General features: G+C 57.6%; 55 protein-coding genes (2 of these 55 running past the window's edge). 27 read left to right on the forward strand and 28 right to left on the reverse strand.

Going from position 1 to position 56,876, the window contains the following annotated elements:
- The 6 genes from AC2FIZ_RS14680 to AC2FIZ_RS14705 all read right to left on the reverse strand — a co-directional run.
- Nucleotides 1-386: the 5' portion of a VOC family protein gene (locus AC2FIZ_RS14680; RefSeq protein ID WP_142638563.1), read on the reverse strand. It extends 76 nt beyond the left edge of the window; only the first 386 of its 462 coding nucleotides appear in the window; it begins with the start codon at nt 384-386; its stop codon lies beyond the left edge, outside the window.
- Between the two features lie 9 nt (nt 387-395).
- Entirely contained in the window at nt 396-2,612 is a 2,217-nt protein-coding gene (locus AC2FIZ_RS14685; RefSeq protein WP_496791248.1) for a response regulator, read from the reverse strand.
- Nucleotides 2,613-2,925: 313 nt separating this feature from the next.
- Nucleotides 2,926-4,968: a hypothetical protein gene (locus AC2FIZ_RS14690; RefSeq protein ID WP_496791249.1), complete on the reverse strand. Its 2,043-nt coding sequence runs from the start codon at nt 4,966-4,968 to the stop codon at nt 2,926-2,928.
- Nucleotides 4,965-7,727, reverse strand: a complete 2,763-nt coding sequence (locus AC2FIZ_RS14695; RefSeq protein ID WP_496791250.1) for a DUF4159 domain-containing protein — start codon at nt 7,725-7,727, stop codon at nt 4,965-4,967. The genes AC2FIZ_RS14690 and AC2FIZ_RS14695 overlap by 4 nt, the downstream gene beginning before the upstream one ends.
- The gene (locus AC2FIZ_RS14700) at nt 7,724-8,599 is read right to left on the reverse strand and encodes a DUF58 domain-containing protein (protein WP_142638555.1); all 876 of its coding nucleotides are present in this window, start codon (nt 8,597-8,599) and stop codon (nt 7,724-7,726) included. The genes AC2FIZ_RS14695 and AC2FIZ_RS14700 overlap by 4 nt, the downstream gene beginning before the upstream one ends.
- The gene (locus AC2FIZ_RS14705) at nt 8,596-9,603 is read right to left on the reverse strand and encodes an AAA family ATPase (protein ID WP_142638553.1); all 1,008 of its coding nucleotides are present in this window, start codon (nt 9,601-9,603) and stop codon (nt 8,596-8,598) included. The genes AC2FIZ_RS14700 and AC2FIZ_RS14705 overlap by 4 nt, the downstream gene beginning before the upstream one ends.
- A 64-nt stretch (nt 9,604-9,667) precedes the next feature.
- Here AC2FIZ_RS14705 and AC2FIZ_RS14710 point away from each other — a divergent pair, with 64 nt between their 5' ends.
- Complete coding sequence (locus AC2FIZ_RS14710) at nt 9,668-10,243, forward strand: DUF1285 domain-containing protein (RefSeq protein WP_281995727.1); 576 nt, start codon at nt 9,668-9,670, stop codon at nt 10,241-10,243.
- Here the strand turns inward: AC2FIZ_RS14710 and AC2FIZ_RS14715 are convergent.
- Nucleotides 10,226-11,176, reverse strand: coding sequence for a DMT family transporter (locus AC2FIZ_RS14715; RefSeq protein WP_246097260.1), 951 nt, complete (start codon nt 11,174-11,176; stop codon nt 10,226-10,228). The genes AC2FIZ_RS14710 and AC2FIZ_RS14715 overlap by 18 nt on opposite strands.
- Nucleotides 11,177-11,348: 172 nt before the next feature.
- On the opposite strand from AC2FIZ_RS14715, the gene AC2FIZ_RS14720 reads away from it, so the two are divergent.
- Entirely contained in the window at nt 11,349-12,104 is a 756-nt protein-coding gene (locus AC2FIZ_RS14720; protein ID WP_496791252.1) for a hydroxypyruvate isomerase family protein, read from the forward strand.
- 71 nt (nt 12,105-12,175) lie between these two features.
- A complete protein-coding gene (locus AC2FIZ_RS14725; protein ID WP_142638700.1) occupies nt 12,176-12,406 on the forward strand; it encodes a DUF2798 domain-containing protein in 231 nt (76 codons plus the stop codon).
- 42 nt (nt 12,407-12,448) lie between these two features.
- On the opposite strand, the gene polA is transcribed toward AC2FIZ_RS14725, so the two are convergent.
- The 4 genes from polA to AC2FIZ_RS14745 form a co-directional block, all read right to left on the reverse strand.
- The gene (gene polA / locus AC2FIZ_RS14730; RefSeq protein ID WP_496791254.1) at nt 12,449-15,247 is read right to left on the reverse strand and encodes a DNA polymerase I; all 2,799 of its coding nucleotides are present in this window, start codon (nt 15,245-15,247) and stop codon (nt 12,449-12,451) included.
- 70 nt (nt 15,248-15,317) lie between these two features.
- Complete coding sequence (locus AC2FIZ_RS14735; RefSeq protein WP_281973333.1) at nt 15,318-15,785, reverse strand: hypothetical protein; 468 nt, start codon at nt 15,783-15,785, stop codon at nt 15,318-15,320.
- A gap of 64 nt (nt 15,786-15,849) precedes the next feature.
- Nucleotides 15,850-16,197 (reverse strand): DUF2459 domain-containing protein, encoded by a 348-nt coding sequence (locus tag AC2FIZ_RS14740; protein ID WP_282027668.1) that lies wholly within the window; start codon nt 16,195-16,197, stop codon nt 15,850-15,852.
- Nucleotides 16,198-16,377 carry a zinc-finger domain-containing protein gene (locus AC2FIZ_RS14745; RefSeq protein ID WP_282027669.1) on the reverse strand — a complete coding sequence of 60 codons (180 nt, stop codon included), beginning with the start codon at nt 16,375-16,377 and terminating at the stop codon, nt 16,198-16,200.
- An 87-nt stretch (nt 16,378-16,464) separates the two neighbouring features.
- Here AC2FIZ_RS14745 and AC2FIZ_RS14750 point away from each other — a divergent pair, with 87 nt between their 5' ends.
- Nucleotides 16,465-17,457, forward strand: coding sequence for an ABC transporter ATP-binding protein (locus tag AC2FIZ_RS14750; protein WP_281995753.1), 993 nt, complete (start codon nt 16,465-16,467; stop codon nt 17,455-17,457).
- On the opposite strand, the gene AC2FIZ_RS14755 is transcribed toward AC2FIZ_RS14750, so the two are convergent.
- The gene (locus AC2FIZ_RS14755) at nt 17,454-17,921 is read right to left on the reverse strand and encodes a DUF1203 domain-containing protein (protein ID WP_496791256.1); all 468 of its coding nucleotides are present in this window, start codon (nt 17,919-17,921) and stop codon (nt 17,454-17,456) included. The genes AC2FIZ_RS14750 and AC2FIZ_RS14755 overlap by 4 nt on opposite strands.
- Nucleotides 17,922-18,086: 165 nt before the next feature.
- On the opposite strand from AC2FIZ_RS14755, the gene AC2FIZ_RS14760 reads away from it, so the two are divergent.
- Both AC2FIZ_RS14760 and AC2FIZ_RS14765 read left to right on the forward strand, forming a co-directional pair.
- Nucleotides 18,087-18,518 carry a group III truncated hemoglobin gene (locus AC2FIZ_RS14760; RefSeq protein WP_496791257.1) on the forward strand — a complete coding sequence of 144 codons (432 nt, stop codon included), beginning with the start codon at nt 18,087-18,089 and terminating at the stop codon, nt 18,516-18,518.
- A gap of 112 nt (nt 18,519-18,630) precedes the next feature.
- Complete coding sequence (locus AC2FIZ_RS14765) at nt 18,631-19,569, forward strand: DMT family transporter (protein WP_496690284.1); 939 nt, start codon at nt 18,631-18,633, stop codon at nt 19,567-19,569.
- 53 nt (nt 19,570-19,622) lie between these two features.
- Here the strand turns inward: AC2FIZ_RS14765 and AC2FIZ_RS14770 are convergent, their stop codons facing one another.
- Entirely contained in the window at nt 19,623-20,735 is a 1,113-nt protein-coding gene (locus AC2FIZ_RS14770; protein WP_142638535.1) for an S-(hydroxymethyl)glutathione dehydrogenase/class III alcohol dehydrogenase, read from the reverse strand.
- Between the two features lie 130 nt (nt 20,736-20,865).
- Here AC2FIZ_RS14770 and AC2FIZ_RS14775 point away from each other — a divergent pair, with 130 nt between their 5' ends.
- Nucleotides 20,866-21,153 carry an I78 family peptidase inhibitor gene (locus AC2FIZ_RS14775; protein ID WP_496791258.1) on the forward strand — a complete coding sequence of 96 codons (288 nt, stop codon included), beginning with the start codon at nt 20,866-20,868 and terminating at the stop codon, nt 21,151-21,153.
- 34 nt (nt 21,154-21,187) lie between these two features.
- Here AC2FIZ_RS14775 and AC2FIZ_RS14780 read toward each other — a convergent pair whose 3' ends face one another.
- Complete coding sequence (locus tag AC2FIZ_RS14780) at nt 21,188-21,913, reverse strand: SDR family NAD(P)-dependent oxidoreductase (protein ID WP_142638532.1); 726 nt, start codon at nt 21,911-21,913, stop codon at nt 21,188-21,190.
- Between the two features lie 177 nt (nt 21,914-22,090).
- On the opposite strand from AC2FIZ_RS14780, the gene AC2FIZ_RS14785 reads away from it, so the two are divergent.
- From AC2FIZ_RS14785 to AC2FIZ_RS14805, 5 genes are read left to right on the forward strand one after another with little or no spacing between them, the layout of a single operon-like run.
- The gene (locus tag AC2FIZ_RS14785) at nt 22,091-23,425 is read left to right on the forward strand and encodes an NAD(P)/FAD-dependent oxidoreductase (protein WP_496690285.1); all 1,335 of its coding nucleotides are present in this window, start codon (nt 22,091-22,093) and stop codon (nt 23,423-23,425) included.
- A complete protein-coding gene (locus AC2FIZ_RS14790) occupies nt 23,376-23,921 on the forward strand; it encodes a hypothetical protein (protein ID WP_496690286.1) in 546 nt (181 codons plus the stop codon). The genes AC2FIZ_RS14785 and AC2FIZ_RS14790 overlap by 50 nt, the downstream gene beginning before the upstream one ends.
- Entirely contained in the window at nt 23,921-25,144 is a 1,224-nt protein-coding gene (locus AC2FIZ_RS14795; protein ID WP_496791260.1) for an MFS transporter, read from the forward strand. The genes AC2FIZ_RS14790 and AC2FIZ_RS14795 overlap by 1 nt, the downstream gene beginning before the upstream one ends.
- On the forward strand, nt 25,141-25,758 hold the full coding sequence (locus AC2FIZ_RS14800; protein ID WP_496791261.1) for a DUF3833 domain-containing protein: 618 nt from the start codon (nt 25,141-25,143) through the stop codon (nt 25,756-25,758). Before AC2FIZ_RS14795 ends, AC2FIZ_RS14800 begins: the two co-directional genes overlap by 4 nt.
- Nucleotides 25,755-26,297 carry a DUF3833 domain-containing protein gene (locus AC2FIZ_RS14805; protein WP_496791262.1) on the forward strand — a complete coding sequence of 181 codons (543 nt, stop codon included), beginning with the start codon at nt 25,755-25,757 and terminating at the stop codon, nt 26,295-26,297. The genes AC2FIZ_RS14800 and AC2FIZ_RS14805 overlap by 4 nt, the downstream gene beginning before the upstream one ends.
- Before the next feature lie 60 nt (nt 26,298-26,357).
- Here AC2FIZ_RS14805 and AC2FIZ_RS14810 read toward each other — a convergent pair whose 3' ends face one another.
- The 6 genes from AC2FIZ_RS14810 to AC2FIZ_RS14835 form a co-directional block, all read right to left on the reverse strand.
- The gene (locus AC2FIZ_RS14810; RefSeq protein ID WP_496678480.1) at nt 26,358-27,365 is read right to left on the reverse strand and encodes a porin; all 1,008 of its coding nucleotides are present in this window, start codon (nt 27,363-27,365) and stop codon (nt 26,358-26,360) included.
- A 442-nt stretch (nt 27,366-27,807) separates the two neighbouring features.
- A complete protein-coding gene (locus tag AC2FIZ_RS14815) occupies nt 27,808-28,941 on the reverse strand; it encodes an energy transducer TonB family protein (protein ID WP_281995740.1) in 1,134 nt (377 codons plus the stop codon).
- Nucleotides 28,938-29,315: an ExbD/TolR family protein gene (locus AC2FIZ_RS14820; RefSeq protein WP_271951792.1), complete on the reverse strand. Its 378-nt coding sequence runs from the start codon at nt 29,313-29,315 to the stop codon at nt 28,938-28,940. Before AC2FIZ_RS14820 ends, AC2FIZ_RS14815 begins: the two co-directional genes overlap by 4 nt.
- Before the next feature lie 4 nt (nt 29,316-29,319).
- Complete coding sequence (locus tag AC2FIZ_RS14825; protein WP_271951790.1) at nt 29,320-29,685, reverse strand: biopolymer transporter ExbD; 366 nt, start codon at nt 29,683-29,685, stop codon at nt 29,320-29,322.
- Nucleotides 29,678-30,343 carry a MotA/TolQ/ExbB proton channel family protein gene (locus tag AC2FIZ_RS14830; protein ID WP_271951788.1) on the reverse strand — a complete coding sequence of 222 codons (666 nt, stop codon included), beginning with the start codon at nt 30,341-30,343 and terminating at the stop codon, nt 29,678-29,680. Before AC2FIZ_RS14830 ends, AC2FIZ_RS14825 begins: the two co-directional genes overlap by 8 nt.
- The gene (locus AC2FIZ_RS14835) at nt 30,340-30,774 is read right to left on the reverse strand and encodes a hypothetical protein (protein WP_281973349.1); all 435 of its coding nucleotides are present in this window, start codon (nt 30,772-30,774) and stop codon (nt 30,340-30,342) included. Before AC2FIZ_RS14835 ends, AC2FIZ_RS14830 begins: the two co-directional genes overlap by 4 nt.
- A 448-nt stretch (nt 30,775-31,222) precedes the next feature.
- On the opposite strand from AC2FIZ_RS14835, the gene AC2FIZ_RS14840 reads away from it, so the two are divergent.
- The 6 genes from AC2FIZ_RS14840 to AC2FIZ_RS14865 all read left to right on the forward strand — a co-directional run bounded on the left by AC2FIZ_RS14840 (nt 31,223) and on the right by AC2FIZ_RS14865 (nt 39,914).
- Nucleotides 31,223-34,426, forward strand: coding sequence for an adenylate/guanylate cyclase domain-containing protein (locus AC2FIZ_RS14840; RefSeq protein ID WP_281995741.1), 3,204 nt, complete (start codon nt 31,223-31,225; stop codon nt 34,424-34,426).
- A gap of 53 nt (nt 34,427-34,479) precedes the next feature.
- Nucleotides 34,480-35,361 carry an encapsulin gene (locus AC2FIZ_RS14845; RefSeq protein ID WP_271951782.1) on the forward strand — a complete coding sequence of 294 codons (882 nt, stop codon included), beginning with the start codon at nt 34,480-34,482 and terminating at the stop codon, nt 35,359-35,361.
- 14 nt (nt 35,362-35,375) lie between these two features.
- Nucleotides 35,376-36,203, forward strand: a complete 828-nt coding sequence (locus tag AC2FIZ_RS14850) for a DUF3237 domain-containing protein (RefSeq protein WP_281995742.1) — start codon at nt 35,376-35,378, stop codon at nt 36,201-36,203.
- The gene (locus tag AC2FIZ_RS14855) at nt 36,196-38,244 is read left to right on the forward strand and encodes a hydroxysqualene dehydroxylase (protein WP_281995743.1); all 2,049 of its coding nucleotides are present in this window, start codon (nt 36,196-36,198) and stop codon (nt 38,242-38,244) included. Before AC2FIZ_RS14850 ends, AC2FIZ_RS14855 begins: the two co-directional genes overlap by 8 nt.
- Nucleotides 38,245-38,247: 3 nt before the next feature.
- Nucleotides 38,248-39,318, forward strand: coding sequence for a polyprenyl synthetase family protein (locus AC2FIZ_RS14860; RefSeq protein ID WP_281995744.1), 1,071 nt, complete (start codon nt 38,248-38,250; stop codon nt 39,316-39,318).
- 131 nt (nt 39,319-39,449) lie between these two features.
- Nucleotides 39,450-39,914 (forward strand): hypothetical protein, encoded by a 465-nt coding sequence (locus AC2FIZ_RS14865; protein ID WP_282022068.1) that lies wholly within the window; start codon nt 39,450-39,452, stop codon nt 39,912-39,914.
- A gap of 510 nt (nt 39,915-40,424) precedes the next feature.
- On the opposite strand, the gene AC2FIZ_RS14870 is transcribed toward AC2FIZ_RS14865, so the two are convergent.
- The gene (locus AC2FIZ_RS14870) at nt 40,425-41,321 is read right to left on the reverse strand and encodes an alpha/beta fold hydrolase (RefSeq protein ID WP_281995745.1); all 897 of its coding nucleotides are present in this window, start codon (nt 41,319-41,321) and stop codon (nt 40,425-40,427) included.
- Between the two features lie 26 nt (nt 41,322-41,347).
- Entirely contained in the window at nt 41,348-42,595 is a 1,248-nt protein-coding gene (locus AC2FIZ_RS14875; RefSeq protein WP_281995746.1) for an MFS transporter, read from the reverse strand.
- 70 nt (nt 42,596-42,665) lie between these two features.
- On the opposite strand from AC2FIZ_RS14875, the gene AC2FIZ_RS14880 reads away from it, so the two are divergent.
- On the forward strand, nt 42,666-43,082 hold the full coding sequence (locus AC2FIZ_RS14880; RefSeq protein WP_496690293.1) for a helix-turn-helix domain-containing protein: 417 nt from the start codon (nt 42,666-42,668) through the stop codon (nt 43,080-43,082).
- Nucleotides 43,083-43,177: 95 nt separating this feature from the next.
- Here the strand turns inward: AC2FIZ_RS14880 and AC2FIZ_RS14885 are convergent, their stop codons facing one another.
- On the reverse strand, nt 43,178-44,200 hold the full coding sequence (locus tag AC2FIZ_RS14885) for an alpha/beta hydrolase family protein (protein ID WP_496690294.1): 1,023 nt from the start codon (nt 44,198-44,200) through the stop codon (nt 43,178-43,180).
- Between the two features lie 137 nt (nt 44,201-44,337).
- Here AC2FIZ_RS14885 and AC2FIZ_RS14890 point away from each other — a divergent pair, with 137 nt between their 5' ends.
- Together AC2FIZ_RS14890 and AC2FIZ_RS14895 are read left to right on the forward strand one after the other, a co-directional pair.
- On the forward strand, nt 44,338-45,360 hold the full coding sequence (locus AC2FIZ_RS14890; RefSeq protein WP_496791264.1) for a helix-turn-helix domain-containing protein: 1,023 nt from the start codon (nt 44,338-44,340) through the stop codon (nt 45,358-45,360).
- Nucleotides 45,361-45,597: 237 nt separating this feature from the next.
- Nucleotides 45,598-46,254: a helix-turn-helix domain-containing protein gene (locus AC2FIZ_RS14895; protein WP_185956716.1), complete on the forward strand. Its 657-nt coding sequence runs from the start codon at nt 45,598-45,600 to the stop codon at nt 46,252-46,254.
- Here the strand turns inward: AC2FIZ_RS14895 and AC2FIZ_RS14900 are convergent.
- From AC2FIZ_RS14900 to AC2FIZ_RS14920, 5 genes are read right to left on the reverse strand one after another with little or no spacing between them, the layout of a single operon-like run.
- Nucleotides 46,232-46,750 carry a GNAT family N-acetyltransferase gene (locus AC2FIZ_RS14900; protein WP_496791265.1) on the reverse strand — a complete coding sequence of 173 codons (519 nt, stop codon included), beginning with the start codon at nt 46,748-46,750 and terminating at the stop codon, nt 46,232-46,234. The two genes, AC2FIZ_RS14895 and AC2FIZ_RS14900, sit on opposite strands and share 23 nt — an antisense overlap.
- A gap of 7 nt (nt 46,751-46,757) precedes the next feature.
- Nucleotides 46,758-47,825, reverse strand: coding sequence for a heme-dependent oxidative N-demethylase family protein (locus AC2FIZ_RS14905; RefSeq protein ID WP_281973361.1), 1,068 nt, complete (start codon nt 47,823-47,825; stop codon nt 46,758-46,760).
- Between the two features lie 13 nt (nt 47,826-47,838).
- Nucleotides 47,839-48,801, reverse strand: coding sequence for a PDR/VanB family oxidoreductase (locus AC2FIZ_RS14910; RefSeq protein ID WP_281973362.1), 963 nt, complete (start codon nt 48,799-48,801; stop codon nt 47,839-47,841).
- Nucleotides 48,798-49,394 (reverse strand): dimethylamine monooxygenase subunit DmmA family protein, encoded by a 597-nt coding sequence (locus tag AC2FIZ_RS14915; RefSeq protein WP_142638486.1) that lies wholly within the window; start codon nt 49,392-49,394, stop codon nt 48,798-48,800. The genes AC2FIZ_RS14910 and AC2FIZ_RS14915 overlap by 4 nt, the downstream gene beginning before the upstream one ends.
- A gap of 54 nt (nt 49,395-49,448) precedes the next feature.
- Nucleotides 49,449-50,594, reverse strand: a complete 1,146-nt coding sequence (locus AC2FIZ_RS14920) for an aminomethyl transferase family protein (RefSeq protein WP_142638484.1) — start codon at nt 50,592-50,594, stop codon at nt 49,449-49,451.
- A 339-nt stretch (nt 50,595-50,933) separates the two neighbouring features.
- Here AC2FIZ_RS14920 and AC2FIZ_RS14925 point away from each other — a divergent pair, with 339 nt between their 5' ends.
- The 6 genes from AC2FIZ_RS14925 to glnT all read left to right on the forward strand — a co-directional run.
- On the forward strand, nt 50,934-52,307 hold the full coding sequence (locus AC2FIZ_RS14925) for an ammonium transporter (RefSeq protein ID WP_142638482.1): 1,374 nt from the start codon (nt 50,934-50,936) through the stop codon (nt 52,305-52,307).
- Between the two features lie 11 nt (nt 52,308-52,318).
- A complete protein-coding gene (locus AC2FIZ_RS14930) occupies nt 52,319-52,534 on the forward strand; it encodes a hypothetical protein (RefSeq protein WP_142638480.1) in 216 nt (71 codons plus the stop codon).
- 148 nt (nt 52,535-52,682) lie between these two features.
- Nucleotides 52,683-53,612, forward strand: coding sequence for a class II glutamine amidotransferase (locus AC2FIZ_RS14935; RefSeq protein ID WP_142638478.1), 930 nt, complete (start codon nt 52,683-52,685; stop codon nt 53,610-53,612).
- 1 nt (nt 53,613) lies between these two features.
- The gene (locus AC2FIZ_RS14940) at nt 53,614-54,297 is read left to right on the forward strand and encodes a GltB/FmdC/FwdC-like GXGXG domain-containing protein (protein WP_142638476.1); all 684 of its coding nucleotides are present in this window, start codon (nt 53,614-53,616) and stop codon (nt 54,295-54,297) included.
- 20 nt (nt 54,298-54,317) lie between these two features.
- Nucleotides 54,318-55,646, forward strand: coding sequence for an FMN-binding glutamate synthase family protein (locus AC2FIZ_RS14945; RefSeq protein ID WP_142638687.1), 1,329 nt, complete (start codon nt 54,318-54,320; stop codon nt 55,644-55,646).
- A gap of 80 nt (nt 55,647-55,726) precedes the next feature.
- Nucleotides 55,727-56,876: the 5' portion of a type III glutamate--ammonia ligase gene (gene glnT / locus AC2FIZ_RS14950; RefSeq protein WP_142638474.1), read on the forward strand. 179 nt of this gene lie beyond the right edge of the window; 1,150 of the gene's 1,329 nt are visible here — the first part of the coding sequence; its start codon is at nt 55,727-55,729; the stop codon falls past the right edge of the window.

The following is a 56,876-nucleotide window of genomic DNA, read 5'->3' on the forward strand; positions in this document are numbered from 1 at the left end:
CCGCGCCAACCAACCCATCCGAACTGCTCGACGCGATAGGGTTGGCCGATCTTGTCATACCAACTTATGACCGCCGCCTGCTCGTCGAAGGGCAGCGACAATGCGATATGATGCAGCGACGATCCCGCTCCTGTTACGGGACCTTCTGCACCGGCCCGATGTTGCCCCGGTCGTGGCGCGGTGCTGTGGTGAAACAGGGCCAGAACTTGCGTATGGCCGCCAAACCCCTCGGCTATCCGGAAGAAGGTTATAGCGCTGTCATGGTCACCGCTCAGACGCTGCAGGCCGACCACCTGTTCATAGAACTGCACCATAGCGGCCATATCTGCGCAGCGAATGGCAATCTCGCCCAGCGCGCGGGGGTGAAATCCACGGTCATCAGTCATGTCGGCAGCCTAGAACGCTCGGGTTTCGTCATCAAGAACCGGTTGCGTTCCGTCTGGCCGATGGTCAAGGATCATCTGGTGGATTTTCTGTTTTTGCAGCGGTTTGGTCAGGTAATAGTCCAATCCAGCCGATAAAATACCCTGATCATCTCCGCTCATTGCATGTGCGGTCAGGGCTACGATCGGGACGTGCTGATTGGTTTCAACCTCGCGGCGGCGGATTTCACCTGTGGCCTGTTTACCATCCATTCCGGGCATCGAGATATCCATGAATATCAAATCCGGGTCGAATTCCAGATGGGCGGCGACCGCCTCAAGCCCGTTGCCCGCAAAGCGAAGATCAATGTTCAGATCCTTGACCATTTTGCGCAGGATCAGCTGGTTGGTCTTGTTGTCCTCAGCAGCCAGAACCCGCATGAGCCTTTGATCCCCGGCAATCGGTCTGACCTGCGCAACCGTTGGGTTTTGCGTGTCGGAACCATTCGATATCGAATCCGCTGATCGTCCCAGAGCGGTCAGACGTGCATATAATTCTGAACGAGGGATCGGCTTTTGCAACACTCCGTCAATGAGCTGGCAGGCCGGATGAGCATGAATCACGCCGGGATTGGCCGACATGACCACGACAGAGGTATCCGTCCACCCCCGGCCCTTTATCGTGGCCGCCAAATCCAGCCCGTCCATGTCCGGCAGATCGTGATCGCACAGCACCAGATCTACGGTGTCATCAAGCGTAGCCAGCGCCTCGGTTCCGGTGGTACATTCGGTAACCTTGGCACCCAGACGACCAAGTTGCTTTGACAGGATCGCTCGATTGACAGCCAGATCTTCAACCACGACCACATGGCGCAGACATCCTTCCAGATTCGGGGGGGCGGGTTGCGGACCTTCGACCGTCGGCAGCGTTATCCGAAATCCAAAACAGGACCCCTGGCCCGGCTCGCTTTCGACCCAGATGGCACCGTCCATCAATTTGATCAGTCGTTTGGTGATGGCCAGGCCCAACCCGGTCCCTTCAAACTGTCGGTTTTGTTCATCCTCAACCTGATTGAACTCACCAAAGATATGCGCCGCTTTATCCTCGGCAACACCGATACCGGTATCTTCTATGGCAACATGAATATCACAGGCCTGGGCCTCCGCGCGGGGGACCCCCGTGACGCGGATCAAGACATGCCCTTCCGCGGTGAACTTGACAGCGTTGCCAACCAGATTGGTCAAGACCTGACGCACCCGGCCCGGATCGCCTACGAACAGGGTTGGCAAAAACAGGTCATAGTCGACTAAAAGGCTTAAACCCTTGTCACGAACACTGGGCTGCAGCAGCATCGCCACCTCAAGGATACAGCGTTCGAAATCGAACTGTTCGGGGTGCAAGACCAGCTTATCCGCCTCAATCTTCGAGTAATCCAGAACATCGTTGATGATCACCAGCAAGGCTTCACCGGAATTGCGGATCGTGTTGAGATAGAGCCGTTGTTCTTCATCCAGCGCGGTTTCGGTCATCAACTCGGTCATGCCAACAATACCGTTCATGGGCGTGCGGATTTCATGGCTCATATTGGCCAGGAATGCAGATTTCGCGCGGTTTGCAGCCTCGGCCCGTTCGCGCGCCGCGGTCAGTTCGGCCTGATGCCGGACCGAGGCGGTTATATCAAGCGCAAGGCTGACCACATCGCCACCGCCACCGCGTTGATCAATCAGCTTGATATAGAGCCCGTTCCACAGCTTGACGATTTCTGACGGCGGGTTGGACAACTTCCAACGGGCCAGCATCCTGGCGCGCCAATCATCCTGCGCCTCGTCCACGGTATCAATCAGACCCTCCTGCGTGAGGGTTTCCAGAATTCTGCCATAGCTGATGCCGGGCGCTACTTCATCCAGCCCCTCAAACAGGCTGAAATATGAGGCATTTGCCCCGATCAACCGGCTCTCTTCGTCGAAGAATGCAAACCCGTCTGGGAAGGTCTGGATCGAATGCCATAGCCGCCGTTCGGCCACTTCGATCTTGGCATTGGCCAATGTCAGGTCCGATTTAACTTTTTCATTTTCATCGCGCACCGTCTCAACCTCGGCCCGCGTTTCACCAATGCGTTTAGTCAGAGCCATCGCGTGCAGGCCCAATTTCCGGTTGGCCGCTGATAGCTCGGCCTGTTTCATCTCCAGCAGACGTTCAGCGGCAAGCCGTGCGCGTCTTTCCTGTGCCAGTTTGGTTGCAAGACTCATCAAAGGTGATCCCGGTACAATCTGCCCACAGCATCCCAACAGAGCGTGAAAAAGTGTTTAAGTCGTTGCCTGTTGCAACAGACCAATGGCAGGCTCAGAGGCCGCAAACGTCCAAAACTGCCTGCCTCGCCGGTACCTGCCTTTTCCTACTCAACGCAAAATCTGCGGTATCTGAATGCGCGAAAGGCGCTCAGATCAAAAAACTGTGTGGGATTACACGACAATCCTGACGCAGCAAAGCCGGTTCAAACGGTGCTTTACCATGACATGATGCTGGTGATTGGGGCCACAATCAGCGTTGTAGTCGAATGACCTAACGCCGACCTTCACGCAGCCAACCCGCCAGAAGGAACCCACCGGCCAGCAAAAGCACCAGCCAGGGCGGTAGAACACCAGCCTGTGTTACAGAGCTGGTCTGGTAGGCATCGCGCGGGGTCAGCCCGATCCAACCGCGCCCCGATGCTGGCCGCCCAGCGCGGACATTTCGGATCGAAGGCAAACCGTCCTCGACCCGGATCACACCGCCGCGCAATTCGGCCAGAACCGGCTCGAGGATCTGATCAGTAGCAATCGTGCGCTCAAATTCTTTGGGGGCCGCAGGGCCCAACCCGATCACCGCCGAATGTTCACCCTCTTGCAGCCGATAGAGGCCAATCTCGGGGCCGAAGATCTGAGCTTCGAACCGCCCCGGAGAAACTTCGTTCAGCGTCACCTCAAGTGTCTCGCCATTGGGCTGCGTGATGGTAACTGTTCCGACGTCATCCCCCAGGGTTTGACGGATGACGCGCATGATTTGACCATTTGCTTCGGCCCACAGAGCCTCTTCCTCAAGCTCGGGTTCTTTCATCATCCAATGTGCCAATCGCCGCAGCAGTTCAAGCTGCGGACCACCGCCGTCGAAGCCACGGCTCCAGAGCCAAGCGTGGTCAGAGGCGAGCATTGCCACGCGCCCCTCTCCGACCCGGTCCAGCACCAGCAGCGGCCGGTCATCGACGCCGGTCATCAGCGTTTCACCTGATCGGAACAGGACATCAACCTGGCGCAACCATGCACCCCAATGCTCGGAATCGCCCAGATCCGTGGTCACCGGGTGCCGGTGCCCCATATCTGTAACTGTGGGGACAAAGCGTTCTTCGATGACCCGCGCGGTGGGTTGGGCCGGAAGAATCGGCGCCAGCGGCGAGCGGAAGATACTGTCGGCACTGGCAAAATCTGGGCCAGCCGCAATCAGAACCGCGCCGCCATCATTGATGTAATTGGTGACATTCTCCAGATAGACCGCAGGCAGAATACCGCGCCGCTTATAGCGATCAAAGATGATCAGATCGAAATCGTTGATCTTTTCCAGAAACAGTTCTCGAGTCGGAAAAGCGATCAAAGACAACTCGTCCACAGGCACACCATCCTGCTTTTCAGGCGGTCGCAGGATCGTGAAATGCACCAGATCAACCGAGCTGTCGGATTTCAGAAGGTTCCGCCAGGTCCGTCCACCTGGATGCGGTTCACCCGAAACCAACAGCACCCGCAGACGGTCGCGCACACCGTTCATCTGAATCAGAGCGGTGTTGTTGCGATCGGTCAACTCTCCTTCGACGCCGGGTACGGTAAACTGGATGACATTCCGCCCGCCATGGGACAGCTTGACCGGTAGCTCGACATCGACACCGATTGGAATGGTGAAATGCTCTGGCGCATTGCCATCAACCGAAATTTCCAAAGGCGCATTCGCAGCCGCAACAGGAACTGCGCCGCTATCCTCAACCCGCAACGTCAGCGTGACCGGCTCTCCGATAATGGCAAAAGCCGGTGCATTGCGGACGATCAGACGGCGGTCCCAGTCGCTGGCCCGCCCAGTCTGCAACAGGTGCATCGGTGCAGGCAGGTCAGGGGCCTGATCAACGTCATGCACGATCCCATCCGAAACCACGAGGATCCCCGCAATGCGCGCACGGGGTTCCTCGGCCAGGACTTTGTTCAGCGCAGCCATGACCTGTGTGCCCTCATCCCCATCGCTGTCACCCACCCGGATCCGGCGCAGCTCGGTATTGTCGCGCGCGTCAATCTCGGCCGCCAGTTCGGCAGCGGCCTGTGCGGTCTGTTCCGCGCGATTGGACAGGGTCTGGCTGGCGCTTTCATCCTCGATCATCACCACGATGTCGGTCAGCGGAGTGCGATCTTCGATCTGATAGACAGGCCCCGCCATGGCCGCGATCACGACCAGGGCGGCCAACCCGCGCAAGGCCCAGCCAGACAGGCCCCGCCACAGAGCTAGAACAACGCCTGATATGGCAATCGCGGCAACGACCATCAGAACGGGCCACGGAATCAGAGGGTCAAAGATAACGGTTCCGGTCATTGTCCCAACCTGTCCAGCAGCGCAGGCACATGGACCTGATCCGATTTGTAATTCCCGGTCAGCACATGCATCACCAGATTGACGCCAAACCGATTGGCCAATTCCCGCTGCCGCTCACCGGCATATCCGCGCCCGACCGGCAACAGGGCTTGCCCGTTTCGGTCGACGGCCCAGGCTCCGGCCCAGTCATTCCCGCCGATCACTACCGGGGTCACATTGTCGTTTAGGTTGCGGAACGGCATGCCGTCGATTTGTTCCGCATCCGGCGGGGCGGCTTCGACCCAAATCTCGGTACCGGCATATCGGCCCGGGAAATCCTGCAGCAAATAGAAGGCCCGCGTCAGAACATGGTCATCCGGAACAGGCTCTAACGAAGGGATATTCAGCGGGGCGGCCAGTTGTTGCAGCTTGCGGCCATTGGGGCTGGCTGCACCGAAACGCGCCACATCCGCGTCGCGCGTGTCGAACAGGATCATGCCGCCCGAGCGGAGATAGGCATTCAGCTTGGCATAGGCTTCGTCCGAGGGTTGCGGCTGTTCCGGCGTGATCGGCCAGTACAGCAGCGGGAAAAACGCCAGCTCGTCCCGTTCCAGATCAACGCCGATGGGCTCTGCCGGCTCGACCGAAGTGCGGAAGAACAAAGTTTGCGCCAAGCCACGCATCCCGGCGCCCGCGATATCGTCAACCTGCGCGTTTCCGGTCATGACATGAGCCAGTACCAGCTCTTGCGTTGCCATCAGGGCAAAATCGGTTTCCTCGGGCGTCTGAGCCTGAAGGTCAGGTGCAATCAGCAACGCACCCAGCGCCATCGCCGCGGCCCGGGCCAGCCCAAGTCGCCCCGACAACAGAAGTGACGCAATGACGTCCACCGTCAGCAAGATCAGCGCGAGGCTAAGCAAAATTCCCCCGACCGGCGTTTCGGCGCTGATTTCCTGCCCTTTGATGGGCACATCGGATGGCCAGACAGCGGGCATCAGAACCGAGTCCGCGTCCAGCACATTCAGCGCCAGTTTTTGCTTGCCGCTTTCATACAGGCCCGGCTGCAGGTCCGGCCCGATTGCGCCGGCGGCAAGATCAACCCCAACGACGCCTGCCAGATTATCTGCATCCGACAAGCCTCCAAATCCGTCCATGACCTGCAGCGGTTCCCAGGTCGTGCCCTGCAACTGCGACTCCTCTCGGGATTTCGCAGCCGAGGCGACGGCCAGCCGATCCAGCATCTCGACAAACAGGCCCGAGAGGGGAAGGCTCGACCATTCGGCATCAGCGGTGACATGGAACAGCACCACCTGCCCCAACGCCAACGCCTTGCGCGTGACCAGAGGTGTGCCATCCGAGAGCGATGCAATCACCCGATCGGCCAAATTAGGGTCTGGTTGCGCCATGACCTGCGTGGTCACCGAAACATCCGGTGGCACGCGCAGCCCGTAGAAGGGTGAGGTTTCGGGGAACGGGGCCAGACCTTTGGCCTCACCCCAACTCATCGCGCCGCCGACCGAACGGCCACCGCTGCGCAGGCGCACCGGCAGCAAGGTATCCTCGACATCCCGCCCCAGATCGCTGGCGGCCATGCGCGGCCCGGCAAAGCGCAACAGCAGCCCACCCTGTTCGACCCATTCGGTCACCGCCAGTTGTTCCGCTTCGGCCAATTTCGCCACATCCGCCAGAACAATCACATCCGGATTGGCGGGCAACACATCCATCAACCCGCCCTCGACAAAATCCGCGGTCGGGACCAAAACCTGTGTCAGATAATGCAGCGGCGACAACAGCTCTAACCCTTCACGGTTCAAACTGCCCGCAAGTAGGGCCACCTCACGCCTGCGCAGGCTGTCATCGGTCAGCGTTACGGCACCCGCCGACCGCTGGCCCTGAATCTCGAACCGGGTGATTCTGGCCCGTAGTTCCGAGGGCAGCGCCAGCTCCACCTGAGCAAGCGTTTCGCCTTCAGCAAAGACGATATTGGCGGATTGCAGAACCCGCATTGCGCCCGCCGGATCGCGCCCCTGTGCCAAAATGGTCAGGATGTTTTCCGGACCAGCAGTGGCGCGTTGGGCCGTCAGTTGAATGACACCATCCTGATAGGCGGCGGGCAGAATCGCATAAACAGGCGAGCCTGACTGGTACACGGTTACTTCCCCGCGCGATTGCAACGCAGCCAGAACCGTTTCCCGACCCGCAAATTCCAGACCGTCGCTGAACCAATATGTATCAAAACCACCATCAAGCTGATCCAGTATATCGAGCACCTGATCCATCTGCAGCTGAGTTGGTTGCCAGGGCATCGGAGTCACCCCCGGAAGCCGACCCCGCCACGCTTCGGCGGCCTGAAAGACTGGGGCTTCTGGCTCCGTCAAGTTGAGCAAGGCCACCGTGCGTCCGGCGCGTCCGGCCTCGGTCAGCTGCGTATCAAGCTGGTCCTGAAGCGATGGCCAGCCGCTTGCACCTGCCCAGCTGGCATCCAGCACCAACAACAGCGGCCCCGAACCCACCTGATCCCGCGAGGGATTCAAAACCGGCCCGGCCAGACCGATAATGATCGCCGCCGCCGCCAGCATTCGCAACAGCAGCAGCCACCATGGTGTCCGATCCGAAACACTCTCGTCGTCCTTCAGCCCCAGCAGCAGCGTTACGGCCGGAAACATTCGCCGGATCGGCGCAGGCGGCACAGCGCGCAGGACCAGCCACAGGATGGGCAGGGTCAACAATCCCAGCAACACCCAGGGCGCGGTAAAGCCTATCCCAGCCAAAACCGTCATACTCTGCCCCCGTCCAAAGCGCTATACAGCCATAACAGAGCCGCCTGTGCGCTGTCGCCAGTGTGGTGCAGCCCCAGTTGCCATCCCGTCACCCGACACAAGCGCATCAAGGTATCCTTTCGTTCGGCAAGGCGCGCAAGATACCGGTCACGAAGATCAGAAGCCTTTAGCGTTTCATGCCGGGCCGAGCCGCCCACGCTTTCGAAAATGGTGCGTCCACGATAGGGGAAATTCTCTTCACCGGGATCCAGCACCTGCAGGACCACCCCGCGCACGCCACGATCCGCAGCTTTGGACAGGGCCAGTTCAACCTCTTCCATCGGGCCAAGAAAATCGGAGATGAACACCGCCCGCGCATGGGGGATCATGGCGCGGTGTTCGGGTGGCGCATAGTCGGCTTGATCATCCTCGGACCAGGCCTGCGCAAGCCGGATGATCTGGGCATTGCCGCGCCGGGGCGGCAGAGTTGTGCCCGTCAGGCCCACACGCTCACCACCACGCGCCAGCAAGATCGAAGTTGCCAGGCCCAGCAACCGCGCCCGATCCGCCTTGGTGGGCAGCGAAGCGTCCGAGGCAAAGCGCATCGACGCGCCCTGATCCACCCACAGCATCACCGATTGGGCAATCTGCCACTCGCGTTCGCGCACAAATTGTTGATCGCCACGGGCCGAGCGGCGGTGGTCGATCATCCGGCGGCTGTCGCCAACCTGTGCCGGGCGGTATTGCCAGAAATCATCACCCATCCCGGATCGGCGACGCCCATGGTCACCCAGCAAGACGGTTCCGGCCAGATGTTCCGCCCGCGCCAACAGGGGCGGTAGCCGGGATGCCTCGGCCTCGGATCTTTCACGAAGAGTCAACCCGGCATTCACGCCGCAGCCTCGGTTCGGATCAGCCCAAGCGCGGTCGAGTCAATCAGATCAGCCAGGCTGTCACCGCGCGCCCGGGCCGCAAAGTTCAGCGCCATACGATGGCTGAGAACCGGGCGGGCCATCTCAAGAACATCCTCGGCATTGGGGGCCAGTCGCCCCTGTAACATGGCGTTGGCACGCACCGTCATCATCAACGCCTGCGCCGCGCGGGGGCCAGGGCCCCAGGCCACGGTTTCGGCCACACGATCGGACACGCCTGCCTCGCCGGGGCGGAACGCGCGGACCAGATCCAGTATCAATTCGACCACCGACTCGCCGACCGGCATCCGGCGCAACAAAAGCTGCGCCGCCAGCAATTCCTCTTTGGTGAAAATCTGATGAGCGTCGTCTTCTTCGACACCGGTCGTGGCCAGTAGGATATCCCGCTCGGTCTGACGATCCGGGTATTCGACGTCAATCTGCACCAAAAAGCGGTCCAACTGCGCCTCGGGCAGCGGATAGGTGCCTTCTTGTTCAATCGGGTTCTGCGTGGCCAGTACGTGAAACGGCTCATCCAGCGCACGATTCTCGCCCGCGACGGTGACGGTGCGTTCCTGCATCGCTTGCAGCAAGGCCGACTGTGTGCGCGGGCTGGCGCGGTTGATCTCATCCGCCATCAGCAATTCACAGAAGATTGGGCCGGGAATGAACCGGAAGTGGCGACTGCCATCCTCGGCCGTATCCAGAACCTCGGACCCCAGAATATCAGCTGGCATCAGATCCGGCGTGAACTGGATACGGTTGCCATGCAGGCCCATCACGGTCGACAAAGTCTCAACCAGCCGGGTCTTGCCCAGCCCTGGCAATCCGATCAGCAATGCGTGCCCGCCGCATAACAGCGCGGCCAGCGTCAGATCCACGACCCGCTCTTGCCCGATAAAGCGTCGGGTGATCGAGGCCTTGGCCTCTTGCAGTTTAGTTTCCAGCGCTTCGATCTCGGATACGAGGTCGGCAGGTTCGCTCATGACTTTCCCTTCCGTGGACGAGTATGGTTGAAGTGTATCGCGCGAAAAGGAAATGGCAAAAGTAATGAGCGGACAAATCCCTGTGACACCTTCTCCTGATGGCATTGCGGCATCAGTCAAAGCCGCGAAAACACGGGATTTACCCCCTGTTCACCTGTGGAATCCCCCGTTTTGTGGCGATCTGGACATCAGGATCGCAAAAGATGGTTCTTGGAGTTATTTAGGCTCGCCCATCAACAGGTTCGAGCTTGTGAAGCTTTTTTCCTCAATTCTTAAGAAAGAAGAGGGCAAATATTACCTGGTGACCCCGGTCGAAAAGGTGGGAATCACGGTTGAGGATGTCCCGTTCGTCGCTGTCGACTTTGATGCCACAGGCTCAGGCGCGGCGCAGATTTTGACTTTCAGCACCCATGTGGGTGACACGGCCAAGGCCGGACCGGATCACCCGATCCGTGTTGAGTTTGATCCGAAGACCCAGGAACCCTCGCCCTATATCCTGATCCGCGCAAATCTAGAGGCGCGCATTGACCGCAAAAGCTTTTACCGGCTGGTCGAGATCGGCACCGATCATGAAGACTGGTTCGGGGTATGGTCAGGCGGTCAGTTCTTTCCGCTGATCCGCTCAGCCGATCTGGGCTGAGCGCGGCCTGCGATCCTGCGCCAGAACAACGGCGACCGCCACGATGCCCGCGCCCAGCGCGCGGGTTGAATTCCATTCATCCCCCAGCACAATCATGATCAGCATCACGTAAAATGGCGCGATGTTCATATGGAATGAGGCCAGCGCCACGCCCAGCTTGCCAACCGAAGCAACGAACAGGATCTGGCTCAGCCCCAGCGAAATCAGCGCATAGATCCCCAGCATCCCGATCTGCTGTCCGTCAATGGCAACCTCGGGGATCACCTCCATGCCCAGCAGCCCAGCGGCAAAGCACAAGATCACGGCCATGGCAAAACCACCGATCAACGTGATCGTCGCGCGCCCGGTCTGGCTGAGTTCGGGAAAATCGCGCGCTGTGGTCATGCTGCCCCAACTGAAAAAGACGACCGACACGACCGCGCATAAGGCCCCAAGGCCCAGCTGCGCCGGGGCGACGGCGCTGGTGGCGATCAGCCCGCCGATAATTGAAACCAGAACGCCCAGGCCAAAATTCCAGCTCAGCCGACGTGTGCCCGCCTTAAGCTCCAGCAGGGTTGCGATTAGTGGCGCGCAAGAGGCGATGATGACGACGGTTACCGGATCGGTCAGCTTTTGCGCCAGGATCAGCAGGAACATCGGGCAGCCAAAGCCAAACGCTCCGACGATCATGGCCCATCCCCATCTGGCCCTTAGAATACGGCTGGGACCGTCCAGCATCAGCCAGATCGGCAGCAGCACCAGAACCGCCAGACCCAGACGTGCCGCAAGCAAGCCCACCGGCGACCAGCTTTGCAACAAGACCTCCGCCGCCGGAAAGCCTGCGGCCCATGCCAGCATCGAGGCAACCGCCAACCCGTTGCCAGACAACGCGGAGTTGCGGTCGGCAGACATAGAAATAGCGGTCCCGCGCACGGGGTCAGGGCTCAGTGCCATGGGTCATACCTCTGGTCAAAGCGACGCCAGAAATGATTCGCCGCATTGTCCCGAACGTCACTGAATTAAACCGGGTGATCTGGCCGATTTTCGACAATCTGTCGTTTTCAGTCCCTTTCGCTGAAATCACCCGACCGATATGGTCCGGCGAACAGACACGCAAAGGCCATCCATGCCCAAATTCGCTGCAAATATCTCATTGCTCTTTACCGAACTGCCCTATCTCGACAGGTTTCAAGCTGCCGCGCAGGCCGGGTTCAAGGCTGTTGAGGTTCTGTTTCCCTATGATCTGGCTACCAAGGAAACCCGCCGTGCTCTGCTGGCTAACGGGCTCGACCTGGTGCTGATCAACGCCCCACCGCCCAACTATACCGGTGGCACCCCCGGATATGCCGCCATTCCCGGCGGTGAGGCGCGGTTTCAGTCCGACATCCGCCGCGTCCTGCGCTATGCCGGGGTGTTACGGCCCGAGAAAATCCACATCATGTCGGGATATTCCACGGGCGCGGATGCGATGGATTGCTTTGTTCAAAACCTGCAATGGGCAGCAGACCACGCTCCCCAACAGCCGTTCACGATCGAACCGCTCAACCCGGTGTCACAGCCTGAATATTTCCTGAACTCTTACGATCTGGCCGCCGAGGTTTTGGATAGCGTGAACCGGCCCAATGTCGGCCTGCAATATGACAGCTTCCACGCCCAGATGATCCATGGCAACGGGCTGCAAGTCTGGAAGGATTACCAAGACCGCATCGTACACGCCCAGATCGGAGCGGCCCCGGATCGCGCAGAGCCCGGTCGAGGTGAGATGAATTTTGCCGAGTTGTTCCGAGCGATTGATGACAGCGGCTACACCGGCTGGGTCAGTGCCGAATATCAGCCCTCGATCCAACGTACCGCCGAGACGCTCGGCTGGATGCACCTTTGATTGTCCGCTCGCACTGGTATTACCCGGAAAAATGGCGCAGATCATTGCCACCTCACACCAAGGATGTCCGGATGATCCCTGCCCGCTATGCCCGCGCCCTGTTCAGCCTGATCATGTCAGGCATGATGTCCTGCATCGTCACCGGTATCGCCACGGCCAAGGCCGTCGGCTTCGGTCCCGCGACGCTGGGCGACTGGATGGGCTCATGGGTTTTCTCCTGGCCCATCGCGTTCACAGTTATCCTACTGCTGGGCCCCAGCGTGCAACGGATGGTCAACCGCATGGTCAGACCACAGGGCTGACCCGCCGCGAAGAGGGCCCGCAGGGCTTGATGAACGGCGGCGCTAGTGCGCCTCGGCCCAATTCGCGCCCTGTCCCGCATCAACGTTGAGTTTCACATCCAGTTTCACTGCTGGGTCCGAAGCCCCCTCCATCACGTCGCGCGCCGCGTCGATCAGCGGGTCAACGGCGTCCTCGGCCACTTCGAACAGCAATTCGTCATGCACTTGCAGCAACATTTTCGCCGGCAACCCATGGATCGCATCCGGCATCCGCACCATGGCGCGTCGGATCACGTCGGCCGCGGTGCCTTGAATCGGAGCGTTGATCGCTGCCCGACGCGAAAATCCCGCATGCGGCCCCTTGGCATTGATTTCGGGCGTATGGATTTTGCGCCCGAATAGGGTCTGCACATAGCCATTCTCTTTGGCAAAGGCGACGGTGTCGTCCATATAGGTCCGAATGCCGGGGAAGCGTTCGAAATAGCGGTCGATGAAGCCCTGCGCCTCGGCCCGTGGAATACGCAGGTTGCGCGCCAGACCAAAACCCGAGATGCCATAGATCACACCGAAGTTGATCGCCTTGGCCTGACGGCGAATATCCGGCGTCATCTCATCCAGCGGCACGTCGAACATTTCGGACGCAGTCATGGCGTGAATGTCCAGCCCATCGGTAAACGCCTGCTTCAAGGCCGGAATATCGGCAATATGCGCCAGAATGCGCAGCTCGATCTGGCTATAATCCAGGCTGACCAGCACATTTCCCGGCTCGGCAATGAACGCCTCGCGGATACGGCGGCCTTCTTCGGTGCGCACAGGGATGTTCTGCAGGTTCGGATCGGTCGAGGCCAAACGACCGGTGTTCGCCCCGGTGATCGAATAGGATGTATGTACCCGGCCCGTATCGGGGTTGATATGGGTCTGCAGCGCGTCCGTATAGGTCGATTTCAGTTTCGATAGCTGCCGCCAATCCAGCACCCGACGCGGCAATTCATGCTCGGTCGCCAGATCCTCAAGGATATCGGCCCCGGTTGAATATTTACCGGTCTTGCCCTTCTTGCCGCCTTCCAGACTCATCTTGTCGAACAGAATCTCGCCCAGCTGAGCGGGCGAGCCGACATTGAAGCTTTCACCAGCCAATTCGTGGATTTCAGCCTCTAACCCGGCCATTTTCTGGGCAAACGCGTTGGACATGCGGCTGAGGACATCGCGGTCAACCTTGATGCCATGCATCTCCATTTCGGCCAGAACCGGCACCAGAGGGCGCTCCAGCGTTTCATAGACGGTCGTTACCTGAACCTGATGCAGCTGAGGTTTGAACAGTCTCCACAGACGCAGCGTTATATCGGCGTCCTCGGCCGCATAGGCGGTCGCTTCATCAATCGGAACCTTGTCGAATGTGATCGCCGATTTGCCGGATCCCAACAGCGGTTTGATCGGAATCGGCGTGTGGTTCAGATAACGCTCGGACAGGGTGTCCATGCCATGCCCATGCTCGCCGCCATGCATCGCATAGGACATCAACATCGTGTCATCAATCGGCGCCACATCCACGCCATAGCGGGTAAAAATCTTGGCATCGTATTTCATGTTTTGCCCGATCTTGAGGATCGACGGGTCCTCTAACATCGGTTTTATCAGTGTTAGAGCCTGTTCAATCGGCATTTGCCCCTCGGCCAGAGCGTCCGAGCCGAACAGATCGTCGGTGGCGCTTTGACGATGGATCAATGGGATATAGCAGGCCTCGCCCGCCTCAATGCAGAGCGAAATGCCGACCAGATCTGCGATCATCTCGTTCAGCCCAGTGGTCTCGGTGTCCACTGCAACCCAGCCACGCTCATATGCCTGGTCTATCCATTTCTGCAAAGCCCCCGCGTCGCGGACGCATTCATACTTCGACGCGTCGAATGGAATGTCTTCAGCCTCGGCCACATCTGCAACGGGCGCAGGCGCGTCTGCAATCACCGGTGCCTCGGCCCCCAGCTTGTCCGCTATGCGCTTGGTGAGGGTGCGGAACTCCATCTCAGCAAGAAAGCTCAGCAGAGTGTCCGGTTCAGGGTCTTGCACCTCAAGATCGTCTAAGGTGAAATCCAGCGGCGTATTCTCATCCAACTGCACCAGTCTTTTCGACAGCTCAATCTGGGCGCGTTTGTCGATCAGGGTCTGGCGGCGTTTGGGTTGTTTGATCTCTTCGGCGCGGTCCAGCAGGGTTTCCAGATCCCCAAATTCATTGATCAAAAGCGCCGCCGTCTTGATCCCAATGCCCGGAGCCCCCGGCACATTGTCCACGCTGTCCCCGGCCAGCGCCTGCACGTCCACCACACGTTCCGGCCCGACGCCGAATTTCTCGAACACACCATCGCTGTCGATGCGTTTGTTCTTCATCGCATCCAGCATTTCGACCCCATCGCCGACCAGCTGCATCAGGTCCTTGTCGGAACTGACGATCGTGACGCGACCACCCGCCTCACGCGCCTGTATGGCAAGGGTGGCAATGATGTCGTCGGCCTCATAGCCCTCAAGCTCTTTGCAGGCGATATTGAAGGCGCGGGTCGCCTCGCGGGTCAGGGGCATCTGAGGGCGCAGATCCTCGGGCATGGCCTCGCGATTGGCCTTGTAAAGGTCATACATATCGTTGCGGAACGTATGAGAGCCCTTGTCGAAGATCACCGCCACATGGGTCGGCGCGTCTGGCCCGGTGTTTCCTTCGACATATTTCTGCAGCATGTTGCAAAAGCCCGACACGGCCCCAATCGGCAACCCATCCGACTTCCGCGTCAGCGGCGGCAGCGCGTGATAGGCCCTGAAGATAAAGGCCGATCCGTCAATAAGATGAAGGTGACACCCTTTTCCGAAATTGCTCATGCGCGCGCTCCCTGTCGGTCAGGGATGGTTCTGCCACAGGGGCGCACGGGTGACCAGTACAGAAGGTGAACTATCCGCCGAACAGGCCGCCAAATACATCCGAAAAGCTGTTGAGCAGCGCCATGATGACCAGCACACCGAGGAAAGCGAAAAACGCAAAAGCAAAGAACTGAAACAGGATTGCGCCGATGCCGATTGCGATACCCGCAATGGCCGGGCGCAGTTTTTCGTGGCGCAGAATGCCTATGGCCGACAGGATGACGGCCAATCCTCCCAAAAGGGCTACGCCGATCTGCAGAAAGTCGTCCAGATCACGGACCCGGGCCACCGGCTCGGGTTGGTCCAGCCCGGCGGCCGAGCGCAGGGTGGATTTTCCAAGCTCGGCTGCAAGCTCTCCCAAAGACACGCCAGTCGATTGTTGCGGTGCGAATGGCCCGGCCCAGAACAGGAACAGGGCGCCCAACAGGGCCATCGCGGAAACACTAAAACCAATCCATCCGAAGACCGGTTGGTTGGTATTTTGGATACTTGCGTCCATCAACACACTTCCTCCATTGAGCCGGCGCAAAGCTATCGTCAGAACACGACATTAGTTGGGCAAGTTAGACTTTGCCGGATTGGTTTATCAAGCGGGACAAAGTGATCGAGTAAGGCAATGGCACCCAAGTGCCGAAGTCTTCATTCGCAGCCCACAGCACCTCACCGGCCCAGACATTGCAGGTTCGCAGCGCGTTGAAACGCCCTCTGGCCTTAAAACTGATTTCGGTCGAAAAAACCCGGCACCCCGGAGGCCTGTAGATCGGCCCGCTGACCAGGGCGATTTCGATCGTATCATTGCCCTGCGCCCGATTTCCCGATCCGGTTAGAAGCATTCCGATAGCGGCGGCCAGAAAATAGCCAACAGCTCCAATGATCAGGCAGAGGCCAAACCTGCCCGCGGCTTTGCACATTCAGGCGCTGGCATGGTGCCCCTTCAAGACATACTTGCAGTCGCAATAGGGGCACTCGACCCAGCCGATGTCTTCGGGGATCTGCAACCAGACGCGTGGGTGGCCCAATGCACCTTCGCCGCCATCACAGGCGACACGAGAGGTTTCGACGATCTTGGTTTCCGGCGCTTCGATTGTCACGGCTGGCGATCCTTCACTGGTTGTCGGCCTCGCGGGCATGCATTAGGTGCGTTTATGAGCGATGAGCAAACCGGGGGCAAGAGCCACATGGACAATGCGGCAATCAGGATCGAAGGGCTGCGCAAGACCTATCGCGGCAGCAAGGGCCAGCCTGAAAAGCAGGCGCTGAGGGGCATCGACCTGACAATCCCGCGCGGTTCAGTCTTTGGATTGCTGGGGCCGAACGGGGCTGGGAAATCGACCCTGATCAACATTCTGGCCGGGTTGGTGGTGAAATCTGCAGGCCATGTGTCGATCTGGGGTCATGACCAAGACCGCAACCCGCGCCAATCTCGCGCTGCCATCGGCGTTATGCCGCAAGAGCTGAATCTGGACCCTTTCTTTACCCCGCGCGGTGCTTTGGAGGTTCAGGCTGGCCTATATGGTGTACCAAAGGCGCAGCGGCGCAGTGATGAAATCCTCGAACTGGTTGGCCTCAGCGACAAGGCCGAGGCCTATGCCCGCACCCTGTCCGGCGGTATGCGGCGCCGGTTGCTGTTGGCCAAGGCTTTGGTGCATAACCCCAAAGTGCTGGTTCTGGACGAACCCACGGCGGGCGTGGATATCGAGCTGCGCCAAATGCTCTGGGCCAACGTGCGCAAGCTGAACCAGCAGGGCATGACCATCATCCTGACGACGCATTACCTGGAAGAAGCACAGGAGATGTGCGACCAGATCGCCATCATCAACCATGGCGAAAAGATCGCACAGGACAGCACGGCAGACCTGCTGAGCCGCATGGATGGTCGGACGATGGTAATTATTCCGGATGGCCCCGTCACTGAACTGCCTGCGACCGAGGGAGTCGAGGCCACACTGCGCGACGATGGCAGCCTGGTGCTGCGCTATCGCAGTGCCCAGACCAGTGCCGAACAGGTTCTGGAATCCGTCAGGGCCGTGGGCATCCGTATCCGGGACGTTCGCACCGAAGAAGCGGATCTTGAGGATGTGTTCCTGGCCCTGACCTCGACCCGGGCGGGCGATGTCCCGGCAGCTGATCTTGATCAGCCGCGCCGGGGATTGCACCGGGTTAAGCTTTAGGCGCGGTCGATCCGCGCGTGATAGCAGTTATTCGACGCGGATCTGATGTGGATATAGGCGACATCCGCGCGGGCAAAGATACCCCGGGCAGCGTTTTGCAATTCCGCCTGCGGCGTAATGATCCCGGTGCCGTAAACAATCCTGTCGTCCGATCCGTACCCTTTAATCAGATAATTGGGTGAGGCGGTCAGCGCCTCGGGCAGGTTGGTGAGATCCTCATAGCGCTGACAATGCTCTACACAAAGGTAAATCGGCCCGGTTTCAGCAAAAGGTTGTGTCGCTGGAAAGGGCCGGTGGGCCAGCACCAGCATTTCCTTTCCCTTGGGAATATAGGTCAGGCAATGACGGCAGGGGTTTCCTTCCCCGTTCGATATCGCCCGTTCGGGCGGGTTGCCATAACCATCAGGCGCGCCTTGGCGATAGGCCTGAACCTGCGCGGTGGGGAGGGCAGATATTTTGTGCATGTTAGGTCTCCTTCTTTGTACAAAAGATGCCTGACCCGGCGAGGGGAACCGACCCGTTTCCTGCGCAAACGCTTCTTTGAGACAGCGCGACATATACGCGCCGTGGCTTGACAGCACGGGCTACAATCCGATCTGAACGGGGCGCAATTCAGTTTCGGAACGCCCATGTCCAAACCTACCCCTCCTACCCGCCCAGGAATTCCTCCGAGGTTTCCCGCCACCGCTGAACAGATCATGTCGCAGGTGAGCGCATTCTACGCCCGCGTCCGGCAGGACGAGGCACTGGCGCCGGTCTTTGCAAACCATGTCAGCGACTGGCCCCCGCATGAGAACAAGATCGCCGCGTTCTGGCGCAACGCCATTCTGTATGAGCGTTGTTATGACGGAAATCCGCAGCGTATTCACATCGAAAGGCCCGATATCAGGCCCGAATTGTTCGATCATTGGCTGGACCTGTTCGAGGAGGTGGCCCATAGCACCCTGCCTCCCGAGACCGCGCTGCCCTGGGTGGCGCTGGCCCGGCGCATCGGCGTAGGGATGAAAGTGGGTGTACAATCCGCGCGCCAGCCAAAGGACGCGCCACCGATCCTGCGATGATCTCAGATCATGGCCGGTAGTCATGTTAGCGGTAAAATAAGGGCTATCAGACTCTGAAAAATGGGTTTATGCAACGGATGAACCCACCATTCCGCTGCCCAAGGTCAGACCCATGAGCACTCAAAACACCACCCTCAGGGGCCTTGGCTATGCGTTTCTGGGATTTGCTGTCTTTGCCAGCCACGATGCGCTGATCAAGGTGCTGGGCGGAACCTATTCGGTGATGCAAATCATCTTTTTCGCCACGCTGTTTTCCTTTGTGCCGATGGCCGTGACAATCCTGACAGACCGCTCTACCGGCAACTTCCTTCCGCACCATCCCTGGCTGGTCCTGCTGCGGTCGGGGTTGATGGTCACAGGCATGTCCTGCGCATTTTATTCCTTTTCGGTCCTGCCTTTGGCCGAGGTATATTCACTCCTGTTCTCTTTCCCGCTGATCGTCACGGTCCTGTCGATCCCCATATTGGGCGAGGTGGTCCGCGCCCAGCGTTGGGCCGCGGTTGGCGTGGGCCTGATCGGCGTGTTGATCGTTCTGCGCCCGGGTACCACGGACATCACGCTAGGCCATCTGGCGGCGCTGACGGCCGCGTTCTGCAGCGCTTTCGCGTCGGTTCTGGTCCGTAAGATCGGCAATGAGGAACGCTCGGCCGTTCTGATCCTTTATCCGATGCTGCTGGCCATAGTGGTCATGAGCATCGCGCAACCGGCCGTTTATCAGCCTCCGTCCCTGTTGCATCTGGCCATGATGGCACTGGTCGGAGTGTTTTCTGTCATTGCCCAACACCTGATTATTCTGGCTTATCGTGCCGCGCCAGCGGGGGTCATCGCCCCCAGCCAATACAGCCAGATCATCTGGGCCACGATCTTTGGCATGGCGTTTTTCGGCGAAAAGCCAGACGGCTGGGTTGCCGTCGGCGCCAGCATCATCATCGCATCTGGTGTCTTCGTCGTCTGGCGCGAGAGCCGGTCGAACACCACCTCAGCCAACACCCCGGTTCTGCGGGTTCGCTCACCGCGTTCGGATACAGGGGCGACGCGACCAGGGGAATGACAAACGGCGCGCCAGGAGCGCGCCGTAACAACTTTTCCGTCTGGATTAGAGCCTTAGTAAACCACAACCGAGCGGATGCTTTCGCCCTTATGCATCAGGTCGAACCCATGGTTGATGTCGTCTAGGCCCATGGTGTGGGTGATCATCGGGTCGATCTCGATCTTACCTTCCATGTACCAGTCGACGATCTTGGGCACATCCGTGCGGCCACGGGCGCCGCCAAAGGCCGTACCGCGCCAGGAACGACCGGTGACCAGCTGGAACGGGCGGGTAGAGATCTCGGCCCCAGCAGGTGCCACGCCGATGATGATCGATTCACCCCAGCCCTTATGTGCAGATTCCAGCGCCGTGCGCATCACGCCGACATTGCCCGTTGCGTCAAAGGTGTAATCTGCGCCGCCCTTGGTCAGATTGACCAGATAAGGCACCAGATCGCCTTCGACCTCGGACGGGTTCACGAAATCGGTCATACCGAACCGGGTGGCCATTTCCACCTTGGAGGGGTTCAGGTCGACGCCGACGATCTGGTCGGCCCCTGCCAGTCGCAGGCCCTGGATCACGTTCAGGCCGATGCCACCCAGACCAAAGACAATGGCGCGGCTGCCGATCTCGACCTTGGCGGTGTTGATCACCGCGCCGATGCCGGTGGTCACGCCGCAACCGATATAGCAGATCTTGTCGAAAGGCGCGTCCGGGCGCACTTTGGCAAGCGCGATTTCCGGCAGGACCGTGTGGTTGGCAAAGGTCGAGCAGCCCATGTAATGCAGGATCGGATCACCATCCAGCGTCGAGAACCGCGAGGTGCCATCGGGCATCAACCCTTGGCCCTGCGTCGAACGGATCGCCTGACACAGGTTGGTTTTGGGATGCAGGCAGTATTCACATTCGCGACACTCGGGGGTGTAAAGCGGGATCACGTGATCGCCCGGCTTCAGGCTGGTCACGCCCGGGCCGACCTCGACCACCACACCTGCGCCTTCATGGCCCAGAATGGCGGGGAACAGGCCTTCGGGGTCTGCACCCGACAGGGTGAATTCGTCGGTGTGGCAAATGCCGGTCGCCTTGATCTCGACCAGAACCTCGCCCGCCTTGGGGCCTTCGAGGTTCACATCCATCACTTCCAAAGGTTTGCCGGCCTGAACGGCAACGGCGGCACGGGTGCGCATGATGTACTTCTCCCAGTCAAATTTGGCCTGACCCTGCGTTAAATGCAGGGTTTTTTCAACTGCGCTTTGATGGCAGCAATGCTAAATATTTGATATTACAGAAACGACATTGCCAGAAAGAGGAGCGCCAATGCGCCGTTTGACCCCTGTTTTGATTTTGCTGGTCGCATGTACGGAGTCGCCCGCTCCTGAGGACGCGCCACCGCCACTTGAACCCGCCCCGGTGGATTTGGCTTTTTGCAAAGGAGAGCCATTTGCCGATGCGATTGGCAAGCCTGTATCGACCATTCAGTCGCAATTACCCGAACGGTCGCGCGTTTTAAGCCCAGATGACATCGCCACACAGGATTATCGCATCGACCGGTTGAACGTCTTTGTAAACGGCTCGGGGATCATACAGAACCTGACCTGCGGTTAAGCCTAGCAGAAGCTCAAAACCCCAATGTTAGGGCCTATCTTCCGCGATATATCACCCAATCCGGCAAATAGCCCACAAGGCGGATCAGCCATGAAAACGGCGCTGGGAAGTCTGTGCGGAATCTGTGGCGGGACATTGCCCGAACCACATGCTGGGCCGCGCCCTGAGGCGTCATCAGCATCGGCATCCGGAAACTGTTCTTTTCGGTCAGGCGAGTCTTGATGAAGCCGGGATTTACGATCCGAACCGTGACGCCCGAACCCGCCAGATCATGCCGCATGGTTTCTGCCAGTGAAATCAAAGCCGCCTTGCTGGCACCATACCCGACTGCAGATGGCAGGCCATGATAGCCGGACAGCGACCCGATCAGCGTGATCTCCCCCTGCCCGGCCTTAACAAACCCAGGAAGTATTTCGCCCAGAACCCGCAAAGCGCCCTGAAAATTCACATCGGACATCCGAAGAGCGGCCTCGGTGTTCCACTCCGTGCTGCGCATCGGGTCATAAGCTCCGGCATTATAGATAAGGCCATCCACTTTTCCGGCAGCGGAAGCGGCACGTCGAACAGAGTCTAAATCAGCGACATCGCAACGAATGGCTTTTGAATTTGGCAGAATGCTGCAGATTTCATCCAGGCGTTTCGCGTTTCGCGCCGACAGGATCACCCGGGCGCCGCGATTGCTTAGAGCTTGCGCCAATGCACGACCCAGACCTTCGCTTGCGCCAACTATCCAATAAGTTTTCCCGTCAAAGCTGTTCATGCCGACCATTTCTGAATTGTGTTGTTTCAATACGGTTACACGGCCAGTTTGGATCACCTTCGGTTGCTCGCGGTGAGGCCGCTAAATTGCAGCCGCACCTGAAAACCCATGTCTTGAATGATCCAATCCTGCCCCTACTGCGTATTCAATATCAAAACGTCACGTAACGAGGCTATCATGTTCGACGAAACCCAAAGGGGCAGGAAAAAAATCGCCATTGTTGGCGCAGGCATTTCAGGCCTTTCAGCAGCTTATTATCTTTCCGAAAACAATGACGTGACACTCTTTGAGGCTGAACCCAGGCTTGGCGGGCATGCCCGCACGGTCATGGCGGGAAAAAATGGCGATCAGCCCGTCGATACCGGTTTTATCGTCTTCAACTATGCCACCTACCCTTACCTGACACGGTTGTTCGATACGCTGAACGTGCCTGTCGAAAAATCCGAGATGAGCTTTGGTGCGACCATCGACAACGGGCGCATCGAATACGGGCTGAACAACCTGCGCACTCTTACGGCGCAGAAACGCAACCTTGCGCGGCCGGCCTATTACAAGATGATCGCCGACATCCTGCGTTTTGGCAGAGAGGCCCCGGACGCAGCCAAGGACGATGACACAACGATCGGAGAGCTGGTTGATCAGCTGCGGTTGGGGCACTGGTTTCGGCACAATTACCTGATGCCCATGTGCGGGGCGATCTGGTCGACCCCGGTTGAATTTGTGGATCAATTCCCAGCGCGGTCGCTGGTGCAGTTCTTTCGCAATCACGCTCTGCTGGCCAATGGCCGCGCCAATCAGCACCAATGGTACACGGTCAAGGGCGGCAGCATTGAATATGTCCGCCGGATTGACGCCACCCTGCGTGCCCGCGGGGCCGAAATACGTCTGGCCAGCCCCGTTCAGAGGGTTCAGCGCAATGAGATAGGCGTGACCGTTCACAGCCAAGGCCAGTCGGATCAGTATGATGAGATCATTCTGGCCACCCACTCGGATCAATCCCTTGCCATTCTGGGCCAGGATGCCACCCCAGCCGAAGCAGCCGCGCTTGGCGCGATCCGGTATCAGCCCAACACGGCCATCCTGCATTGCGATCCGTCGCAGATGCCCAAACGCCGGGCCTGCTGGTCCAGCTGGACCTATCGCTCGCAGGCCGGGAATGTCGGGGTGACCTATTGGATGAACCGGCTGCAGAATATTCCCGACAGTGACCCGCTGTTTGTGACGCTGAACGCCTCATCCGAGATCGCCGCCGACAAGATCTATGATAAGGTCGAATTCGCCCATCCGGTTTTTGACAAGGCCGCACTTTGGGCACAGGGGCAAATCCGCGAGATGCAGGGACAGAACCGCACCTGGTTTGCGGGCGCCTATAACCGGCACGGGTTTCACGAAGACGGGATTGCCAGCGCCATGCATGTCGTCGAGCGGATCACTGGCGGCCCGCAAACCATCGGAGCAGACAATGGCACCCCCGAACAGATCGCGGCCATCCCTGTTGCGGCCGATCTTTGAGCTGTTGCGCCAGGCCATTCTGGCGCTGGCGATGGTGCTGCCCTGCGGTTTAGCGGCGTCACCTTTGGCTGAACGGTTGGGCGATCCGCAGGTTCTGGGCAGCTCTACGTTCCGGTTCCTGGGTTTGCCGGTTTACGATGCCAGGCTTTATACGCCCGGCGGCGCGCCGTTTAACTGGAATCAAGAGTTCGGACTGAAACTGACATACCGCAGATCCATCGCGCAGAAGGCTCTGATCAAGTCGACGCTTGACGAAATGGTGCGACAGGGCAACCCGCCTCCAACCGCCGATCAGTTGCAGGCCTGTTTTCAGGCCGTCAGCAAAGGCGACAGCTATTTGGCAATCTCGAAGGGGCCGGACAAGATCGGGTTCTGGCGCAATGGCAGCAGAACCTGCACCTTGTCGAGCCCGGGCATCACGCGCGCATTCATGTCGATCTTTCTTGGCAGCAACACCAGATCGGCCAACTTTACCCGGCAGTTGAAGGGTCAGTGATGCTGTATCCCCGGGTCAGTCTCTATGCGTTGATGCTCGCCGCTGCAGGCATCCCGCTTTACATTCACCTGCCGCGTTTTGCGGCGGTCAATCTGGGTATTGGCCTTGGGGTGATCGGCGCCGTCCTGTTGCTGATCCGTTTGGTTGACCTTGTGCAGGATCCCCTGATTGGCTGGGCGATTGACCGGTGGCCTGGTGGCCAGCTTTTGTTTGCTGCCCTCGCCGCACTTGGGCTGGCGGTTGGCTTCCCGCTGCTGTTCACTCTGTCTGAGGGCGCGTCCGTTGCCAGTTTGGTGGCCATCCTTATCCTGCTGTTTTCAGCCTACAGCCTGGGAACCATCCTGCTCTATGGCCGCAGCGCCACGTTGTCCAAAACGCCCACCCCGTCCGAGCTGATGACACTCGCCGCCTATCGCGAGGGCGGGCAGCTAACCGGCGTGATACTTGCCGCAAGTGCCCCCGCGCTGTTTGTCGCCTTTGGCGCGCAGGCGCAGGGCTATCCTGCGTTCGGGCTGTTTTTGGGCCTCATCGCCATTCTGACCTTTGTCCTGACGGCCCCGATCTGGCGACGCGCGCCGATAACCGGACAAGCCCTGACCTTTTCCGGGCTCGGCGATGCCGGTGCGCTGCGCCTGCTGGTTCTTGCGCTGATCAACAGCTTGCCGGTCGCCATCACCTCGACTCTGTTTCTGTTTTTTGTCGAAGACCGGCTGCAACTGCCAGGCATGGCAGGACCGCTGTTGATCTTGTTCTTCCTCAGCGCGGGGGCAAGCGTGCCCCTTTGGGCGCGGCTCAGCAATCGGATTGGCCCGAAACAGACCCTAATGATCGCCATGCCGCTGTCGATTGCGGCCTTTGTCAGCGCCGCGACGCTGTCAACCGGCAGCCTAGCCGGGTTCGCCCTGATCTGCATTGCATCGGGCGCCGCACTTGGGGCGGATATGGTGGTGCTGCCGGCCATGTTCTCGGTCGCTCTGACACGCGCAGGTCTGAACGCATCCGCCGCATTCGGCATCTGGTCCTTCGCGGGCAAGCTGGGGCTGGCCCTGGCGGCCTTCTTCACCCTGCCATTGCTGGAACGCAGCGGATTCACTCCGGGACAGGCAAATTCAGCCGAGGCGCTGCAAACGCTCAACCTCGCCTATGCCATTTTGCCCTGCATCCTGAAACTCGGCGCGTTTGGAATGGTCCTGACGCTGCCAACTGAGGTCTCAGCCAAATGAAACTACTTGCCATTGCCCTGCTCATCATCTTCGCCCTGTCCATCGCAAAAGGGCGCTATCTCAGCTTTCGGGCCCAATCGCCTGAGGATTACAGCGGCACCGGCCCCGCGTTTAAGATGACGGAAAACCTGAACGGGGAGATCCTGTCCGAAGGGCTGATCTATGGCCCCGACGGTAAGATGTCGAACAGCTTTGTCGCCCGTATGGTCGGGGAATGGGACGGCAACACAGGCACTCTGACCGAGAATTTCACCTATTCCAACGGCAAGAAGATGGCCCGCAAATGGTATCTGACTCTGGGCACAGGAAACACATTCATCGCGACAGCAGATGACATCGTGGGCGAAGGGCGCGGCACGGTCTCGGGCTCGACCGTAAAGCTGACCTACAAGATCATCCTGCCCGAGGACGCAGGGGGACACACGCTGGACGTAACCGACTGGATGTACCTGACGGAAAGTGGCGTGATCATGAACCGGTCCGAGATGCGAAAGTTCGGCATCAAAGTCGCCGAGCTGATAGCCACCATGCGCCCGGCGCCATCCACCAAATCGGCCTATCTGGACCGGGCGAATGGCCATGACACCGCCGCTGAAACACGGGTGCTGCAATGAAACCACGTCGTGTTTTCATCGCTGGCCTTGCTGTTCTGGGGCTGACCGTTCTGGCTGCCTGCTCCGCGAAACCCCGAACCCCCAAGACCTTTTTGTCCGATCGGCAGTTGAACCTGGAAGAGTTCTTTGAGGGTCAGACTGTGGCCTATGGTCAATTTCAGGATGTTCTGGGCAATGTGCCACGCCGGTTCACTGTTGATATCAATGGTACATGGGATGGCGAGACGCTGACCCTGATCGAGGATTTCGTCTATGACGACGGCGCAACCGAGCAGCGCGTCTGGACCCTGACCAAAACCGGCAAGGATAGCTGGACCGGCACAGCCCCCGGCGTGCTGGGCACCGCCAGCGGGATCGAGCGTGGCGATACGTTCAACTGGACCTACAAGATCGACCTGCCCGTCAAGGATGGGACCATGCGGGTCGATTTCGATGACTGGATGTGGATGCTGAGCGATGACCGGCTGCTGAACCGGGCCTATGTCTCGCGCTATGGCATCCGGCTGGGTGAGGCCATTTTGTTCTTTGAAAAGAAATAGTCAGACAGAAAAAGGGCGAACCCGAAGGCCCGCCCTTAGATCAATCTGGTTCAGATCAGCTTAGAAGTTGAACTGAGCACCAAAGTCGGCACGGATCTTGCCGTCGTCGTCGCCGTCTTTGATCTCGCCAACTGCACCACGCAGCGATACACCGCCGCCCAGGTCATAGATGGCGCCAACACCGATGTTGCGGGTGTCGTCGTCAGCCGAACCGTCACCGTAAACCAGCTGCAGCGTGGTTGCCGCACCCAGATCATAGGCGACCGAGAAACCATAAGCGGTGCCGTCTTCGGCGTCGTTGTTGACGTCATCGTCAGCCACGAACAGGGTGCCGTAGAAATCGCCCAGTTCTGCACCCAGGGTCAGAACAGTCAGGCTTTCCTTGTCAACGCCTGCACCTTCATCAGTTTCACCATATGCCAGCGAGGCGGTGAAGTTGTTGAAGGTATAAGATGCGCTTACGTCCCAGCGGTCACGGTCGTCAGTGATGCCTGCGCCCAGGAATTTCGTGTCCTGGTCATAGGATGCCGAGAATGCCAGATCGCCAACGGTGTAGCGGAAGAACACAGCATTCGCGCCCGTGCCGGTTGAGCTGTATTCCAGGAAGGAATAGTTCACGCCCGAATACTGACCCAGGAATTCTTCCAGGCCCGGCTCGGTACCGAAGTAGTCATCCAGGTTGTCGAACGAACCCGAAACGTTACCGGCGTCAACACGCAGGCCGCCATAGATAACCGAGAAACGGGCGCCATTCAGGCCAGCTTCGTTCTGCTCGCCGGTGCTTGAATCGTCATCCGCCTGCAGACGAACACGGCCCTGGAATTCAACGCCGCCATCTGTTTCGGCACTGGCGTCGATGTTCAGACGAAAACGCGACACCAAAATGGTATCGTCGGTCGAGGCGTTGTTTGAATTGACCGCACCAGACGCGGTCGTTGTGGTGGTGGTTGCTGAACGGTCTTCTTCATAGCCCAGACCAAAGCGGCCATAGCCGCTGAATTTGACTTCCGCGGCAGCAACACTGGCGGTTGCAATCAGCGCGGTCGATGCGATGAGTACGTTTTTCATGGTTAATCCATAAGTTTTGAGAGGAGTAGTGCCACCGAAGCGGCGGCTAAATTGGTCGAATAATTTCAGCATGGGCACAATAGCGAGACGGGATTTTCCACGCCCTCTGCCTGCGACGGTGTTGCCACTTTGCACCGGGCAAAAAGGCCGCAGGGCACAGATATTCAAGCTTTTCGAGCACTTTGTTCGCTCATTGGAAACGTTACAAAAATTTGAACGCAAAAAAGCCAGACCACCTCTTTAAACCGGGAATTATTGACAGGTCGCATGATTCAGGGATTCTCGGTCCCTACCCCTGTTGTGACTGCAGCCCAATTTCAGGTGAGTCGCAATCTGAGAGTCCGCGTTCCGGGTATTGCCTCGTCCAAAACCACGCCCATTCAGACGGCATAATGCCCAGCCGCGCCTCGGGTCGGATGCGATCCTGCTACGGCACCATATGCTAGTTGCTGCTATAGAAAAATGACAGGCTGCGGCTGACACCGCCAGGGGGCAACGGGAAAGGCGACGCCGCGCGAACCTGCGCCTTGGCAGCACGGTCGACTTCGGGGGATCCAGAGCTGTCGACCACATCGACAAAGGCCAAGGTTCCATCCGGGTTGATCTGAAAAAAGACCTGAGCGAAACCGCGCGCCGAAACATAGACCAAAGGCGCCCGGTTCAGATGCATGAGCACACGGCCAGCATAGTTGGTTTTGGTGGAATTGCCTGGCCCCCTTCCCCCTGAACCGGCACTGGTGTTGCCGCGTGTGAACGGGTCAATTCCCGCGCGTTTGTACTGCGACAGCGGGGATTCGACCTCTTTCTCAGGGAACCGCAGATCACTGAAATCGTTGGAGCCCGGCAAGACGCCCTGCGGTTTGGAACTAGGTCGTTGATCCGGTAGCTTCGGACGCACCGAAGAGGTTAGTGCCGTCGCTGTCTCTTCTTTCGCCTCAGGTTCGGGTTCGGGCTCGACAAGTGGGATGTCGACGTCGGGTATGTCAGCTATCAGCGGTATGTCGGGAACCGGCGATGGCTCGGGCGTGGGAACTTCGGCCGGGGCCGGGTCAACCGCTGCCTGTTCTTCGGCTTGCACCGGGCTGGCCTCGGGCACTCCTTCGGGTGTTTCGGCCTGCTCACTGGGTTCGGCCTGAGGCGTGGAATCTTCGTCCTGGCTGGCGGCTTCATTTGCGTCCGAAGGTGTCTCAGATGTGGTTTCCGACGGCTCAACCGTTTCCGTCACAACCGGGCGCACGATTTCGGACTTGCCCAGATCGGGTGAAGGGACCTGCTGAGGGTTATCAGAGGCGACCAATGCTTCGCTGACCGGCACTTCTTCGGGTTCGGGTGCCGGTTCGGGCTCCAGCGGCTCTTCCGGTTCCGGTTCGGATTCGGGGGCGGGCTCGGGCTCAACCGGGTCCGCAACGACATCGGCAATCTCTTCGAACTCATTGCCCAGCGCGATGGCATCGGCCGGGCCTGCGGGTTCTGCGGTTTCCGTCAGATGGGGCGCTGTCACGCTCAACCCGCCTAAGTGAATCAACAGCGACACCAGCACCGCAATAGTCGCAATGACAACCGAGCGTCTGATCATTCCAGCGCCTTTTCGGTCACGACAAAGACCGACGTCGCCCCCAACCGCCGCAGAGTCCCCGTCACCTCGATCAGCCGGTGGCCCGGTGCATCCCGGTCGGGCACGATCCGCACCGGCGCGGGGTCGCGGCCGGTCATATAGGCTTCGGGGGTCATCGGCTGGCCCCGAAAGCTGAGCAATCCGTTCTTGTGCAGAACCAACGCGTCGGGGGGCTCACTGCCCTCCAGTTCTGACGTATCAACAAGCTGCAGATCCGGATCCAGCGGCGGCGCTATCGTTCCGGTGATCAAAAAGAAGATCAGCATCAGAAACACGACATTGATCAAAGCAATGGTCGAATCGCGTTTGCGGCGGGGTCGAATATTGCGGATCATCGCCTCACTCCAGCACCAGAACGCTCAACCCGTCACGGCCACGCAACCGTACCAGCAGATTGACCAGCCTTTGCGAGGTTGTATCGGGGTCGAGGCTGACCAGGACCTGACCGGTGTTCACCTGTTCGACCACGTCGTCCAATGTGACCGGCACACCGTTCAGGATCAGGCGCTCTGATCCCAGCTGCAGAAACACCCGCTGACCCGTAACTTCGTCGGTCGAGGCGCCGCCGGTCGCACTGCTCAATTCGATCTCGGCATATTTCGAGAAGGTCGAAGTCAGCATGAAGAAAAGCAACAAAAGGAAAATGATGTCGATGAGCGGCGTCATCGACATTGGCCGTCGCACAAATGGTGCCCGATTACGCATGATCTGCTGTCGTTGGGACAGCGGCCATCTGGGCAGGGTCTGACGATCCCCGCCCCGGAACAAGAACGGTCCTCAAGGCCTTGTCGGCGAAAACCCGTTCGCGCGCAGTGCGACTTTCGAACCAGGACAGAACCATCGAGGTCGGCATCGCCACGGCCAGACCAACCGCTGTGGTGACCAGCGCTACCCAGATACCGCCCGCAAGCAGCGAGGGATCAACCGACGATCCGGCAGTCTGAAGGCTCTGGAACGCTTCGATCATGCCAAGGACGGTGCCGAACAGGCCCAGCAGAGGCGCCAGCTGTGCCACGGTGTCCAGCAGGCGAAAGCCGCGTTCAAGGCCCGCCAAGGCCAACCCGGCCTCGGCATCCAGCCTTTGGTCCAGCCCGGGCATGATGGGCGCATCCATGGCAGTGCTGACTAGCGGCGCAAGATAACTGCGGCTTTCCGCCAGCTTGGCCCTTGCGGCTTGCGTGTCACCTGCATCCCAGGCCGCAAGCGCCTGGGACAGGATCTTGTGCCGACCGACACCGGAAACGGTGAACTGCCAAAGCTTGTACAGCGTGACGGCCAGCGTCACGATCGACATGGCGATCAGGACCGCAACCACCGGCCCGCCAAGGGCAACAATTTCACGCAAAGCATCAAGCGGGCTCATCTGAGAAACTCCACATCTGTTCGGTTGTTCAGGGTCAGGGCCGCGTCGCACAGATCGCTCTCGGCGCCTTCGACCGTACATGTATTGGATCCGTTGATTAGAATCCGGCCAACATCGCCGCAGCTCATGTCCGCGATGCTGAACTGCCGCACCCGTAGACGACCTGCAGGAATATCGCGGAATTTATACAGCGTCAGGCTGACAACATTGCCCTCAGCGTTAAAGATAACGGTTTCATAATTGGCGGCCTCAATCTCGGCACCGGTCTGATTTTGCACCAGAAATGACAATCGGCAGTTGCCATCGACCTGTTGCAGATTGTTCAGTTCCATCAACAGCCCAGCGCTTGGGTCCTCGGCGGATTGCGCAGGGGACATGGTTGGAATGCCAAGACAAAGGATCGCGAGTTTCGCCAGGCGGAAAGACGTCACAGGTATTCTCCCGGTAATTCAATGAAGACATCGAAGGCCGGCGTTTCGGTGCTGGCGCGTTATTCTTTTATCCAAGAGCTATGGCCCGCGAAAGGGCTCGCGACGCATTTGTGACCAACCGGCATATTTATGGCCATCCGGTCAGGCCACTGGTTTCCGGCCGGATTAACCTGAACCCCTGAGGCCTTGTACCTGGTGCCAATTAACCTCGGACCGACCGAAATTGCGTCTGAGTGGTGCGACCACACCGGGCTGGTTCCGATTTGACAACAAAACCATTCATTTGGGAGGCTTGACCGCAATATCATAGCAATTCGGCCCGACATCTGCCACACTTGTTACCAAATTGGTCTGATACCACGTCAATCTTTTGGATTCGGCGCGATATTGACACGAATGAGGCATGCAACGATGTGCCGAAGAAGTACCAGGGGGCAAGCGCTGATCAATGACGACTGTCATCGGGAAATCCACACGCCTTTCAACTATTCTGCAAAACGCCGATCTACATGACTTCAGCGCGCGGTTTCTCGAAGAAGGGATAGACGACGTAATATTGGACGAATTGACAGACCCGGAACTTCGAGATCTGGGTTTGACTGTCGGTCAAAGGAAACGTTTTCGGCAAACACAGGCACAACTGAAGCTTCAGGAAGCGTCCGACAGACCCGCAATGTCCCGCGTGGCCGAACGGCGACAGCTGACGCTTGTATTCTGCGATCTGGTCGGGTCCACGCAATTAGCACAGCGGCATGATCCGGAAGAGCTGATGCAGATCATGAATCTGTATCTGGACACCGCCATCGGCACGATGAAACAACACGGATGCCACCTGGCTTATAAGCAGGGCGATGGCATCATGATGTATTTCGGATATCCGAAAGCCACTGAAGATGATACCGAGCGCGCGGTGCGTGCAGTTTTGGAAACCATCGAAGCGGTTCAGAATCTGGAAAACAAGTTCGGTGAAAACCTGGACCTGCGCGCGGGAATCGCAACCGGAGTTGTCGTTGTCGGGGTTGTTTCCTCTGCCAGCCTGGGAACACAGGATTTCATTGTTGGCGAAACGGCCAACCTTGCCTCGCGCCTTCAGGGGTTGGCCAATCCCGGTGAAGTTGTCGTCTCGTCCGAGACATGGCGCCTGACAAAAGGGGCCTTTAACTTTGAACCGCGCGGCAATCACGAATTGAAGGGATTTGATGGTGAGCGCTCGGTCTTCCGCGTTATTGACGAAAAGATCGCCGCCAGCCGGTTCGACGCGCGCACCGGCAAGTCCACGGTCAAATTGGTTGCCCGCGAAGACGACCTGACCGGCCTGACAGGGCTTTGGGATCATGTGCTGCGCGGATCGGGTCAGGTTGCGCTGGTTGGTGGCCCGGCCGGTATCGGGAAATCGCGGCTGATCAATTCCCTCAGCAAAACGCTGGGACAAAGGCCTATGACCCTGCAATGTGTCCCGCATCTTGCCAGTTTGCCCCTGCACCCGCTGCGTGCCGAGCTTCGGCGGTTTGCAGGGGATGAGACTGATACCGACAAGGTAACCGAGTCGATCAGGGAATACGCGAAAAACGCCTCTCGTTTGACCGAAGAAGATGCTGCGCTGCTATTGGATTTGGCCGGGTTTGAAACTGACGCTCCGGTCGAACCCGATCCGATCAAGAAAGCCCGCAAATCTTTGGACTTGCTGATCCGCTGTGCCGGGAGCATCTGCGATGAACGCGGGTCATTGCTGTTGGTATTCGAAGATGTGCACTGGGCGGACGCAACCACGCTGGATGCCTTGGACGCGCTGATCGACGCCTTGGACCAGTTGCCCATCCTTGTGGTTCTGACGCACCGCCCTGAATACGAGCCTCCGGAACATTTTGAAGGCCGCGCGTCAATCGTCGAATTGACACCTCTTTCGGTTCTCGAAGCGTCTGAACTGGTGCGCCGTGTTGCCGTACCGCGCGGCCTGCCGGTCACTTTGGTCAGACAGATTGTCGAAAAAGCCGATGGTGTACCGCTTTATATCGAGGAAATGACCAAGGCGGTTCTGGATCAACTGCCGCAGGACGTGCCCATCGACGCCGGGGTAATGGGAACCCTCAGTATCCCCGCAACTCTTCATGACTCGCTGATGTCGCGGCTGGACCGGATGGAAAATGCGCGACCTGTAGCGCAGTTGGGATCCGTGATTGGCCGCAGCTTCACGTCGGCGATGATCCATGCGGTAGCGCCCAAGGAAACGGATGTGGAATCGGCATTGATCCAACTGATCGGTGCAGGTCTGGTATCCATCACCAGCGAAGCCGGGGCGCCGACTTACACGTTCCACCATGCGCTGGTGCAGGACACAGCGTACCAGTCGCTTTTACTTGAAGACCGGGAACAGATTCACCTGAAAATCGCCAAAGAATTGCTGGCCGGTCACAAGGCTTTTGGTAACCCGACACCGGATACCGTGGCGCATCACTGCGATCTAGGCGGTCTTAAGGGCGAGGCTGTTACCCACTGGGTTCTGGCGGGTGAACAGGCCCTCAGCCGCCTTGCGAACCTACCGGCGATTGCCGCTTTTCAGGCCGCATTGCGCAATATCGAAACGATGCCCGGCGGTCCCGAACGAGATGGGGTAGAGCTTGGCGTTCAGATGAATGTGTTGCCTGCGTTCATGGCGATACACGGTTGGTCATCCACACAGGTTGGGCAGACCGCAGCCCGTGCGATGCATCTTGCACAGGCGCTGGGTGCGGGCGAAACCCTGTTTGCCGCGACCTTCTGCCGATGGACGCATTTCTTTGTGTCGGGCCAGATGAACCGCGCACTTGAGATGGCGCAGGCCCTTGACGGCATGGCCAGCCTTGCACCGGATCCGGTTACAAACGTCCTTGCTGCTCGAGCGCTCAGCTATACTCATTATTTCCGCGGCGAGTTCGCCGATTGCGAAAGACAGCTTGAACGGGGCCTTGCCCTGATCACGCCCGAGCTTGACATGGCCATGATGCCGATGACCCAGTCCTCGACCAGCGCGTCGTTCTTTGCCATTCAGGGCTGTCTTCTGTGGCAGCTTGGCAAATTCGACGAGGCCGAAGAGGCCCGCCTGAAGTCGATCGAAATCAGCAAGCCGTTCGAACACGCCCCCAACCTTGTTTACATTATGGGCGCGTCGTCGATGTTCCTTCCGTATGCGGGCGAATGGGACTTGCTGGACGATACGATGAACGAAGCGCGTCGGATCGCGGACGAAGAAGGGTTCCTGTATCTTCACGCAATGCAGGATATCTATCTGGGTCTGGCTCAGGCGGGCAAAGGTGACGTGATCGGGGGGGCTGCTCGTGTCGGGACCTATATGGACCTTGTGTCCCAGGCTGGCGGCAACTTTACCTTCCCGCAAAACCAGATTGTCCTGTCCGAGCTGTTGATAGATCAGGGTCATATCGAGGACGCCCTGAACCGGCTTGAACATGTTTGCACGCCCGGGTGGGACCGTGGAGAGATGTTGAACAAGCCGGAATATCACCGTGTGCGCGCTAAAGCATTGGCCGCCCGTGGCGACCTTGACCAAGCTGTCACTGAGGCAAATCAAGCCCTGCAGCTTGCACGTGACATCGGGGCAGTTGTTCAAGAGAAACGCGCTCTGGATTGCCTGAACAAATTTGCTAAAACGTTATGAAATTAGATAGCTGCCAGATTTAACCGCGCAGTGCCATCCAGAAGGGGGAGACGATGACCGAAGCACTTGAATTGGACCAGCAGCAGTGGGACGCTGTGAACAAGGCCGTCCACGATGAAGCGTTGCGCGCGCGTATTGCTGCCAGTTTTCTGCCGCTCTACGGCCCGCTACCGGCTGATACCCAATCGGTTCCTCTGAACAAGCTTGAACTGGTTCCCGAAGCGACCGGTCCAAAGATGCGCTTTGGCGTGAATGATTTTGATACGACGCGGCTGTCGACAGTGTCCGTGAACGTCCATGTCAAAGGCGCACAGCTTGCAGATCCCGAACTGGCCGCCGCGCTGATTATGTTCCGCCGGGCGGCTGCCATTGTCGCACGGGTCGAGGATGAGATCATTTTTAACGGTCAGGCCGGCACCGGTGAAGGCCCCCAACCCGCGCCCGGCGCACCCGTCACGCTGCCCCCGGTTTATACCGTAAGCGGGGGTGGAAAATACGAAGGCCTGCTGGAAGCGGGGGAGGCACAACCCATTTCCAGCGGTTCCAAGAAAAAGCCTACCGGCCCCGAGGTTTTCGAGGCCGTGGTTGCGGGGATCAGTCAACTGGAATCCCTGGGTCATCTTGGACCCTATGCCTGTGTGATGGGTAACGGCCTGTTCCAGGCGGTCACGACACCGATGGAAAACTCGATGGTCCTGCCCCGCGACAGCATTCTGCCATTTCTGGACGGGCCGCTGCTGCGGTCTGGCGCATTTCCGGTGAACAAGGCCGTGCTGGTGTCTTTGCAGGGCGCACCGGTTGAAATTGTTGTGCCTTCTGACATTGCTGTCAAATATCTGCAGACCTCGGCAGATGGCGATCATATCTTCCGCGTTCAGCAGAAATTCCGCCTCAGGATCAAAGAAGCTCAGGCTATCTCGACCATCACGTGCTGACCGGCGCGATGGGTATGCGGGAATTCAGCGACGGCGGGGTCACACTGCGCTGGTCCGAAGCCGCCTTTCAGGCCGCCACCGGGGTACAGCGGGTTCTGGTTGAGGCCGGGCCTGCGATATCTCCGCATGACACGCTGCGCCTGTTCTATCGCGAAGGGGGCGGACCTGAACGGGCTGTCCGTGGGTGGCCACTGGGTCAGGATCCACAATCGGGGTTGCAACAATTTGCAGCGGCCCTGCCCGTTCCCGCTGTGGGAAAACAGATGACCTGGCGGCCGGTTCTGACCTCGGGCGGGCGCGATTATGACCCCGGAAACGCGGTCGCGCCGAAACCAGAAGATCGCGCGCCAAAACACGAGACATCCAGCCCGGTGCTGGATCATATCGCCCATTTTGAGGTGCCGTTTTCAGGCAACTTCAACCCATCGGGTGAAACTCCCGATGGCATATGGCTGCATTTTGCGATCAAAGAGGGCGGTACCGTGACCGGCCCGAACCTGAACGGAACGATCGAGCCCGTGGGCGGAGACTGGATGCGCGTGCGCCCTGATGGCGTGGGTATTCTGCATGCCAAGGCGCTGATCAATCCGACAACCGGCGGTGCCCCGGTCATGTTCGACGATACCGGGATCTGCGATTTCGGTACGGATGGCTATGCCGCCCTTGCCAAGGGCAAGCTGCCACCCAGTGCCCCGGTTCGGCTGGCGCCCCGGTATCTGACCTCGAATCCGCGTTATATGTGGATCAACCGTCTGCAGGGTTTCGGAATCGGAGAGGCCAGCCTGTCCGACATCACCCTGCGATTTGACGTCTATTCCGCGAAAGGAACATCCGATGGCTGAAAAGGTGGTCATATTAGGCGGAGGCGTCGGCGGGATGAGCGCCGCGCATGAGCTGATCGAACGGGGTTTCGAAGTCGAAGTGTATGAGCGTCAGCTTATCGCCGGCGGCAAGGCCCGCAGCATTCCGGTGCTTGAAGGCGAAGACGATCACGGTTCGAAAGAGGAACATATCAGAGCGCTGAAAGACTGGATCGGGATGCACGGCTATGACCTGCCACCCGGTGTCAAACGCCCCTGGTTGCCCGGTGAACATGGGTTCCGGTTCTTCCCTAACTTCTACCGGCACATCACCAATACGATGTCGCGCACGCCCTATTATGACAAGGGCACCTGCTACGACAATCTGGTTCCGACAACCCAGGTATTGGTCAGCCAGTTCGACCACCCCGGTATCATCGTACCCGAGCGGTTTCCACAATCGCTAAAAGAGGTCGCCAATGCGCTCAAGACCTTTGCCTATACAATCTCGCCGCGCAACGAAATCGACTTTGAGGATATCGAACATTTCCTTGGTTGCATGTGGCGCATTGCGACCTCGTGCAAAGAGCGCCGGTTCGATGAGTATGAACGTATCGGCTGGTGGGAATTCATCGGCGCCGCGGAGCGGTCCGAGGCCTATCAGAAGTTTCTGGCAATCGGCCTGACCCGATCACTGGTGGCGGCCAAAGCGACAACCGCAAGCACCAAGACCGTCGGCGATGTCGCCATTCAACTGCAGCTTGGGATCGCAACACCCGAGGCGACCAGCAACAGGCTGCTGAACGGGCCGACCAATCTGGTCTGGATTCAGCCTTGGCTGGAATATCTGAAAAGCCGGGGTGTGGTGTACCATTTCGATTCCAAGGTCACCGGGATTGAATGCCGAAACGGCCGAATTTCCAGCGCCACCGTTGAACAGGACGGCACGCAAAAGCAGGTCACCGGTGATTGGTTCATCAGCGCCCTGCCCATTGAACGCATTGCACCTTTGGTGACGCCGGCCATGACAAAGGTAGATCCGGGTCTGGCCAAGCTGCCATTGCTTGCCGAAGACGTGCAGTGGATGAATGGCATCCAGTTTTACCTGACCAAGGATGTTGAACTGGCCCATGGCCATGTGATCTTTATCGACAGCCCTTGGGCGCTGACGGCTGTTTCGCAAAAACAATTCTGGTCCCAGATAGATTTTGAAAACTGGGCCGACGGTAAGACCAAGGGATTGCTCTCGGTCGATATTTCCGAATGGGACAAGCCGGGCACGAACGGAAAAACCGCGCGCGACAGCTCTCGTGAAGAAATCGCCAAAGAGGTCTGGGAACAGCTCAAACGCAGCCTGAACGTTGATGGCAACATCGTCCTCAGGGATGAAGAACTGCATTATTGGTTCCTGGATCCCGACATCGTTGAGGACCCCGATCATCCTGCCCGAGAAAGCAATGTCGAACCGCTGTTGGTAAACCGCATTAACAGCTGGCGGCTGCGGCCCGAAGCGGCGACGCTGATTCCGAACTTTATGCTTGCGTCCGACTACGTCCGGACCAACACCGACCTGGCCACCATGGAAGGCGCAAATGAGGCTGCCCGAAGAGCCGTCAATGCCATCCTGCGGCGCAGTGGTTCTGAGGCGCAGCCCTGTGAAATCTGGGATCTGCATGAGCCCGACATCCTGCAACCCCTGCGGGCCTATGACTATGCCCGATATCAGGCGGGTGAGCCCTGGGATGAACGCTTTGCCATCGCTGTCGAGGCCGCTTTGCGCATGGGACAAGACGCCACCGGCACCAAACGTGGTGGGCAAGGACCGCTGGCCGCGATTGGTCCGCTAACGGCCGAATACTCCAAGCCCGGCGGAATTGTCGAAGACCCTGCGATCTCGGACGCGTTGCGCATGCTCGCGGCACCTCCTGAGCTCTATAATCTGATGGCCGCGCATCTGCCGGGCCGGGACACACCGATCCCCGGCGCGGACTTTGCCGAAGATCTGGCGATCGGCATTGTTGAGGCGACCTCACCGCCAACCGACACGTCCGGTCGCAAAGTCATCATCACACAGAAGGGCTGACAGGTGACTGTTCCCAAGGCGCAGCCGGCATCCGCGGCCACGCAAGGCTTCCTTGACCAACTGACGCGTTATGGCGATCAGGCGCGCAAGGTACTGTTGGACAAAATGCCAACGGGTGAGCCGCAAGCCTATCTCTATGGGCCTATGCGGGACTATATCGAAACCTCGGGCAAAGGGCTTAGACCTGCCCTTCTTTTGGCCACGTGTGAAGCATTCGGCGGAAAAGCCGAGGATGCCGAAATTGCTGCTGCGGTCATCGAATTGCTGCACAATGCATTTCTGGTTCATGACGATATCGAAGACCTCAGCGATTTCCGACGGGGTCGGGAATGTATGCACAAACGTCTTGGTGTGCCCTTGGCGATCAATATCGGCGACGGCATGCAATCTCTGGCGCTAAGCCTGCTGCGCCAGAACCTCGGCCCTCTGGGCCCGATGACCGGCGCGCGTGTGGTGGACGAATTTGATCACCTGCTGAAAGAGTCGATCGAGGGCCAAGCCCTTGAATTGGGATGGATAAAAGACAATCGCCTTGACCTCAGCCCGTCCGACTATCTGACCATGTGTCTGAAGAAAACCTGCTGGTACAGCTTCATTCACCCGATGCGTATAGGTGCCCTGATCGCGCGCCCGGACGATGTCGCCTCCGGGGCGCTGAATCTGGATGACTTCAACGCGTTCGGCTTTTTTCTGGGGGCCGCCTTTCAGATCCAGGATGACGTTCTGAATCTTGTGGGAAGCCAGGGTAAATACGGCAAAGAGATCGGTGGGGATATCTACGAAGGCAAACGCACGCTGATGCTGGGACGTCTTGGGGCGCAGGCGGATCGGCAGGAACAGTCCCGACTGTCAGAGTTTCTAGAAAAGCCAAGAACGGCCCGTTCGGAGCAAGAGGTCGAATGGGTATTGGCGCGGATGAACCACTATTCTTGCATTGAATATGCTCAGGCCGCAGCAAATGACCTGCTTGCGGCGGCCCGTCGGGAATTCGATGTTGTATTTGCAAATACCAACGCGGCGCCGCGCGCGTTTCTTGGTCAGTTCATGGATTATCTGGTGGCGCGTCAGGTCTAACACTCGCCCTATTTTTTTGTAGATATTCAATATCTTAAATTTCGAAATCCCGTGAATCCACCGCCGAATCCAATACGCATTCCTTTCAAGTTTGTCATTTACTAAACGCTGTAGGCTGTGCACATTGAGCTATGCCTTATTTCGAGCGAAAACCATTTGTCAGCGCTCTCCGCACGGCCACCAAGGCCGTTCCGGAGCAGGATACACTTCCGATATCTCAGATCGCACGGGGCATTCTGAATGCGGAAAACAGCACCACACAACAGCTGGACGGACCCTTTCACTGCCGCAAGCCCTGCAGGCCCGGTGAGACAGGAACCATTCTCTTGTCCTTTGCTGCACCTGCCGGAGCAGACGTTGTCGACTTGCAGTTCGAACCGGGCGACATGATCAGCCGCGACGGCAACGTGTTGCCAACCGACAAGATGAGCATCCAACCTTCCGCAGTCCGTATTCCCCCGGGACAGGCCGTCGACGTTGCCGTAAGCCTCACCATTCATGATCTGGCAGAACCCGGCCAGTATCAGGGGCGCGTATACACCAAAGGCAGCGAAAACACCGCCATCGTTGTGATCTTTGAGGTCGTGGCTGACTAAAGTGATCCTGCCCCGAAGGTAAGGTGCAGTATTGCCCGTGGTCGGAGTTTTCTATTTCGATTGCACATATGCAGAAAAATAGCTTCGAAAAATATTTCGATTTGTAATCATCTGCCTCATACGAAGCTGGCACCGGGCGAGGCTAAACATGCGCCTCATAGATAGCTTAACTATTCCTGCCATTGGGCTGTTAGGTGCCGCAGACAACGTGAACGCAGAGCAAGAACAAACAGCTTCTTAAATCGGGTGAGATGGGTCGCCTTGGCACAAAAATCGACCAAAAGATTACCGGGCAAACGATTTAAACTGTTGAGCAACATCGACGCGCGAAGCGAAATGACCAGCCAGGATTGTCCCCCGTCTCTCGCATACGGAATCGAAGGTGGTCAGGCATCGCGCTTTGCTTCAGCCACCTCACGCAACCAAAAAAATGACGATGCCCTGAACCCAAATTGCGCGCACTCGGTATTGCCGCGATTGTCCTGTTAGAGAACGCGCTTTGCTCGATTCTCAACCGCTCAAGTCTTCGACGGCTTGGCGCACAGCAGCGATCATCTGCGGCGCCAACCCGTTGTGACCCAGTCTCTCAATCTCCTCAAATTGAAGCTTTCCAGCTTGGGCAAAGGCACGGGCAGGTTCAATCGGGCATATTAGGTCATCCGCCCCATGGATCAAACGATGTGGGAGTACGGAGATTGTATTTGGATCTCCGGGGCCGGTAGCAGGTAGGAAGAAATTATTAAGCCAGTACCAAAGGTACACGCGGGTGCGATTTATGTCGCTTTGGGTGACGGATGCCGGAAGCCGCACAGTGCCGGGTTGCGGTCCATGAAACGCATCTTCAAGCGCCATCACACGGCGGGCTGCCTCACGTGCTTGCGCGTCATTATCTTCCATACGGGCAAACCATGCTATGGCAGGATGGAGCTGTTCTGTCTCATCGAGAGGATCGAGAAACAGGCCGCGCGCACGCTGCCCGGCTTCGAAACGCTTTGCCCTATCGCGCAACATCCACTGGTCCATTGAAGGGCGGCAGATATGCGTGCTGCGCACGATCAATGCGCGTACCCGATCAGGATGAGCGGATGCGTAGGCCAATGCCAGTGCGCCACCCCATGAACCACCCAGCACTATCCAATCTTCATATCCCAGGGCCATCCGGATAGCCTCGGCATCGCGTAGGGTGTGCTGGGTCGTGTTTGCAGTGACCCGACCAGCTCTGCCCGACAACCCTGTTCCGCGTTGGTCAAAAAGAACCACCCGATGGCGGTCGGCGTCGAAATAGGCTGTGTGCTGCGGGTTGAGACCCGACCCTGGCCCCCCATGGAAAATGAGCGCGGGCGTATCGCCATGCCCCCAAATCTGTACGTTCAAGCCGTCTATTGGGACAGGTTTAAAAGTGTTCATCGGTAGGACTGCGACCTCCTTTATCATTATCTCGCGACTGTCTTACTGGTGATGCTCTTCAACGAAGTTCGACGCGAAAGCCAATACGCCACGATGGCCAATACCCCGCAGATTACAAAGGTGAGCTGCATCCCGTTGGCAATCGCTTCAGCAGATGCTGCCTCGACGGTGCGGGCCCCGATCCCAAAGGAAAAGACCGTCCCCATGACAGAGGCGCCGAAAATAAGGCCCAGATTGCGCGACAAGCCAAGCAGCCCTGAAACTGTCCCCCGCTGATCTGCCCGAACCCCCACCATGATCATGGTGTTGTTGGCGGCCTGAAACAACTGGTATCCCGGTGTCAGGATGCTGATAGCGCCAATGTAACCAATGACACCGAATGCGACTGGCAGGACCGCAAGCGCAAAGGTCCCGGTGGTCAGAGCAATGAGCCCAAGCGACAGAACACGCGCTGCCCCCCATGCATCCACTAGCCGACCCGATGGGACGCCGAGGAAGATCGATATGATTGGTCCGACCGACATGACAAGCCCCACTTTCGCCGCGCTCAGCCCAAGAGACTGCCCCAGAAAGAAGGGGCCTATCAGCAAAGTGGTCAACATCACATTTGCCACCAGAAAATTTGCCGCAAGGCCGGGGATAGCGCCGCTCTTTCGCAGTGCAGTTAGTCCGACCAGAGGTGTTATCCCAGAGGAAACACTTGCGGGCAAAAGCCGAACGGCCAAAATGGCCGTAGTCAGGCTCATCGGCACCAGGACAAAGAACACTCCTTGCCACCCGAGTTTTCCAATCAGCACGCCACCCAACGAAGGTCCCAGTGCGGTTCCGACCGCCGACATCGTGCCCAACAGGCCCATGGCTTGCCCGACACGCTCTGTTTCAAAAATATCGCGAACGAGTGCGACGGTCAGCACCATGAGGAATGCAGCGCCAATTCCCTGAAGAGACCGCGCGGCACTCAACACCTTAAGATTGGGCGCCAAGCCGCAAAACGCAGAGGCCAGCGCGAAAAGTATAAGCCCGAAGATCAGCATCTGCTGTCGTCCAAAGCGGTCCCCAAGTCGTCCAGCCAGCACAGAGAACAGCGTCAGTGTCGCGAGATATGCGATCACCACCCATTGCACTTGATGTACCGGCGCTTTCAGGTCCTGGGCGATTGCAGGCAAGGCGATATTGGCAATGCTGGTGCCCAATGAGGCCAGCAGCATGGACAGGGAGAAACACAACAAAGCGCCGGGTCTCGTTGTCTTCAATGCATTTGATTTGATGTGCACCACTATTTTCCTCTTGTCGGAATCGCTACAGAAGGCGACGTTACGAATTCAAGTCGACTTGAGGTCAAGCATGAAACTTTTGGATATAGGCGAGGTGTCGAAAATGACCGGCACCCCAACTTCAACGCTGCGTTACTATGATGAGCTTGGCCTGATTTCGTCTGTTGCGCGGCACGGGCTTCGTCGGCAGTTCACGCCGGATGTCTTATTGCAACTAGCCCTGATCACGATGGGCAAATCTGCAGGGTTTTCACTTGAGGAAATCTCGGGGATGTTCGGCCTTGATGGAACTCCGAATATCCCCCGGCAAGAGTTTCACATTCGTGCGGATGCGCTGGATCGGCAAATCCGCGAGCTGACGGCGCTGCGCGATACCCTGCGACATGTGGCGGATTGCCCGGCGCCATCGCATTTGGAATGCGCAACATTCAGACGGCTCATCGACCTCGCCCATCACCGGGGCACGAAGAAAGCCAGTGGCAGGTAGCGGCAAGCCAACTGCGAATTTTTGGTATACCGCTGAGGGGTATGGTCGGCCCGCACCATTGGATGCAATGCCGATATGTAAGTGTCCGAAATACACTAATTCAGATCGAAGTGAGCGGCCAAACTGTCAATTATCATGTCAAGAACTTGGGCGCGGTCCGTTCCCCCAGGATCAGTGCAAACAGGATCGTCCTGCTCTTCGATCAAAATCGCTTCACCGGCGGGCTTACATAATCCAAGCGCGGTGAAATGCATTGCGGGCGCGATCGTCATCACCGTGGCCTGAGGAACCAGCGTCTCAAAATTGCTTCCCAGGGCGCTCGTGTCTGTTGCATTCAGCCTGTCGGCCCCGTCACCCAATCCAATCAGAAAAAGCGAGGCTGTCACGTCCCGCACATCCTTATGCGCAAGATCCCAAGTTAGTCCCGGATCAATGGCTGCGACGGCACTGACCCGTGGATCCTTGTAAGATGCCTCATATTTTTCCTGGTCGATTGCAGTTACATCGACACCCTCTGCCGTCAACTTTGCGCAAAATTGTGACCCTGCCCCTGCGGCCTCGCAATAATCGAAAAATCCGTCACGATTGCCCTGGACGCCCGCAAGCGAAAGGGCTGTCCAGCCACCATAAGAGAAACCCGTGGCGTAGATCCGTGAAGTGTCGATGAGGGGGGCGAAAACCGGGTCTTGCAGCGCGTGATCCAACGCGGTGGACATGTCCTGGGCGCGGGTCCAATGATTAAATGCGGTATCGAAATCCAAATCTAAGGTCGTGCTGCCTGGATGGTTTACTGCCACTACGATTGCACCTTGCGAGACCAACCCCGCACTAAGCCACGCCATTCGTGCATAATTGCCGCCCCATCCGTGTGAGAGAAGAACAACCGGATGTTGCCCTGGCACCGGCCTGGCGTTTTCGACTACTGCTGTTCCATAGAACACTGCATTTTCTGCAAACATAGTCTGGCGCTGACCTGCCGCAGGGAACATGACAGCCATTTGCATGTCCTGATCATGATGAGGTGCGGCAATCGTCAATTCGACGAGGCCGACATCTTGTGCAGCAATTTCCGTGCCCGCCGAAAGGGTCATGACGAGGGTAAGAAGAGGAAGTTTCATGGCGCGCCTTTTTTGTAGGGTGGCATTAGTGTCGGCCTACATTCAGACGCTGTCGGGATTTCATACGACCTGAATCCGGTTTAAGGTCGCGCAGATCAGGATTTAGGTCCTATGACAGACGAAAACGGACCCCCCTGATGCCAGTTCTACCAATCCCAATGATTACTGCCCTGCTGCTTTCGGGCTTTCTTTTACATCGCTTTCTGACCCGCAAAACCCATCCCACGCTTTTGGTCCTCATCGGATGCTGCGCAGCACAAAGTGCGGTTATCGCGCTTGTGCAATATTATGGCTTTACGGGTCTCAGGGTCGTTCAGCCCATTCTTGCGACTGTAATTGCCGCATCCGCGTGGCTGTCCTTTCGTCAGGCCTCGGTGGGTTATCTGCGCAGACAGGACTTGTATTTGCATGCGGTAGGTCCGGCCCTTGCGATAAGTTTTCTGGCAACCCGACCCGAAGCGCTGGACGTGTTGATCCCCTTTCTCTTTGCGGCATACGGTATCGCCATCGCGTCTATGCTCTTGCGCGGCGAAGATTGTTTGCCCCATAGCCGCTTAGAAAACGGGCGCATGATTGTTTGGGTTTGGCGTGTTCTGGCCATCGCTTTGATCGCCTCAGCAGGCAGCGACATATTCATTGCAGTCCGCCTTGCATCAGGAGACACCGAGGTCTTGCTCTGGCTGCCAAGCCTGTTTTCCGCAATCACACTGCTCATATTAGGGGCGCTCAGCCTATCGCATGCAATCGAAAGTCAGAGCATTGGCTCTGACACGCGCGATGCGTATTCCAAGCAAGATAAAACCCGTGACACCGCTATTGTCGAAAAGCTCGACGCCTATATGGAAACACATAAGCCATATCTCGATCCCGATCTCACATTGGCCCGGTTGGCCCGAAAATTGCAGGTTCCAGAAAAGCAGCTTTCAAGCGCAATCAACAAAGGCAAAAGCGAGAATGTGTCTCGCTACATCAATAGGCATCGGATATCTCACGCTTGCACCGTAATGAAGACTGGAAAATCGGTGACCGAGGCGATGCTGGCCAGCGGGTTTAACACCAAGTCGAACTTCAACCGCGAGTTCTTAAGGGTGATCGGCGTCAATCCGCGTCGCTGGTTGAGGTCTCTTGTGGAAGTGCCCGATGAAAGGGTCAAAACCTAAGACGTTCCGGTGCACCAAGCATCCTTGCCACAGCTACCGAACCTTGATTTAGGACATCGGCGTCAGAGCCGTGAAAGCCGTCAAACAGTGAGAATCCGATCTCTATTCTGTTTTCTGTCAGCTTGATTATATTACTATCAGGAAAAACTGATGCTATGGTAATCCGAATTGAATTGGGTATTGCGCCGTGCCTGCTTGCAGAACCGGTTTGGACACGTGTAGCAAGACGTTGAAAGAATGAAATTGAAAAAACGCGACAAAGAAATGGCAGCAAACCTGACGCAGGACCCACATTCCGTTCGTTCGGGTGACAGAGAGAAAGTTCTTGAAGTTGCCATCGGCCGCGAGGTTCGTGCCTTTCGCAAACAGCAGAACATAACGGTCGCAGAGCTGGCCCAGTTGACCGGCCTGTCGATTGGCATGCTGTCCAAGATCGAAAACGGAAATACGTCGCCCTCCTTGACGACTCTGCAATCGCTGGCGGATGCGCTTTCGGTTCCTTTGACAAGCTTTTTCCGACAGTTTGAAGAACGCCGCGAGGCGGTTCATACAAAAGCAGGAGAAGGCGTCGAACTGGAGCGTGAAGGAACACGTGCGAACCATCAATATAACCTGTTGGGACATATTGGTGCCAACGGATCCGGCGTGATCGTCGAACCGTATCTGATTACCCTGACCGCTGAATCAGATGTGTTCCCAACTTTCCAACATGGCGGGATCGAGACGATTTACATGCTGGACGGTGAGGTGGATTACCGCCACGGGGACCAGATTTACCCGCTAAAACCCGGCGATACCCTGTTCTTTGATGCAGATGCTCCGCATGGGCCCGAACGGCTTGTCAGTCTGCCGGCGCGGTATATATCAGTTATCAGCTATCCGCAGACAAACTGATCGGTTTGCGCAATAAGAAATCTGTGGGTCTGTCATAACCTTCGCGACTGCCCGTGCTTACGATCGTGAACCCCAGCCTCGAAAATACGCGATGGTTCTCAGTAAGTTCCACGCGTGTTTCCAGTTCCAGCGCAGGTAAGCCAAGCTCTGCTGCACGGCGTGCAGCATGATCCACCAACCTGCGGCCGATACCCTGACCCCGCAATCCATCCTTCACCGCAAGCTTTCCAAGGTACAAACTGTCGGGCTTGGGCGTCAGAAACATACACGCGAAAAGTGGTCGCCCAACGGCCCAGATCTCGCCGCCACCCTGACAATGCGCCTGCATTCCTTCCACGTTCAGACTATGGATAGAAGACGGAGGGTCGATCCGGGCATCCATGTACTGAAATGACGCGCGAAACAGCGCAAGCACGTCATACAATGCAAAATCGTCACTCGAGATGAGCCAAGGCGCTTCGACCGGATCAATCATATGAGTTGAGAAATTTCGCAAGTCTCGCTTACTTAGACAAAGGTGGTTCCGTTTCCAAATCCGGCCAGATCCCCGGAGACGTGGGCAACCCGTCGTCAAACTGGCTGAGATAGTCCAACATCATGGGGCGGTTATCGATGAACCCTTTATAGGTTGCCAGCTCGACCGGCAGGTCCCGGATGACCCGATGCAGACGACGGCCCCATTTGGGTACGGTCATCAGGTCCTGAAAACTACACAGGTAGCAGCGGATCGGGAACACCAGGGCGTTGGAACGCGGTAGGCGGAAAAAGGTTTGTAACTCGACCCGCAGATACTGTTTGTGCGCTATGTTTTCAGGTGTCAGCGTCGTCTTCTGGATACCCCATTTGTGATAGTTTTCCGGGCTGGTATCCAGCAGCGGATTCACTGTCATAGTCCAATTCAGACGCCGTGCCGGGGCACCCTGTTGAATGTTCAGCAGGAATTTCAGGGCGCGTTGGAAAATGCCCATTTCATGGGCTTTGGGAACCGGCGCGTGCCATTCGAAAAAGTTCATTCCGATGTCAAAATCCAGGCTCCAATCCGCTTGGGTCGTCACCATTCCCGCGTCCATCCACAGCATCTCGTCACGCTGATCCAGCACGGCGAAATCACCCTGTGCCTGACGTGTGATGTATTCCATCGGCCCGTACGGAAGCGTGGTTTCGTCCATGAAGGTAAAGCTGTGATCAATGCCCATCGGTTTGTTGACCCAGCGCCACTGGTTCCCATTGCGATGCAGTTCGAACAGATCGGGATAGTCTTCGGATTTGCTGACCATGATCAGCTCCAGCAAGTCCCAACCGGCCAAAGTCATATGCGGCAGTGACTGGCAGCGCAGCGGGTCCTGATCCAATACCATGGCGCGGTCTTTCATCTCGGACACATAGTGTTCGTCGACGTCAAACCGCATCTCGTAGACCGATCCTTTGGGCCCGCCGCGATGCTGTTCCATGTTGACCGAATACATATAGCTGTCTTCGTGAAACGGAAACGGAAAGCGTTTGATCGCCCAGTCCGAGTTGTGAAACGTATAGTCGTCGCGGAAGGATTCTTCGTTGAATTGAATGGTCATGTTGGGCCTCCTCTCAACGGTCCAGCACGAGGGACTTGCCCTCGAAACGCGATACACAGGGCATGATTTTCTTGCCCGCAGCCTTTTCTTCGCCGGTCAGCCAGTGATCGCGGTGAACGAAATTACCTTCATGGTCGAGCACAACGGTTTCGCACTGACCGCAGGCCCCACCGCGGCACAGATATGGTGCGTCCACGCCTTCACGTTCGATGGCCTCCAGCAGGCTTTCGTTTTCACCCACATGAATGACCTTATCCGATGCCGCCAAGCGCACCTCGAACGGTTTGCCGGGCTGAGGCGCCAGGAACTCTTCGTAGTGCACGCAATCTTCGGGCCAGCCTTCGGCGGCAGCCGTGTTTCGGACCCAGTCGATCATGCCCTTTGGACCACACACATACACATGCGTTCCCAGGGGTTGCCCGCTGAGTAGATTTTTCAGATCAATCGCCTGGCTCTGATCGTCATAGTACAGATGGGTTTCGTTCGGATGTCTGTCTGTCAGTTGCTCAGCATAAGATGCCAAGGCAGTGTTTCGGCACGCGTAATGCAACTCCCAATGCCCGTGCAGCAATTCCAACTGTTTAATCTGTGCCAGAAACGGGGTGATCCCGATGCCACCGGCCAGAAACAGATGCTTGCGGGCGCGCAAGTCCAGTGAAAACAAGTTGACCGGATAGCTTATGGTCATCTCGTCGCCCAGCTTGACCTGGCGGTGCATGAACAGCGACCCCCCCCTGCCCTCATCATCGCGTCGAACCGAAATTGTATAAGATGACTGATCAAACGGATCTGACATCAACGAATAGGGGTTAAGCCGTGTAATGGCACCATCCTGCATTTCGACCACAGTATGTGCCCCGCCCGAAAAGGTTGGTAATGGCGCGCCGTCGATACGTTCGAACCGGAACCGCGTCACCAATTCGTTCAGCGGAGTGATCTCGGTCACCTTGACCTGAATTTTCTCAGCACCGCTCATTCGTAAATCCCCTTCGACTCGGGCACATTACCATGATCCTCGGCGTCGATACGGACGCCCTGATAGGCGGCAAGACGGCGGGAGTAGTGATCGCGCACAAACAGGTTTAGGCCGCAATGTGAACAGACAAACGGGTCAATCTCGACGTCTTCGGTGATGCCTTTGCAATGCACGCATTGCATCCGACGGGCGACCGATCCGCGATGTTCGGTCTGGATCGCCGTGTGTGGCAGACCCACAGCCATCACTTCATTCATGGCCTGCCCCATCATGCCTTCGGTGCCGGTCAGGTAGACCTGCAATCCCATATGCGCGTCCTCCAGAACCCTGCGAATGCGCGGCAGAGACGCCTCGAAAGACGGGCCTTCATAGAACTGAGCAGGGTTCAATGCCCTTAGCTTTTCCGCGAAATCCGTGCCTTTCGGGATATAGATCAGATGGGTTTTGGCCATCAGGTCAGGTGTTGCGATGTCGAGAATGGCTTCGGCCCCTTCGGCCTCGGCTATCATGAGATGATGTTCGCCCTGGCGAACCTCTAGCGTGCCCCAGACCGGGCGGCTTGCGATTGACTTGGGAAATTCGAACTTTGACATTGTGCCCTCAATAGGAAAAGGGCGCCACGGTGTGTCCGTCGCGCCCCCTGAAACTCAGCCCTTTGCGGTTCTGATCGATTTGTCCTGATCGTAGAACGGCATCTCTTCCGCAGTTGCCGTTATTTCTGTCCCATCGCCGTTGCGCACCGTCAGCTTGGTGCCGGGTGATGCACATGCGACCGGCATCCGCGCGATACCCACATTGTGACCATTGATATCAGAATACATGCCGAAGGTGACAACGCCGACTTTCTCGCCGTTTTGCAGCAGATCCGCGCCTTCATCCGCCGGCGTCGTGCCGTTCAGCTTGACGCCATAGATCTTAAACCGCTCTTTGCCTTGCGATGCATAGTGGTTCTCGGCACCGATAAAGCCGGTTTTTCCAGGTGAGACAGTGAAATCCAGGCCCAGTTCCCACAGTGTATCGCCGCAGGTATCGCCATCGAACGGATAGGTTTCGGAATTGTCGCCGGGGTAAAACAGCAGGTAGCTTTCGGTGCGCAACAGGTCGAGCGTCGAGAACTGGACCGGGACGATGCCCATATCCTTGCCATCAGCCAGAATGCTGTCCCACAAATGCACGGCGTGCTTGGCCTGACAGAAGATCTCATACCCGCGCTCGCCGGTATAGCCGGTCCGCGAAATCATCACCGGGCAGCCATATAGCTTGGTCTGCATGATGCCGAAATAGGCCAGATCGCGAATTCCGGGGATGTGCTTAGCCAGGAAGTCTACAGCCACCGGGCCCTGCAGCGACATGTCATGCATGTCATCATCGAAGATGACCGAACAATTCTTACCCGCCGCCACGGATGTCAGCTGCTCCATTCCGGTGCCTGTGCCATGCACCACCAGCCACGTGTTCACCGACAGGCGATAGATGATGCAATCATCAACAAACTTGCCTTCGGCATTCAGGATCGAGGCATAGGTCGACCGCCCCGGCATGATCTTTTCGACGTTCCGCGTGGTGACACGATCAATGACATAGGCGGCATCCTCACCAACCACGTGAACCTTTTTCAAGCCGGAAACATCCATAAGACCAGCTTTGGTTCGAATTGCTTCGTAGTCAGCTTTGGCACGTTCAGGGCTTTGGTCATAGAACCAAGCAGTCCCCATCCCGTTCCAGTCTTCAAGCTCGCCGCCGATCTGGGCGTGGCGCTGCGCAAGGGCCGACGTCCTCCAAAGAATGGCCATGGTTCGGTTCTCCCGTTGATCGTTTTTGTTGCCCATATTGAGGCCGATGTTGGGTTGAAAATCAACACTTGTGTGCAGAATTTTTTCCTGTTGGGAATATTTGCCTGCAATTTTTGCACCCTAAGAACATCCGGGAATATTAATATTTCTTTTCTTTATCTGTGGCTTAGTGCGTTTTTGGACGTGTGGGGACATACTTCAAGCACAGACCTTAAAGATGTTTGCCCCACATATCTATTGACAGGTCGCCAATGAGATTGTCCCCTTAGTATACAATTATTCCCAGCAGGAAATGCTTCGCAGAAAGACCTCCTGCTGCAACAACAGGGAGACTACGAAGTGGATGGCAATCTAAATGCACTTACGACGGTCTTTACCGAGTTTTATTACTGGGTAACGGTCGTCTTCATGTTCCTCATCCATGTGGGCTTTTGCATGTACGAAGTCGGTGCCAGTCGGGCCCGTAACCATATGCACACATTGATGAAAAACATCATGATCATCCCGCTGGTGACGGTCACGTTCTTCTTCTTTGGATGGTGGATCTACTGGGCGTTCCCGAACTTTCCGTTCTGGGGCGGTCTCGACACCGAAGCAGGTGCCGCAAATCTACCGTGGGCGAACACAATGGCAACCAATTTGGACGACAGAATCACAGGGGTCTTCTGGGCCGCGTTCCTTCTGTTCTCGTGGACAGCCGCCTCGATCGTTTCTGGTTCAGTGATCGAACGGATCAGGTCATCGGCTTTGTGGGTCCATGCAGTCATGATCGGGTCCGTCTGGTGGATCATCGACGCTGCTTGGGGCTGGCACTATGGTGGCTGGATGGTGCGTATATTGGGGTATCACGATGCTTATGCGTCAGGCGTTATCCATGCAATCGCAGGTGGTTACGCACTTGGTGTGATCATGGTACTGGGTCCACGACTTGGCAAGTTTGCCAAGGATGGAACGCCGCGGGATATTCCTCCGCATAATCCATGGTTGCTGACCATCGGAATTTTCCTGATCTATACCGGGTTCTGGGGCTTCTATGCCGCCTGTAACGTTCCGGTAATCTCGCCCGAGGTTATCGACGGTCAGATCGTTGGCGCCACCTGGACTGCAACCAACATCTATCTGGCTCCGACCACGCTGTCGGCGATTACCTTTAACTTCCTGATGTCGCTGTCGGGTGGGTTGATGGCAGCCTATGTCGTCTCGAAGGGGGATGCCTTCTGGACCTTCTCGGGCGGTCTGGCCGGTATCATCACCGCGTCTGCTGGAAACGATTTGTATCACCCGATCCAAGCGATGATCATTGCCGCAATCGGCGTCGTGATCGTCTATAATCTGCACTACTGGGTAGAGCGTCGGTTCAAGCTGGACGATGCCGTTGGTGCCGTTGCCGTGCATGGCTATGCAGGTGTCGTCGGGCTGGTCATCGCGGGCTTTGTCCTGTGGGGCGTGCCTTCGTCACCATATGAAGGTTATGCAACCATCAACCCGATCGGTCAGATCACGGGTGCGGTCATCATGTTCTTTGTCCTTGGGTTCCTGCCAGGCTGGGCTCTGGCGAAAATGCAATCCGCTGCCGGCGTACTGCGCATCCCGGAAGAAGTTGAACTTCAGGGTCTCGATTACGCTGAACACCATGCCTATGAGGACGCCAAAGCTGCCATTATCGAAGCCGATAAAGAAGAACTGGCCGCCCGTGGCGTAGCAGTGAAATGAGGGAGTAAGATATGTCTACGAATGGTTATACAAACTGGGCCGTGGATCTGGCCGAAGTCGGGCCGGTCTATCCCTTCCAAGGTTACGAAGTTCTAATGGTCATCATTGGTGTCGTCTTCTGGGTTGGCTGGCATCGCATCCAATTCGTCCGCGAAGCTGAGCACCTGGAAAAGGCGCGCCATACCGGTGACGAAGAAAAGGTGAAAGCACAGTTGGAGCGATATTGATCCAGCCTTGAATGCTTGCTATGGGCGCGAAAAACACAGGTCGCGCCCATTGCCTCTTAGGAAAAAAACTTTCCTATGATTATTGATGTCCCACTGATTTGTTGGTACCGTCGAATCATAATGAAACACATAAGGAGATCTGCCAGCCATGTGCGGAATTGTTGGATTATTCCTCAAAGACCAGTCTCTTGCGCCCCAACTGGGCAATATGCTGACAGACATGCTGATCACGATGACAGATCGTGGCCCCGATAGTGCCGGTATTGCAATCTACGGCTCTGAGTCCGATGGCAAAACCAAGATTACAGTTCAGTCCCCCAACCCCGAAACGGACTTCGTCGACTTGGCTGATGAGCTAGGCAAAAGTCTTGGCGTGACGGTTGGTCAGGCAGACAATGATACACATGCCGTCTTGGAAATTCCCGCCCGTCAGTTCGAAGCCGCGCGCGCCGCGCTGGCTGAAATCCGGCCGACGGTTCGTATCATGAGTCGTGGCGAAAGCCTCGAAATCTACAAGGAAGTTGGCCTGCCCAAGGATGTTGCAGACCGCTTCAGCCTTAGCGGCATGAGCGGCACTCATGGCATTGGACACACACGCATGGCGACGGAATCCGCCGTGACAACAATGGGCGCACATCCGTTCAACACGGGGTCCGATCAATGTCTGGTTCACAACGGATCCCTGTCCAACCACAACTCGTTGCGCCGCAAGTTGCGCCGCGAAGGCGTTACCATCCAGACAGAGAACGACACCGAAGTTGGTGCCGCATACCTGACCTGGAAAATGATGAATGGCGCCACTTTAGGGGAAGCTCTGGAATCCAGCATTGATGATCTGGACGGGTTTTTCACCTTTGTAGTAGGGACCAAAGACGGGTTTGGCGTCGTACGTGACCCAATCGCTTGCAAGCCTGCAGTGATGGCAGAAACAGATCAATATGTTGCCTTTGGCAGCGAATACCGCGCCTTGGTGAACCTGCCAGGCATTGAAGACGCCCGAGTTTGGGAACCTGAACCGGCCACCGTATATTTCTGGTCGCACAACGACAGTCCCACAACCCACGAAAAGGCCGCCTGAAATGCAGACCTATGATTTAGAGGCAGACGGACTGCGTGGATTGAACTCGTCCCTGCAGGCGCAAAACGCCGAGACCAACCAAACCAGCTGGGAAATTGTAAATCCAAAAGGCAGCCATGCGATTGCTGTCGGACTGGACGCGCCGATCGAAGTGACGGTCAAGGGGTCTACCGGATACTATTGTGCCGGCATGAACCAACAGGCGACCATCAAGGTTCAAGGCTCAGTTGGTCCGGGTGTGGCTGAGAATATGATGTCCGGCCAAGTCATCGTCGATGGCGACGCCAGCCAGTATGCCGGGGCCACAGGCCATGGTGGGTTGCTGGTCATCAAGGGTAACGCAAGCTCGCGCTGCGGTATTTCGATGAAAGGTATCGACATCGTGGTGCATGGCAATATCGGCCACATGTCCGCCTTCATGGCACAGGCAGGAAATCTGGTCGTCTGCGGAGATGCGGGCGATGCGCTGGGGGATTCACTCTACGAGGCACGGCTGTTCGTGCGTGGTTCGGTCAAAAGCCTCGGTGCTGATTGCATCGAGAAAGAAATGCGCCCTGAGCATCTGGATATTCTGAGGGATCTGCTGGACCGCGCTGGCAGCGACGCCAAGCCGGAAGAGTTCAAACGCTATGGTTCGGCTCGTCAGCTTTACAATTTCGACATCGACAATTCCGCAGCTTACTGAGGAAGAAGGGTATGAAAGATATGGACGATCAGATCCCCCGCACCCTGCCGATTCAGTCGGCGACATTTACCAATCCGATCAATGCTGAGATCCGTCGCGCCGCTGCGACAGGTATCTATGACATTCGTGGCGGTGGCGCCAAACGGAAAGTTCCTCATTTCGACGATCTACTCTTTCTGGGTGCGTCGGTGTCGCGCTATCCGTTGGAAGGCTATCGGGAACGTTGCGATACCTCAGTAACGTTGGGCACGCGCTTTGCCAAAAAGCCGATCGAGCTGGATATCCCGATCACCATTGCGGGTATGAGCTTTGGCGCATTGTCCGGTCCGGCGAAAGAAGCTCTGGGCCGCGGCGCATCCGCAGCGGGCACGTCAACCACCACCGGTGATGGTGGCATGACGCCCGAGGAACGTGGCCACTCAACCAAGCTGGTGTATCAATACCTGCCCTCACGCTATGGCATGAATCCCAACGATCTGCGTAAGGCTGATGCGATTGAGATTGTGGTTGGCCAAGGCGCCAAACCCGGCGGGGGCGGTATGTTGTTGGGTCAAAAGATCAGTGACCGTGTGGCCGAGATGCGAACCCTGCCCAAAGGCATTGACCAACGGTCCGCTTGCCGCCATCCAGACTGGACAGGGCCGGACGACCTTGAGATCAAGATCCTCGAACTTCGGGAAATCACTGATTGGCAAGTGCCTATCTATGTGAAAGTTGGCGCCACGCGCCCCTACTACGACACTGCATTGGCAGTGAAAGCCGGGGCGGACGTTGTCGTCATGGATGGCATGCAGGGCGGCACCGCTGCGACGCAGGACGTATTCATTGAACATGTCGGGTTGCCAACACTGTCATGCATCCGCCCTGCCGTTCAGGCATTGCAGGATCTGGGCGTACATCGTGAGGTTCAGTTGGTCATCTCAGGCGGCATTCGCACCGGGGCCGATGTGGCCAAGGCATTGGCACTGGGTGCAGATGCAGTTGCTATTGGCACGGCTGCTCTGGTGGCCCTTGGGGACAACGATCCCAAATGGGAATCCGAATACCAGAAGCTGGGCACAACCACTGGCGCTTATGACGATTGGCACGAAGGTCAGGACCCGGCAGGGATCACCACGCAAGACCCCGACCTGGCTGCGCGTCTTGACCCGGTTGCTGCGGGTCGCAGGCTGCGCAACTACTTGAAGGTGATGGCGCTTGAGGCCCAAACCATCGCGCGTGCATGTGGCCACAATCACCTGCACAATCTCGAACCTGAAGACCTGTGTGCCCTGACAATGGAGGCGGCCGCCATGGCGCGTGTCCCCTTGGCGGGCACCAGTTGGTACCCGGGCAAGGAAGGGTTCTGAACCGATGCTGCGCGGCTCCCTGATGGGGGCCGCGTTTTTGCTTTGAAAAACTAGAATTCAACAGGGAAAGGAAAGCAATCGTGACGACAGATCTCGCAGCTTTCGCAAAAGAAAAAGGCGTCAAATACTTCATGATCTCGTTCACCGACCTGTTCGGTGGACAGAGGGCTAAACTGGTTCCTGCGCAGGCGATTGCCGACATGCAGCAAGATGGTGCAGGCTTTGCCGGGTTCGCCACCTGGCTGGATATGACACCGGCTCATCCTGACATGCTGGCAGTTCCAGACCCATCATCGGTCATTCAGCTGCCCTGGAAGCCCGAAGTGGCTTGGGTTGCTGGCAACTGCGTTATGGAAGGCAGCGATGTCGCGCAAGCCCCTCGTAACGTATTGCGCCGCCTGATCGACGAAGCTGCAAGCGAAGGAATGCATGTCAAAACCGGTATCGAAGCCGAGTTCTTCCTGATGACGCCGGACGGAGAACAGATTAGCGATCCTTTCGATACAGCTGAAAAGCCTTGCTATGACCAACAGGCCGTGATGCGCCGGTATGATGTCGTGCGTGAAATCTGTGACTACATGCTGGAACTGGGCTGGGGACCTTATCAGAACGACCACGAGGACGCCAACGGCCAGTTCGAGATGAATTGGGAATTTGACGACGTTCTGCGCACTGCTGATAAACACTCTTTCTTCAAGTTCATGACCAAATCGGTTGCTGAAAAACATGGGCTGCGTGCGACATTCATGCCGAAACCGGTGGAAGGCCTGACCGGTAATGGCTGTCATGCGCATATCTCGGTCTGGGATGCGCCAGGCGATGCGGCCAAGACCAACGTGTTTGCAGGCGAGGGCGACGGCCCGACCGGTGAGGTTGGTCTGGGAGAGCGTGGCAAGCACTTCCTCGGTGGCATCATGAAGCACGCGTCAGCACTGGCCGCGATCACCAACCCCACGGTGAACAGCTACAAACGCATCAACGCGCCGCGGACGATGTCGGGTGCAACATGGGCGCCCAACACCGTGACATGGACGGGCAACAACCGGACTCACATGGTGCGTGTGCCCGGCCCCGGGCGGTTTGAATTGCGTCTGCCGGACGGAGCAACCAACCCCTACCTGCTTCAGGCCGTGATCATTGCGGCTGGACTGTCAGGTATCCGATCCAAAGCAGACCCTGGCAAGCGCTGGGATATCGATATGTATGCCGAAGGCCATAAAGTGCGCGGAG

Source organism: Ruegeria sp. CDSB022 (assembly GCF_059611145.1).

Bases quoted from the DNA above. Each gene is read 5' to 3' on its own strand.
- AC2FIZ_RS14685 (WP_496791248.1), bottom strand. From the start codon at position 2,612: ATGAGTCTTGCAACCAAACTGGCACAGGAAAGACGCGCACGGCTTGCC.
- AC2FIZ_RS14690 (WP_496791249.1), bottom strand. From the start codon at position 4,968: ATGACCGGAACCGTTATCTTTGACCCTCTGATTCCGTGGCCCGTTCTG.
- AC2FIZ_RS14695 (WP_496791250.1), bottom strand. From the start codon at position 7,727: ATGACGGTTTTGGCTGGGATAGGCTTTACCGCGCCCTGGGTGTTGCTG.
- AC2FIZ_RS14705 (WP_142638553.1), bottom strand. From the start codon at position 9,603: ATGAGCGAACCTGCCGACCTCGTATCCGAGATCGAAGCGCTGGAAACT.
- AC2FIZ_RS14710 (WP_281995727.1), top strand. From the start codon at position 9,668: ATGAGCGGACAAATCCCTGTGACACCTTCTCCTGATGGCATTGCGGCA.
- AC2FIZ_RS14715 (WP_246097260.1), bottom strand. From the start codon at position 11,176: ATGGCACTGAGCCCTGACCCCGTGCGCGGGACCGCTATTTCTATGTCT.
- AC2FIZ_RS14720 (WP_496791252.1), top strand. From the start codon at position 11,349: ATGCCCAAATTCGCTGCAAATATCTCATTGCTCTTTACCGAACTGCCC.
- AC2FIZ_RS14725 (WP_142638700.1), top strand. From the start codon at position 12,176: ATGATCCCTGCCCGCTATGCCCGCGCCCTGTTCAGCCTGATCATGTCA.
- polA (WP_496791254.1), bottom strand. From the start codon at position 15,247: ATGAGCAATTTCGGAAAAGGGTGTCACCTTCATCTTATTGACGGATCG.
- AC2FIZ_RS14735 (WP_281973333.1), bottom strand. From the start codon at position 15,785: ATGGACGCAAGTATCCAAAATACCAACCAACCGGTCTTCGGATGGATT.
- AC2FIZ_RS14740 (WP_282027668.1), bottom strand. From the start codon at position 16,197: ATGTGCAAAGCCGCGGGCAGGTTTGGCCTCTGCCTGATCATTGGAGCT.
- AC2FIZ_RS14750 (WP_281995753.1), top strand. From the start codon at position 16,465: ATGGACAATGCGGCAATCAGGATCGAAGGGCTGCGCAAGACCTATCGC.
- AC2FIZ_RS14755 (WP_496791256.1), bottom strand. From the start codon at position 17,921: ATGCACAAAATATCTGCCCTCCCCACCGCGCAGGTTCAGGCCTATCGC.
- AC2FIZ_RS14760 (WP_496791257.1), top strand. From the start codon at position 18,087: ATGTCCAAACCTACCCCTCCTACCCGCCCAGGAATTCCTCCGAGGTTT.
- AC2FIZ_RS14765 (WP_496690284.1), top strand. From the start codon at position 18,631: ATGAGCACTCAAAACACCACCCTCAGGGGCCTTGGCTATGCGTTTCTG.
- AC2FIZ_RS14770 (WP_142638535.1), bottom strand. From the start codon at position 20,735: ATGCGCACCCGTGCCGCCGTTGCCGTTCAGGCCGGCAAACCTTTGGAA.
- AC2FIZ_RS14775 (WP_496791258.1), top strand. From the start codon at position 20,866: ATGCGCCGTTTGACCCCTGTTTTGATTTTGCTGGTCGCATGTACGGAG.
- AC2FIZ_RS14780 (WP_142638532.1), bottom strand. From the start codon at position 21,913: ATGAACAGCTTTGACGGGAAAACTTATTGGATAGTTGGCGCAAGCGAA.
- AC2FIZ_RS14785 (WP_496690285.1), top strand. From the start codon at position 22,091: ATGTTCGACGAAACCCAAAGGGGCAGGAAAAAAATCGCCATTGTTGGC.
- AC2FIZ_RS14790 (WP_496690286.1), top strand. From the start codon at position 23,376: ATGGCACCCCCGAACAGATCGCGGCCATCCCTGTTGCGGCCGATCTTT.
- AC2FIZ_RS14795 (WP_496791260.1), top strand. From the start codon at position 23,921: ATGCTGTATCCCCGGGTCAGTCTCTATGCGTTGATGCTCGCCGCTGCA.
- AC2FIZ_RS14800 (WP_496791261.1), top strand. From the start codon at position 25,141: ATGAAACTACTTGCCATTGCCCTGCTCATCATCTTCGCCCTGTCCATC.
- AC2FIZ_RS14805 (WP_496791262.1), top strand. From the start codon at position 25,755: ATGAAACCACGTCGTGTTTTCATCGCTGGCCTTGCTGTTCTGGGGCTG.
- AC2FIZ_RS14810 (WP_496678480.1), bottom strand. From the start codon at position 27,365: ATGAAAAACGTACTCATCGCATCGACCGCGCTGATTGCAACCGCCAGT.
- AC2FIZ_RS14815 (WP_281995740.1), bottom strand. From the start codon at position 28,941: ATGATCAGACGCTCGGTTGTCATTGCGACTATTGCGGTGCTGGTGTCG.
- AC2FIZ_RS14820 (WP_271951792.1), bottom strand. From the start codon at position 29,315: ATGATCCGCAATATTCGACCCCGCCGCAAACGCGATTCGACCATTGCT.
- AC2FIZ_RS14825 (WP_271951790.1), bottom strand. From the start codon at position 29,685: ATGCGTAATCGGGCACCATTTGTGCGACGGCCAATGTCGATGACGCCG.
- AC2FIZ_RS14830 (WP_271951788.1), bottom strand. From the start codon at position 30,343: ATGAGCCCGCTTGATGCTTTGCGTGAAATTGTTGCCCTTGGCGGGCCG.
- AC2FIZ_RS14840 (WP_281995741.1), top strand. From the start codon at position 31,223: ATGACGACTGTCATCGGGAAATCCACACGCCTTTCAACTATTCTGCAA.
- AC2FIZ_RS14845 (WP_271951782.1), top strand. From the start codon at position 34,480: ATGACCGAAGCACTTGAATTGGACCAGCAGCAGTGGGACGCTGTGAAC.
- AC2FIZ_RS14850 (WP_281995742.1), top strand. From the start codon at position 35,376: ATGCGGGAATTCAGCGACGGCGGGGTCACACTGCGCTGGTCCGAAGCC.
- AC2FIZ_RS14855 (WP_281995743.1), top strand. From the start codon at position 36,196: ATGGCTGAAAAGGTGGTCATATTAGGCGGAGGCGTCGGCGGGATGAGC.
- AC2FIZ_RS14865 (WP_282022068.1), top strand. From the start codon at position 39,450: ATGCCTTATTTCGAGCGAAAACCATTTGTCAGCGCTCTCCGCACGGCC.
- AC2FIZ_RS14870 (WP_281995745.1), bottom strand. From the start codon at position 41,321: ATGAACACTTTTAAACCTGTCCCAATAGACGGCTTGAACGTACAGATT.
- AC2FIZ_RS14880 (WP_496690293.1), top strand. From the start codon at position 42,666: ATGAAACTTTTGGATATAGGCGAGGTGTCGAAAATGACCGGCACCCCA.
- AC2FIZ_RS14885 (WP_496690294.1), bottom strand. From the start codon at position 44,200: ATGAAACTTCCTCTTCTTACCCTCGTCATGACCCTTTCGGCGGGCACG.
- AC2FIZ_RS14890 (WP_496791264.1), top strand. From the start codon at position 44,338: ATGCCAGTTCTACCAATCCCAATGATTACTGCCCTGCTGCTTTCGGGC.
- AC2FIZ_RS14895 (WP_185956716.1), top strand. From the start codon at position 45,598: ATGAAATTGAAAAAACGCGACAAAGAAATGGCAGCAAACCTGACGCAG.
- AC2FIZ_RS14905 (WP_281973361.1), bottom strand. From the start codon at position 47,825: ATGACCATTCAATTCAACGAAGAATCCTTCCGCGACGACTATACGTTT.
- AC2FIZ_RS14910 (WP_281973362.1), bottom strand. From the start codon at position 48,801: ATGAGCGGTGCTGAGAAAATTCAGGTCAAGGTGACCGAGATCACTCCG.
- AC2FIZ_RS14915 (WP_142638486.1), bottom strand. From the start codon at position 49,394: ATGTCAAAGTTCGAATTTCCCAAGTCAATCGCAAGCCGCCCGGTCTGG.
- AC2FIZ_RS14920 (WP_142638484.1), bottom strand. From the start codon at position 50,594: ATGGCCATTCTTTGGAGGACGTCGGCCCTTGCGCAGCGCCACGCCCAG.
- AC2FIZ_RS14930 (WP_142638480.1), top strand. From the start codon at position 52,319: ATGTCTACGAATGGTTATACAAACTGGGCCGTGGATCTGGCCGAAGTC.
- AC2FIZ_RS14935 (WP_142638478.1), top strand. From the start codon at position 52,683: ATGTGCGGAATTGTTGGATTATTCCTCAAAGACCAGTCTCTTGCGCCC.
- AC2FIZ_RS14940 (WP_142638476.1), top strand. From the start codon at position 53,614: ATGCAGACCTATGATTTAGAGGCAGACGGACTGCGTGGATTGAACTCG.
- AC2FIZ_RS14945 (WP_142638687.1), top strand. From the start codon at position 54,318: ATGGACGATCAGATCCCCCGCACCCTGCCGATTCAGTCGGCGACATTT.